The organism is Longispora urticae, assembly GCF_053902585.1.
In genome coordinates, this window is the sequence record NZ_JAQZSH010000027.1 from 287,492 (window position 1) to 345,162 (window position 57,671).

Genomic DNA, 57,671 nt, shown 5'->3' on the forward strand with positions numbered 1-57,671 from the left:
CGGGGCGTACAGCTCGCTGACGGACTTGGTGGACTCCAGCTCGCCGCAGGTCTCGCCGGCCTTCAGCTCGGTACCCGGCTCGGGGAGCTCCACGTAGACGATGTCGCCGAGGGCCTCCGCCGCGTACGCGGTGATGCCGACGGTCGCCGGCTCCTCGCCGGTGATCCACTCGTGCTCGGCGGTGTAGGACAGGCTCACGACGTGCTCCTTCGGTAGAACGGTAGGGCAGACAGCTCGACGGGTTCGAGGCTGCCTCGCACGTCCACGGCCAGCGGCGCGTTGACGGTCGACACGTAGGCCATCGCGATGGGACGGCGCAGGACGGGGGACGTGGCCCCGGAGGTGACGGTGCCCAGCCGCTCGCCGGTGCGCAGGTCCACGACGGGCTGGCCGGCGCGCAGGACCCGGCGGCCGGCGGAGACCAGACCCACGAGACGACGGGTACGGGGCGCCTCGGCGGCGGCGGTGAGCGCGGCCCGGCCCACGAAGTCGTCGGGCTTGTCGAGCCGGACCACCCGGCCGAGCCCGGCGTCGTAGGGCGTGGTGTCGGGGTTGAGCTCGTGCCCGTACAGCGGCATGCCGGCCTCCAGGCGGAGCGTGTCCCGGCAGGCCAGCCCCGCCGACCGCAGCCCGTGCGGCTCACCGGTCGTGGTCAGCGCCCACCACACGGCGGACGCGTGCTCGGCGGGCACGTACAGCTCGAAGCCGTCCTCGCCGGTGTACCCGGTCCGGGCCACCCACAGCGGGATCCCGTTGATCGAGCCGGGGGTGATCGCGTAGTACGGCAGACCGCCGAGGTGCGCGTCGCAGATCAGGGCGAGGATCCCGGCGGCGCTCGGCCCCTGGATCGCGATCAGCGACCGGTCGAGCCGGACGAGGTCGGCCCGGAACCCGGCGAGCCGCACCGACAGCGCGTCGGCCACCACAGCCGTGCTGCCCGCGTTGGCCACCACCAGGTAGCGGTCCTCGGCGAGCCGGTAGCAGATCAGGTCGTCGAGGATGCCCCCGTCGGACTGGCACAGCAGCGTGTACCGGGCCTGGCCGACGTCCAGCTCCGACAGCCGGCCGACGAGCGCGTAGTCCAGCGCGGCGGCGGACTCGGGCCCGATGACCTCGAACTGGCCCATGTGACCGAGGTCGAACAGCCCGGCGGCGCTGCGCACGGCGAGGTGCTCGGCGCTCTCGCTGCCGTACCGCAGGGGCATGCGCCAGCCCGCGTAGTCGGTCAGGGTCGCGCCCAGGGCGAGGTGGTGCTCGTACAGTGCGGTGCGCACAGGAGGCTCCCAGGGTGGAGTGGGTGGGCCTCCCCCTCTGTCATCGGAACCTGAGAGCTTCACCGCCGTGGTGGGCGGCTTGCACCGTGGGTGAGCCTCGCGGCTGCTTTCCAGAGTTGCCTAACCCGGGCGGTACGTGGGCCTGAGAGTGTGCGGGGAGTCTTGCTCCTTCGGCGTGACCTCGAAGGTCAGCTCTCCCGCCGGGATCAATGGCGTGTGCAGTTGTGCCGTGAGAGTAGGCGGGAGCGGCGCGAACGGTCAAGGTCAGGGCCAGATGGCGGGACCCGGCGAGGGCCGGGGGCCGGGACCCGGCTGGCGCAAAAGGGGCGGTGGCGCCCGGAAGGTGCGCGGGAGGGCGGCGGTGCCTGGGAGGCGCGCTGCCCTGGAGTACCCGTCAAAGGTCTTGGGCCCCCACGACGGTCGCGGGGGCCCAACGCACACGGGCGGATCAGGCGGACTCCTCCGCCTGCGCGCGCAGCTTGTCCATGTCCAGCTCCCGCGCCTTCTGCAGCAGCAGGTCGAACTGCGACGGGCTCAGCGCGCCCGGCTCGGAGTGCACGATCGCCTTGTCGCGGATGATCATCAGGGTCGGGATCGACTGGATCTGGAACGACGCGGCCAGCTCCTGCTCGGCCTCCGTGTCGATCTTGCCGAACACGATGCCGTCGTTGGCCTCGGCACCCGAAGCCGCCTCGAACGTCGGCGCGAACCGGACGCACGGCCCGCACCAGGCGGCCCAGAAGTCCAGCACGAGGAAGTCGTGCTGCGAGACCAGCTCGTTGAAGTTGTCCTTGGTGACTGTGATCGTCGCCACTTTCTCTCCTTGGGTCGGCGCGGGGCGTCACTGGGAAAACGCTGGCGGGGGCGCGCCTGTTCCCCATCCGACATGTCCGTTGATCAAGAGACAAATTCGTTGAGAGCACACAGCCTGTGCGACCCTGATTCACCTCGGGATGGCTGAATGATCCCTGTCGTCGTCGGGCGGCGCATGGTTCCCGTGGAGGGCGACATGGCTGAGTTGCATCAGTTCGCATATGGCTGGGTGAATCCGGTGATCTCGTACGTGATCGCGGCTTTCGGCTGCGCGATCGGACTGGTGTGCACAGCCCGGGCCCGCGCCGCGCTCAACGGGGCGCACCGCGAGAAATGGCTGGTCCTGGGGGCCGTCTCCATCGGCGGTACCGGGATCTGGCCCATGCACTTCATCGCGATGCTCGGCTTCGACGTCCCCGGCTCCATCGTCCGGTACGACGTGGCGCTCACCACCGCCAGCGCGCTGATCGCGATCCTCGCCGTCGGGATCGGTCTGTTCATCGTCGGACACGGCGGCGCGGGGCTGATCCGGATCCTGCTCGGCGGGATCTTCACCGGTCTCGGGGTGGCCGCGATGCACTACACCGGGATGGCCGCGATGCGGATGGGCGGCACGATCTCCTACGACCGGACGTACTTCGTCGCCTCGGTGCTGATCGCGGTCATCGCCTCGTCGGTGGCGCTGTGGTTCACGGTCAACGTCCGCGGCTGGGGCCCGGTCGTCCTCGCGGCCCTGATCATGGGCGTGGCCGTCGTGGGCATGCACTACACGGCGATGTTCGGGGTGCGGGTGCACCTGCACCGGATGGACAGCCCGATCGAGGGGGTCAGCCCGTTCCTGTTCGTCGCGCCGATCACCCTGCTGATCAGCTGCGCGCTGGTCATGCTGATCTTCAGCGTGCTGTCCCCGCCCGCCGAGGACGAGGACGACGTCGTCGCGGGGCTGTCCCCGATGGTCGACACCGCCCCGGAACGCGGGACGGCGCTGCTGCCCCGGCGGGTGGCCCGGTCCTTCAACCACCGGGCGTCGTCGCACTCGTAGCGCGGCGCACCTCCGGGGCCACCGCGCTCGGGGTCGTAGGCTGGGCGGCATGATCGAGATCCGGGACGAGCCCACCCAGTCGCGCTACGAGATCGCCGTGGACGGGGAGCTGGCCGGCTTCGCGGACTACACCCTGCGCAAGTCGGTGATCTCCTTCACGCACACCGAGGTGTTCCCGGCGTTCGGCGGCCGGGGGCTGGCCGGCCAGCTGATCGGCCACGCGCTCGACGACGCCCGGACCCGCAGGCTCGCCGTGCTGCCGTTCTGCCCGTTCGTGTGCAAATTCATCAACCAGAACCAGGAATACCTCGATCTGGTACCGGTGGACCAGCGCGGGAAGTTCGGCCTGCCCCAGGCCTAGTCCCCGAGGGGCGACCGCCCGCCGATCCGGGTGGTGAGCTGCGCCGCCGCGTGGCAGACCTCGGCCGCCAGGTCCGGCCACCGCTCCCCGCACTCGCCCGGACCGGCGGCCGTCCTGGCCCCGCGGCCCTCGGTCTCGCACTGGTGCCGGAACGTCACACTGATCGCCGCCACCGGCCGGCCCCCGTGGTCGAAGCTCGCCGCCGCCACCGACGCGAACCCGGGCGTGACGTGCCCGTCCTCCACGCTCCACTCCCGCTCGGCGGCCAGCAGCCGGCGCAAGGCGGCCAGGGTGCGCGGCCCCCGCCCGGTCCGGTCCACGAACGCCGACGCCCGGGGGAACAGCGCCCGGACCTGGGGCGCGGGCAGGTGCCCGAGCAGCGCCCGGCCGGCGGCGGTCAGGGGGGCCGGGAGCCGGACCCCGATGTCGGTGACCAGGGTCTGCGGCCTGCGCGGCTGCTCCTTGAGGAGGTAGAGCGTCTCGGGGCCGTGCAGCACCCCGAGGTGCGCGGTCCGTCCGGTCGAGTCGACCAGCGCTTGGAGCAGCGGCCGGGCGAGGCGTTCCAGGGGCTCGTGGCGCAGATAGGCCGAACCGAGCTCGAAGGAGGCCACGCCCAGGCCGTACCGGCGCTCCTCCGGGAGGTGGGTGACGAAGCCGGCGGCGGCCAGCTCGGCGAGCAGGTGGTAGGTGGTCGACCGGGGGAGGCCCAGCTCCCTGGCCAGCGTGGCGGCCGACTGCGGGCCGGGCCGGGCCGCGAGGTGCCGCAGCAGCGCGAGCCCGTTGCGCAGGGCGGGGACATCCGTCATATGTCTGGGATACCAGACACCATCTCCCCCGAAGCGCACCGGGGTCGGGGAAAAGAGGATGGGATGAGGGGCATGAAGGTACTCGTCGGCCCAGCCCCTCTCACCCCCCGCGAGGTCGTCGCGGTCGCCCGGCACGGTGCGGCCGTCGAGTTGACCCCCGAAGCCCTGGAGGCGCTCGCCCGCGCCCGGGTCGCCATCGAGGCGCTCGCCGAGGCCGAGACCCCCTCCTACGGGGTCTCCACCGGCTTCGGCGCGCTCGCCACCCGGCACATCGCGCCCGAACTGCGCGCCCAGCTCCAGAAGTCCCTGGTCCGGTCGCACGCGGCCGGCGCCGGGCCCGAGGTCGAGGAGGAGGTGGTCCGCGCGCTGATGCTGCTGCGGCTGCACACCCTCGCCACCGGGCACACCGGGGTCCGCCCCGACACGGCGTCGACCATGGCCGCCCTGCTCAACGCGCGGATCACCCCGGTCGTGCACGAGTACGGCTCGCTCGGCTGCTCCGGCGACCTCGCCCCGCTGTCCGCGTGCGCGCTGGCGCTGATGGGCGAGGGTCAGGTCCGGGTCGACGGCGTGCTCCAGCCGGCCGCCGAGGCGATGGCCAAGGCCGGCATCACCCCGGTCGAGCTGCGCGAGAAGGAGGGCCTGGCCCTCATCAACGGCACCGACGGCATGCTCGGCATGCTCGTGCTGGCCCTGGAGGACCTGCGCGACCTCCTCGACGTCGCCGACATCACCGCCGCGATGACCATCGAGGCGCTGCTCGCCACCGACCGGGTGTTCGCCCCCGACCTGCACGCGCTGCGCCCGCACCCGGGCCAGCAGGTGTCCGCGGCCCGGCTGACCCGGATCCTCCGCGACTCGCCCATCGTGGCCAGCCACCGGGGCCCGGACTGCAACCGGGTCCAGGACGCGTACTCGCTGCGCTGCACCCCCCAGGTGCACGGCGCCGCCCGCGACACCGCCGACTACTGCGGCATCGTGGCCGGCCGCGAGCTGGCCAGCGCCGTCGACAACCCGGTGGTCCTCGACGACGGCCGGGTGGAGTCCAACGGCAACTTCCACGGCGCGCCGGTCGCGTACGCGCTGGACTTCCTGGCCATCCCGATCGCGGACGTCGCCAGCATCAGCGAGCGCCGGACCGACCGGATGCTCGACGTGCACCGCTCGCACGGGCTGCCCGCGTTCCTCGCCGACGACCCGGGGGTGGACTCGGGGCACATGATCGCGCAGTACACCCAGGCGGCGATCGTCAGCGAGCTCAAGCGCCTGGCGAACCCGGCCTCCGTGGACTCGATCCCGTCGAGCGCCATGCAGGAGGACCACGTGTCCATGGGCTGGAGCGCGGCCCGCAAGCTGCGCCGGTCCGTCGACGGCCTGCGCAAGGTGCTCGCCGTCGAGCTGCTCACCGCCGCCCGGGCCCTGGACCTGCGCGCGCCGCTGGTGCCCGCCCCGGCGACGGCCGCAGCGGTGGCCGCGCTGCGCGTACTCGTCGAGGGTCCCGGCCCCGACCGGCACCTGGCTCCGGAGATCGCGGCGGCCGAAGAACTCATCCTCAGCGGCACCCTGCTCGCCGTCGTCCAGAAGGAGATCGCATGACCACCCCCGGCCCCCGCACGGTGCGGTCCCCGCACGGCACCACGCTGCACACGAAGAACTGGCAGACCGAGGCCGCGCTGCGGATGCTGCTGAACAACCTCGACCCGGACGTGGCCGAGCGCCCCGACGACCTGGTGGTCTACGGCGGCACCGGCAAGGCCGCCCGGGACTGGGCCAGCTTCGAGGCCATCGCCCGCGCGCTGGCCACCCTGGAGGCCGACGAGACCCTGCTGGTCCAGTCGGGCCGGCCGGTCGGCGTGTTCCGCACCCACGAGTGGGCGCCGCGGGTCCTGATCGCCAACTCCAACCTGGTCGGCGACTGGGCCAACTGGCCCGAGTTCCGCCGGCTGGAGCAGCTCGGCCTGACCATGTACGGCCAGATGACCGCCGGCTCGTGGATCTACATCGGCACCCAGGGCATCCTCCAGGGCACCTACGAGACCTTCGCGGCCGTGGCGCACAAGCGGTTCGGCGGCACCCTGGCCGGCACCCTGACCCTGACCGGCGGCTGCGGCGGGATGGGCGGCGCGCAGCCCCTCGCGGTCACCATGAACAACGGCGTCTGCCTGGTCGTGGACGTCGACGCCGCGCGCCTGCGCCGCCGGGTCGAGACCCGCTACCTGGACACCGTCGCCGACGACCTGGACCACGCGGTGTCTCTCGCGTTGGCGGCCAAGGAAGCCCGGGAGCCGTTGTCCATCGGCATCGTCGGCAACTGCGCGACCGTCTTCCCCGAGCTGCTCCGTCGCGGGGTGCCGATCGACATCGTCACCGACCAGACGAGCGCGCACGACCCGCTGTCCTACCTGCCCGAGGGTGTCTCCCTGGAGGACGGGCCGGACTACGCGGCGAAGAAGCCGGCGGAGTACACGGACCGGGCGCGGCAGTCGATGGCCAAGCACGTCGAGGCGATGGTCGGCTTCCAGGACGCCGGCGCCGAGGTGTTCGACTACGGCAACGCGCTGCGCGGCGAGGCCAAACTCGGCGGGTACGAGCGCGCGTTCGACTTCCCCGGCTTCGTACCGGCGTACATCCGGCCGCTGTTCTGCGAGGGCAAGGGTCCCTTCCGCTGGGCGGCGCTCTCCGGCGACCCGGCCGACATCGCGGCCACCGACAAGGCGATCCTCGAACTCTTCCCGGAGAACGAGTCGCTCGCCCGGTGGATCAAGCTGGCCGGCGAGAAGGTCGCCTTCCAGGGCCTGCCGGCCCGGATCTGCTGGCTCGGGTACGGCGAGCGGCACCTCGCGGGCCTCAAGTTCAACGAGATGGTCGCGTCCGGCGAGCTCAAGGCCCCGATCGTGATCGGCCGCGACCACCTGGACTGCGGCTCGGTGGCGTCCCCGCAGCGGGAGACCGAGTCGATGGCAGACGGGTCCGACGCCATCGCGGACTGGCCGATCCTGAACGCGCTGCTCAACACCGCCTCGGGCGCCTCGTGGGTGTCGCTGCACCACGGCGGCGGGGTCGGCATCGGCCGGTCCATCCACGCCGGCCAGGTGTGCGTCGCGGACGGCACGGAACTGGCCGCCCGGAAGATCGAGCGGGTGCTCACCAACGACCCGGGGATGGGCGTGATCCGGCACGTGGACGCCGGGTACTCCATCGCCGAAGAGGTGGCGGCCGAGATGGGCGTCCGGATCCCGATGCGCGAGTCGGGCGCCGTGCCCGGACCGGCACTGGGACAGTAGGGATCGTGCGGGGAGGCGGCCACCGGGCTGCCTCCCCTTCGCGTCGAGAAAGCTGAGGAGTGGCGTTGCAGGTCTTCTGGTGTGAGCACGCCTGGCTGCCCGACGGGCCCGCCGACGGGGTGCTGATCGTGGTCGACGACGGCCGGATCGCCTCCGTGATGGTCGACCAGCCCCCGCAGGGCGAACGCCTGCCCGGCCTCACCCTGCCCGGCTTCGCCAACGCCCACTCGCACGCCTTCCACCGCGCGCTGCGGGGCCGCACGAAGGGCGACTCCTTCTGGAGCTGGCGCGAGGGCATGTACGCCCTCGCCGACCGCCTCACCCCGGACACCTACCTCCGGCTCGCGAGAGCGACATACGCCGAGATGGCCCTCGCCGGCGTCACCTCCGTCGGCGAGTTCCACTACCTGCACCACGGCCCCGGCGGCCGCCGCTACGCCGACCCGAACGCGATGGGCCAGGCCCTGATCCAGGCCGCCCGGGACGCCGGCATCCGCCTCACCCTGCTCGACACCTGCTACCTGGCCGGCGGCATCGGCGTCGCCCCCAACGAGACCCAGCTCCGGTTCTCCGACGGCGACGCGGCGGCCTGGCAGGACCGGGTGCGCGGGCTGCACGACGACCCGAACACCGTGATCGGCGCGGCGATCCACTCCGTCCGCGCCGTCCCGCGCGACCAACTGTCCGCAGTGGACAACGGCGGCCCGCTGCACGTGCACCTCTCCGAGCAGCCGGCGGAGAACGACCAGTGCCTCGCCGCGTACGGGGTCACACCCACCGCGCTGCTGCACGGTGCCGGTGTCCTCGGCCCCCGGACCAGCGCCGTGCACGCCACCCACCTCACGCCGGAGGACATCGGCCTGCTGGGCGCGACGCGTACCACCGCGTGTTTCTGCCCGACGACCGAAGCGGACCTGGCGGACGGCATCGGCCCGGCCCGCGAACTCGTCGACGCCGGCAGCCCGCTGTCCCTGGGCAGCGACCAGCACGCCCTGATCGACCCCCTCGAAGAGGCCCGCCGCCTCGAGCACCACGACCGGCTCCGCACCGGACAGCGCGGCCGGTTCACCGGCTCCGAGCTGGTCACGGCCCTGACGAACCACGCCAGCCTCGGCTGGGAGGGCGCGGGGACGATCGCGCCCGGTGCCGTGGCGGACCTGGTCGCGATCCGCACCGACACGGTCCGCACGGCCGGGGCGGCCCCCGCCCAACTGCTGCTCGCCGCGTCCGCCGCCGACATCTCCCGGGTCATCGTCGGCGGGTCGACGGTCGCCCGCGACGGGGAGCACGTGTCCCTCGGTAACGTAGGGATCCTGTTGCGGGACGCTATCGCGGAGGCACTTGAGTGAGTGAGCTTGCGACCGAACGCGGGAAATCAGAGTGCCGCGAGCGCGGCGCCGAGCGGAGCGAGGTGTCGCGGTGAGCCTGCTCATCAAGAACATCGGCGAACTCTTCGACGCCGAGGGCGACGCCCTGGTCATCGAGGGTGACCGGATCACCTGGATCGGCCACGGCGAACCGGCCGCCGACGAGGTCTTCGACGCCGAGGGCCGCGCCGTCCTGCCCGGCTGGGTGGACAGCCACAGCCACCTGGTGTTCGCGGGCGACCGCACCGCGGAGTTCACCGCCCGGATGGCCGGTCAGCCGTACGCGGCCGGCGGCATCTCCGTGACCACGAACGCGACCCGCGCCGCCACCGACGAGCAGCTGGCGGCGAACCTGGCCCGGCACGTCGCCGAGGCCGTCGCCGGTGGCACGACCTGCCTGGAGACGAAGACCGGCTACGGGCTCAACGTCCCCGACGAGGTGCGCTCGGCCCGGGTGATCGCCGGTTCGGACGTCGACGAGGGCACGTTCCTCGGCGCGCACCTCGTGCCGGCCGGCAGCACCGCCGACGACTACGTGAAACTCGTCGCGGGGGAGATGCTCGACGCGGTCGCGCCGTACGTGCGCTGGGCCGACGTGTTCTGCGAGCGCGGCGCGTTCGACTACGACCAGTCCCGGTACGTCCTGGAGGCGGCGGCGGCCAAGGGCCTCGGCCTGCGGGTGCACGGCAACCAGCTTGGCCCCGGCCCCGGCGTGCGGCTGGCCTGCGAGATGACGGCCGCCAGCGTCGACCACTGCACGTACCTGACCAGGGAGGACATCGCCATGCTCGCCGGGTGCGACACCGTGGCGACCCTGCTGCCCGCCTGCGACCTGTCCACCCGCCAGCCGCTGCCCGACGCGCGGGGGCTGCTCGACGCGGGGGCGACCGTGGCACTGGCGAGCAACTGCAACCCCGGGTCCTCGTACACGTCGTCGATGGCGTTCTGTGTGACCACGGCCGTGCTCCAGATGCGGATGACCGTGGCCGAGGCGGTGCGGGCGGCGACCCTGGGCGGGGCGTTGGCGCTGCGCCGGGACGACGTGGGCGTGCTGAAGGTCGGCGCCCGGGCGGACGTGCACGTCCTGGCGGCCCCGAGCGCGACCTGGCTGGCGTACCGGCCGGGGATGCCGTTGACCCACGCCGTGTGGCGGGCCGGGGCGCGGGTCGTGTGACACATCTCTATGCATCGATATCACGGGTTCGGTAGCCTGCTTCCACCGTTCGGTCGGTCCCCTCTCCACCGGACGGTCCCCTGTGGAGGAGGCACCATGCGACCTACCCCCCTACTCGTAGGCCTGACCACGCTCGTCGCGGTCCTGGCCCTCACCGCCGTCAGCGCCGAGGGCGCGGACCCCGGCCACACGCTGTCGGTGGCCGGCAGTTCCGAGCGCGTCAAGCTCGGTGCGGACGGCACCTACCAGGTCAGCCTGGACAACGGCCGGACCTGGAGCCGGTCGCGGCCCCAGGCCAGCCGGATCAAGCTGCGCAACCGGACGTTCGACCCCAAGGCCCAGGGCATGACCCTCGGCCGCCGGGTCGACGGCGGCGCGTACCTCGTCCAGTTCTCCGGCGCGCCCCTGGACAGCCAGCGCCGTGAACTGGCCCGGCTCGGCGCGCGGCTCGGCGCGTTCGTCCCCGACTTCGCGTACGTGGTCCGGATGGACCCGGCCACCCGCGCCAAGGTCGAATCCCTGCCGTACGTGCGCTGGGTCGGCGGCTACGAGGCGGCCGACAAGTACGACCCGGCCCCGACCGCCGGCCGGTACGCGATCACCCTCGTCGAGCGCGACACCCAGGACCAGAGCGACGTCGTGGACCGGATCCGGGCGCTCGGCGCGACCCTGGAGGCGGTGTCCGCCAGCCAGCGGCTCGTCGAGGCGACCCTGACCCCCGCCCAGGTGGCGTCCCTCGCCGGCCTCGGCGCGGTGCTCGCCCTCGACCCGGTCGGCGCCCCGGGCACCGACATGGACAAGGCCCGCGAGGACGGCGGCGCGAACGCGATCGAGACCGCCCGCGGGTACGCCGGCCAGGGCGTGCGCGGCGAGGTGATGGACGGCGGCCTGCGGGCCACGCACCAGGAGTTCGCCGCGAAGCCCCCGCTGGTGCACGGCGCGAACAGCTCGGACACCAGCCACGGCACGTCCACCTACGGCCAGATCTTCGCCTCCGGGGTCACCCCGGCCGCCCGGGGACTGCTGCCCCAGGCCCAGGGCATGATCGCCGCCTACGGCTCCGTCACCGACCGGTACGCGCACTCCGCACAGCTCGTCGACCCGACCGGCCCGTACCGCGCCGTGTTCCAGAGCAACAGCTGGGGCGGCACCCTGACCACGTCCTACACCTCCGTCTCGGCGGCCATGGACGACATCGTCTTCGACCACGACCTGCTGATCTGCCAGTCGCAGAGCAACGCCGGCACCCGCAGTTCCCGGCCGGAGGCGTGGGCGAAGAACGTGGTCAGCGTCGGCGGCCAGTACCACTACGACACCATCGGCCGGACCGACGACAAGTGGAGCGGCGGCGCGAGCATCGGCCCGGCCACCGACGGCCGGATCAAGCCCGAGCTGTCCAACTACTACGACGCGATCTACACGACCTCGTCGAGCAGCAACACCTCCTACACGAGCTCCTTTGGGGGTACCAGCGGCGCGACCCCGATCACCTGCGGCAACTTCGGCCTGCTGTACCAGATGTGGTCCGACGGGGTGTTCGCCGGCGCGCCCGGCCAGGCCCGGGACGTGTTCGACAGCCGCCCGCACGCCGCCACGGCCAAGGCGCTGATGGTCAACCAGGCGAACTCCTACGCGTTCACCGGCGAGACCGCCGACCTGACCCGCGTGCACCAGGGCTGGGGAACGGCCAGCGTCGGCAACCTGTACAACCAGGCGCAGGCCAATGGCTGGCGGCTCCCGATCCTCGTCAACGAGTCCGACCTGCTCGGCGTCGGCCAGAAGAAGACCTACACGATCACCACGGACGGTACGCAGCCCCTGAAGGCCACCATGGTCTACACGGACCCGCAGGGCTCGCCGACGGCGTCGGTCGCCCGGGTCAACGACCTGTCCCTGAAGGTCACGGCCCCCAACGGCACCGTGTACTGGGGCAACAACGGCCTGAAGGCCGGCAACTGGTCCACCTCGGGCGGGTCCTCCAACACCGTGGACACCACGGAGAACGTCCTGGTCCAGACCCCGGCGGCCGGCACTTGGACGATCGAGGTGCTCGCCGACGAGGTCAACGTGGACGGCCACCCGGAGACCCCGGCGACCGACGCGGACTACGCGCTGGTCGTGACGGCCAAGACCGGCGTCACCCCGACCCCCACGGCGTCCGCGAGCCCGTCGCCGTCCCCGTCCCCGTCGGCCTCCCCGACCACCGGGCCGCGGAAGTTCACCAACGACACCGACTTCGCGATCGCGGACAACTCCACGGTCGAGAGCCCGATCACGGTGAGCGGGGTGGCCGGCAACGCGCCCGCGACCCTCAAGGTGGACGTCAACATCCTGCACACCTACCGGGGTGACCTGGTCCTGTCCCTGGTCGCGCCGGACGGCACGGTGTACCTCCTGGAGGACTTCGTCAACAACGACAGCGCGGACAACGTGATCAAGCAGTACACGGTGAACGCGTCGTCCGAGGTCGCCAACGGGGTGTGGAAACTCCGGGTGGCGGACACGGCCACCATCGACACGGGCACCCTGACCACCTGGTCGGTGACCTTCTAGCCCCGGCGTCGCCCCGGGACCCGGTCCAGCCGAGGTCCCGGGGCCCGTACCCGACGCGTGGTGTCGACCGTGGTCGGCTCAGGCGAAGACGCGGGTGTACACGTCCGCCGCCGCCGGGGACAGTCCCCCGGGGGCGGCGGCCGGGTGGCCGAGGTCGCGCGCCGCCTCCAGGTGCATCTCCGCCCGTTCGAGGTCCACCGGCAGCCCGCCGCCGCGCAGGTAGTCCACGCCGAGGGTGAAGTGCTCGCCGGCCACCACGGCCTCGTCGTCCTGGAGCCCGCCGTCGAGCAGGTCGTCGATCAGCGGGTCGGCGGCCACGTGGCCGAAGTCGCGGGCGACCTGGAGCCAGCGGTACGCGAGCGGGGCCGGCAGGACGGCCAACCCCTCGAGGTCGCCCTGGCGGGCCATCTCCACAAAGTCGGTCATGAGCGCGACGGTATCGGGCGGATTGTTGTTCGGACAAGGTCCTCGGGGTGTTTCACAGTACGAGGCTCAACAGGCCCGCCATCGTGAAGCCGACGACCGACAGGATGGTTTCCAGCACGGTCCACGTCTTCAGGGTGTCCTTGACGGACATGTTGAAGTAGCGCGAGACGATCCAGAAGCCGCCGTCGTTGACGTGCGAGGCGATGATCGAACCGGCGGCGATCGCGCACGCCACCAGGGCGATCCTGGGCTGGCTGAGCCCGTCGGCGGCCACCAGCGGGGCGACGATGCCTCCGGTGGTCACGATCGCGACGGTCGCCGAGCCCTGGGCCAGGCGGAGGCCGCAACTGATCAGGTACGCCAGCACGATGGTCGGCAGGCCCGCCGACTTGAGCGTGCCGGCCAGCGCCGCGCCCACCCCCGTGGCGGAGATCACCTTCCCGAAGAACGCGCCCGCGCCGACCACGAGCAGGATCATGCCGATCGGTTTGAGGGAGGCGCCGGTGAGCGCGGCGAGTTCCGTACCCGTCATGCCCCGCCGGATGCCGAGCAGCCAGAAGGCGAGCAGGACCGCGATGGTCAGCGCGATCGACGGGTTGCCGAGGAACGTCAGGTAGGGCGTGACGGCGCTGGACGGCGCCCACACGTTGCTGAACGTCGCCCCGAGGATGAGCAGCAGCGGGATCCCGATGATCGCGCCCACCAGGCCCAGCGACACCGGCTGGTGGTCCTCGTCGGGCTCGGCGGCCACGAAGTCCGCCGGCACCTCGACCATGACCCGCCTGCCGATCCACATCGGCCACAGGATGCCCGCCACCGCGAACGCCGGCAGCCCGCAGGCCAGCCCCATCACGATGATCCAGCCCATGTCGACCCCGAGCAGGCCGGCGATCGCGACCGGGCCGGGGTGCGGGGGCAGGAACGCGTGGGTCATGGACAGGCCGGCGAGCAGGGGGAGCGCGTAGAGGACCAGGGAACGGCCGCCGCGCCGGGCCGCCACGTAGACCAGCGGGGCGAGGACGAAGATCCCGATGTCGAAGAACACCGGGATGCCGAAGATCAGGCCCGCGAGGCCCATCGCGACCGGCGCGCCCCGTTCCCCGAACGTCGACAGCAGCTTGCGGGTGAGCACCTCCGCCCCGCCGGACGCCTCCAGGATCGCGCCGAGCACCGTGCCCAGCCCGATGATCACGGCGATGTGGCCGAGGATGCCGCCGAAGCCGGTCTCCAGGATCGAGTCGCCGGACTTCAGGGCCGTGCCGACCAGTTTGCTGACCGGCAGGCCGGCGGCGAGCCCGAGGAGCAGGCCGGAGATCAGCAGGGCGATGAACGGTTCGAGCTTCACCCGGATGATGAGGACGAGCAGCACCGCGATGGCGAGCCCGCAGAGAACCAGCAGTCCGCCGGTCTCCTTCTGCAGCCAGTGGATCATGTGTGTTCCTTCGCCTGAGGGGACACCTGGCCGACAGGAGCACCGGCCAGGGCGTGCGCGGTGCTGGTCAGTGGGTGGTGCTCTCCGTGCCCCGGTCGCCGCGGCGCAGCGCCCGGCCCGGCAGCGCCCCGGTCGGCCGGCCGTCGGCGAGCACGGCGACGCCGTTGACGTACACGTGCGCGATGCCCTTCGCCGCCCGCCGGGGCTCGTCGAAGGTGGCCGTGTCGGTGATCTTCGCGGGATCGAAGACCACCAGATCAGCGTGGTACCCGACGTGGATCTGCCCCCGCTGTGTCAGCCGCAGCCGGCGCGCGGGCCGCCCGGTCATGTGCGCCACGCACTCCTCCAGGGACAGCACGCCCAGTTCGCGCACGTAGTGGCCCAGGTAGCGGGGGAAGGTGCCCCAGGCGCGCGGGTGCGGCCGGTCGCCGACCAGCAGGCCGTCGGAGCCCACGGTGTGCGCGGGGTGCCGCATGATGGCCCGGACGTTCTCCTCGTGCCCGACGTGCTGGAGGATCGTGGTGCCGAGCCGGTCGCGGACCAGCAGGTCGAGGAACGCGTCGGTGTCGCGCACCCGGGTGCCGACCAGGTGCGCGAGTTCCGGGTCGCGGACCCCGGCGATCTGGATCGTCTCCCAGTCGGTGACCACCCCGTGGCAGCCGTCGGAACCCTCGACCTCCATCGCGTGCCGGATCCGGTCGCGCACCCCCGGGTCCGCCAACCTCTCCAGGGTCGCCCCGGGGCCGCCCTCCGCCGCCCAGCTCGGCAGCAGCGCGGCGAGCGTGGTCGAGCCGGGCAGGTAGGGGTACGTGTCGAGGGTGATGTCGACCCCGGCGTGGTCGATCAGGTCGAGGAGTTCGCCGGCCCGGCCCTGGTTCACGCCGAAGTTCATCGTGGCGTGCGCGAGGTGCAGGGCACAGCCGGACTGCCGGGAGATCTCGATCATCTCCGCGTAGCCCTCCAGCGCGCCCTTGCCGTACGAGCGCTGGTGCGGGGCGTGGAACCCGTGGTACGAGGCCACCACCTGGCACAGCGCGACCAGCTCGGCGGTGTCGGCGTACATCCCCGGGACGTACGTCAGCCCGCTGGACATGCCCACGGCGCCCTCCTCCAGGCCCCGGGCGAGGATGGCGCGCATCCGGTCCAGCTCGGACGTCGTGGGCGGCCGGTTCTCCCAGCCCGTGACGAGGGCCCGCACCGAACCGTGCGGCACCAGGTAGCACGCGTTGACGGCGATGCCCTCGTCCAACCGGTCCAGGTACTCCCCGACGCTCCGCCACGACCAGTCGAAGCCGTCCGGGTCCCCGTTCCAGCCGGCGATCTGCTGCCGGAGCTGCGGGAGCGTGACGTCGTCCACCGGCGCGTACGACAGCCCGTCCTGGCCCAGCACCTCGCACGTCACGCCCTGGCTGATCTTCGCCACGTGGCTGGGCTCCAGCAGCAGCCGCAGGTCGGAGTGCGCGTGCATGTCGATGAACCCGGGCGCGAGCACCAGGCCGGACGCGTCGATCCCGTCCCCGCCGATCGCGCCGATCTGGGTGATCAGGCCGCTGGTGACGCGGACGTCGGCCCGGTAGCCGGGCGCGCCCGTGCCGTCGATGACCGTGGCGTCGCGGAAGACGACCATCAGAAGTACGTCCGGACCAGGTCGACGACGGTGTCCTCGGCGTCGAGCACCGGGATCAGCGTCCACTTGTCGAACATCGTGCACGGGTGCGACAGGCCCAAGCGGACCACGTCGCCGACCGCGAGGGCCGCCCCGGCGGGCAGCCGGAGGAAGGAGTGCTGGTCGTTGAGCGCGGACACGTGCGCGCCGGGCAGGTCCAGCGGCACGGGCAGCCCCTCGTCGTACGGGAAGTCGCGCTTGCCGCCGTCGAGGAGCGCCAGCCCGGGTTCGGGCCGGGACACCACCCGGGCCCAGCCCCGGGCCGCCGGCCGGAACGCCGCGCCGCCGCGCCTCGTCAGCGGGGAGACGCCCTGGAGGAAGAGGTCGTCGTGCGTGATGTAGGCCCCGGAGCGCAGCAGGACCGTCGCGCCCGTGGCCACCAGGGGGCCGAGGATGTCGCCGACCTGGTCGAAGTACGCACTGCCGCCGGCGCTCACCAGGCCCGCGTCGATCGCGCCCGCGAACCGGCCGAGGCGCTTGAGGTAGGTGTCCACGGCGGCCAGGCCCTCGGGGGAGGTGTCGTGGGCGAGGGCGCCCTCGTACCCGGCGGCGCCGACCAGGCGGAGCGCCGGGCTCTGCCGGACGGCCCGCGCGACGGCCACGGCCTCGTCGTCGTCGCGGCACCCGGTCCGGCCGCCGGGGGCACCGAGCTCGACGCACACGTCCACGGGCCGGCCGACGCCGCGCAGGGCCTCGGTCATCAGGTCCACGGTGCGGATGGAGTCCACCCACGACACGAACTCGAACGCCGGGTCGGCGTCCAGCTGCGCCCCGAGCCAGCGCAGCGCCCCCGGATCGACCAGGGCGTTGGCCAGCATGATCCGCCGGACCCCGAACGCGCGGCCGACCCGGACCTGGGCGGCGTTGGCGAGCGTGATGCCCCACGCTCCGGCGTCGAGCTGCTTCCGCCACAGCGCCGGGGCCATCGTGGTCTTGCCGTGCGGGGCGTGCGCGAGGCCGGACCGGGCGCACCAGTCCGCCATGGTGGACACGTTGTGGTCGAGCGCGTCGGCGTCGAGGGTCAGCAGCGGGGTACCGAGGTCGCTCCGGGCGGGCTTCGTCGCCAGGTACTCCCCGACGGTCGCGCCCCACGCGTCGGCGGGCACGGCCTTGAACCGCCAGTCGAGCCGCTCGTCGCGCAGCCTGTCCACCGCTGGGCCGTCGATCACCGCCACCACCTCCGTCTGCCCCGCGTCCACTTACCCACGGCCTCGCACTGCCATGCCCGGCCGCATCGTACCCCTCTGAGCTGTGTTGTTGCGCAGGATGCAACGTTCGTTGCGACCAGCGCTAGAGTCGTTGTAGCATCACCGTGACCAGGTGGGCAAGACAAAGGGGTCCGATGACAAAGCTGGCCGTCTGCCTGGGCGAGTCGATGGCGGTCCTGGTTCCCGCCACCCCCGGCCCGCTCGACGAGGTCGAGACCTTCCGGCGCGGCATCGGCGGCGCGGAGTCCAACGTCGCCCGGGGCCTCGCCGCGCTCGGCAACCGCACGGCCTGGCTCAGCCGGGTCGGCGACGACGGCTTCGGCCGGCACCTGGTCGAGGCCCTGCGCGCCGACGGCGTGGACGTCACCGGCGTCGAGACCGACCCCGACCGCCCCACCGGCCTCTACGTCAAGGAGATCGGCGCCGGCCTCCCGCACGACCTGCCTGTGGGCAGCAGCCGGCTGCACTACTACCGGGCCGGTTCGGCCGCCTCCGCCATGGGCCCGGAGTTCGTCGAACGCCCGGCCGTGGCCGCACTGCTGGCCGAGGCGGACGTGCTGCACCTGTCGGGCATCACGGCGGCGCTCTCCGACAGCTGCCTGGCGTTGCTGCACCATCTCATGATCGGGCGTCGGGCCGGTCAGGTGGTGAGTTTTGACCTGAACTGGCGGCCCGCCCTCTGGCGGGACTACGACCCGGCCGTCCTCCGCCCCCTGCTCGACGCGGCCGACATCGTGCTCCTCGGCGCCGACGAGGCGCTGTCCGCGTTCGGCGTGAACACCCCGGACAAGCTGCGCGAACTCCTGCCCGCGCCCCGCGCCCTGGTCATCAAGGACGGGGCGCTGCGGGCCACCACGGTCGACCGGGACGGCGGCTGCGTGACGGAACCGGCCCTCGCGGTGCAGGTCGTGGACGCGGTGGGCGCGGGCGACGCGTTCGCCGCCGGGTACCTGACGGGCGTGCTCCGGGGCCTCGACGAGCCGCGCCGGCTGCGGATGGGGCACCTGTCGGCCGCCGCGACCCTGGTGGTGACGGGGGACCACGGCGTGCCGCTGGGCCTCGACCACCTGCTGGACGCGAGCCCCGCCGAGTGGGCGGCCACCCGGATCACCGCCGCGACGGCCCCCGCATGAGCCAGAGCCTCTCCCGCGCCCTCCGCCTCCTGGTGGAACTCGGCAGACAACCCTGCTCCCTCGACGACGCCGCCCGCGTCCTCGACGTGCACAAGAGCACCGCCCTCCGCCTCCTGCGCACCCTCGAGGAGGACCGGTTCGTCTACCGCGACCCCTCCTTCCGGTACCACCTGGGCTCCCAGTTCTTCGCCCTCGCCACCACGGCCCTCGACCAGCGCCAGGTCCGCACCGCCGCCGGCCCGCACCTCACCGCGCTCGCCGCCGCCACCGGCCAGACCGTGCACCTGGCCGGCTACGAGGACGGCCACGTCGTCTACTGGGACAAACGCGACGCCGCCCACACCGTCCGGATGTACTCCCGGATCGGCCTCCCCGCCAGCCCGCACACCGCCGCCGTCGCGAAGGTGCTGCTCGCCGACCTGGACGAGTCCGAGCGCCGCCGGATCGCGCAGGCCATCACCTACACCCCGCACACCCCGCGCACCCTGACCGGCCCCGCCGCCCTGCTGGCCGAGCTGGCGGCCGTCGCCGACCGCGGCTACGCCGTCGACCACGGCGAACACGAGGCCTTCATGAACTGCGTGGCCGCCCCGGTGCGGGGCCCCGACGGCCGGGTGACGGCCGCCGTCTCGATCTCCGTGCCGGACTTCGTGCTCGACTACGAGCGGGTCCTCGCACTGGTGCCGGAACTGCTCGGGGCCACCCGGGCGATATCGATCGACTGTGGATGGAGCGCGCCATGACCACCAAGACCGCCGTACTCACCGACGGGGCCCCCGCGCCCGCCTGGGTCTTCTCCCAGGGCATCCGCAAGGGCCCGATCCTCCAGGTCTCCGGCCAGGGCCCCCAGGACCCGGCCACGAGCGAGTACCTGCACCCCGGTGACGTGAAGGCCCAGACCCTGCGCACCCTGGAGAACGTCCGGGCCGTGGTCGAGGCCGGCGGCGCAACCATGGAGGACGTCGTCTCGCTCCGGGTCTACCTGACCACCCGGTCGGACTTCGCCGCCATGAACGAGGTCTACGGCGCGTTCATCAAGGAGCACGTGCCCAGCGGGGTGCTGCCGTGCCGGACGACGATCTTCGTCGAGTTGCCGCACGAGGCGATGCTCGTGGAGATCGACGCGATGGCGGTGCTGTAGATCAAAACCAGGTGATGGTTACGCCGCGTTTCCGGGCGGGCGCGCATCGGCACTTCTGAGCCCGCGGCCCCCGGGGGTGGGTCGCCACGCGCCAGCCCTGGGGGTGCGCCGTTCCCTGGGGGCTCGCTCCAGGGCGGGGCGGGCGCCAGCCCGTCAGGGTGGGCCGTTCCCTGGGGTGCGCCGCCGCACAGCCGCCTGTCCGGGGGAGGTGCCGGCTCGCGCCAGCCCGTCAGGGTGGACTGTTTCCCCGGGTGTGCCGCCGCTGTCCGCCGTGTGGGCGCGTTACAGGTCCGCCACGAACCGGGCCACCTGGCCGGCCAGCGGGTCCGCCGACCGCACCCAGGTGAAGTGGTCCACCCGCTCCGGCGCCCGGTAGTGCGTGCGGGTCACCTGGGCCCCGGACAGCTTCCCGACCAGGTGCTCCAGCGTCGACGAGGGCGTGAAGTGGTCCCCGGCGACGCTGACCGCGAGCACCGGCAGGTCCACGGTCCCCAGCGCCTTCTCGGCGTCCACCCCGCCCAGGGCCGGGAACCGCCCGTGCCGCGACGTGTACGCCCAGTCCCGGATCACGCCCCGGGACTGGCGGCCGGCGAAGCCCCAGCCCGGCCAGTACCCGATCAGGCTGGCCCCCGCGTAGATGGTGTGGCTGAACGCGAGGACGCCGAGCCGGCGCTGCTTGTACACCCGGTAGTACGGCAGGCCGGTGGCGAGCAGCAGCAGGCCGTCCACCCCGGCGGTGCCGACCCGGGAGAGGTGCAGGGACGCGAGCTGCCCGCCGAGGGAGTGCCCGGCGAGGAGCACCTTGCGGCCGGCCGTGCGGTCGGCGATCGCGTCGAACACGGTCTGCACGTCCCCGACCAGCTCGGCGAGGCCGTGCCGGCTGGCGCGCACCGGACGCGGCCGGCTGCTGCCCGTGCCGCGCAGGTCCGGGATGATCACGGTCAGGCCGTGCCGGGCGAGGGCGGCGGCCCACGGGCGGTAGTAGCCGGCGGGCACGCCCATCGCGGGCAGGAACACGACGACGGGGGAGTCGGGCGCGGCGTCGGGGTAGACGTGCACCCCGAGGCGCTGCCCGTCATGGTCGAGATGGATCTGCTCGAACGTCACCCCGCTATCCTACTCGCGAGTAGGTAACGGGGCGAGGCCCATTGTCAGCCCGGACAGGGCCGGTGCGTCGGTGCGCCGAAGGAGGCCGCGCGCCCGGAGGCGCCGATCCGTAGCAGCCCACCCCGGAGCGGGTGCGCCCTGACGGGCTGGCGCATGCCGGCCACACCCCTCCGGGGCCGCGCCCCGGGAAGTGCCGATGCGTGCCGGCCCAGAGACGCGGCGTAACCCTCACCCGCTGTTGATCTGGGGTCTTACTCCAGACCGATGGAGAACGTCTCCTCGAGGTCGTGCTTCGAGTACGCGCGGAACGCGATGTGCGTCTCCGTCTTGATCACGCCGGGCACCTTCGAGATGCTGCCGGCGATGACCTCGGCGATCTGCTCGAACTCGCGGACCCGGACCATGGCGATCAGGTCCACGTGGCCGGCGACGGAATAGACCTCGCTGACGCCGGGGAGGTTGGCGCACGTGTCGGCCACCTCCGGGATCGAGTCGGCGGCGCAGTCGATGAGGACGATGGCGGTGATCACCGTGAACTCCCGGGGTCGGTAGGTGCGTTCATGCTAACCGGGGCCGGCGGCGGGCGGGCGACCAGCCGTCGGAGTGGGCGGGTCCGGTGCCCGGATTCGCCGTCGTCCGGCCAGGACGCGGCACGTGGCCGGCACCCCGACCTCGTGCCGCGGCACGTGGCCGGGACCCCGATCTCGCCCGCGTTCCGGCCTAGACGTGCCCGGCGGCCAGGGCGTTCGCCCGGGTGTAGTCGGCCGGCGTGCCGCAGTCGATGTAGGTGCCGCCGAACTCCCGGACCTCCAGCAGCCCGGCCCGCTCGGCCGGCCGCCACGCGGTGAGCACCAGGTGCGACAGCACCGGCTCCAGGTCCGCGACCACCCGCCACGGCAGCAGCGAGGCCCCGGCGAACACGTGGTCCCCGAACGCCCACTGCGCGCCCTCGGCGGGCACGCCCAGCATCCGCACCTTGTCGCCGTCCCACCCGTCGAGCAGCACGGACAGGTCCCCGCCGTGCAGGTACGCGTCCCCGTTGAGGACGAGCACCGCCCGGCCGGCGATCCAGCCCCGCAGGTTGCCCACGGATCCCGAGCTGCCGAGCAGTTCCTTCTCGACCTCGACGTGCGCCCGGTTGCCGACGTGCGCGACGATCAGGTCGGACAGGTGGAACGCGTTCACGGCGGTGTCCATGCCTTCGACCAGCGCGAACGCCCGGTCCAGCAGGGGGACGCCGCCGACGGGCAGCAACGGTTTGGGCGTGGTCAGGGTGAGCGGGCGCATCCGGGTGCCCTCGCCGGCCGCGAGGATCAGGGCGCAGATGCCGGCGTTCACGGCGCGCCGCCAGCACGGCCCGGCGTGGAACGGACGGCGGTCACGGCGCGTCCGCCTGGTCGCCCGCCTGCGGCCCGTACCCGTACCGCCCGATCAGCCCGGCCGTCGACCTCGTCAGCTTCGGCATCGCGTCCACGTCGAACCACCGCGCCTCGATCACCTCCGCCGGGTCGATCTCCAGCGGCACGTCGGTGGCGACCCGGGTGGTGAACACCATGTCGACCCAGCCGCCGAGGTAGTGCACGACCGCGTTCGGGTTCATCGGGGTGAGCTGCTCCGGCTGGACCGGCAGCCCGGTCTCCTCGCGCACCTCGCGGGCCGCGCCCACGATCGGCTTCTCCCGGCGGTTCAGCAGGCCGGCCGGCAGCGACCAGGCCCGGCCGGGCGGTTGGCGGAGCAGCAGGATCTGGCGTTCGTCGGGGCTGAGCACGAGCGTCACGGCCCCGATGATGTACGTCGGCGAGAGCACCCGCACGAGGCGGTGCCGGACCTTCATCGGGAGCCGGTAGAACGTCCGGTAGGCGAGCTGTCGGACACTCACGCGCCCGCCCGGGGGCCGGATCGGAGGGTGGAGGTCATCCGGCCAGCGTAGCCGCGTCCGGTTGGTCCACCGCGCGGATCAGCTTCTGCACGATCTCGGCCGCGACGAGCTTGCGTTCCGCGACGGCGATCAGCAGCGCGTCCAGGTCCGGGTAGCCGAGGCTCCGGGCCAGGTCACGCAGCGGGTGGTCGCTGGCCAGCGCCCGGTTGTGCTGCCGCAGCGCCAGGCCGATCGCGGACCGGCCGAGCCGGAGCTTGTTGCCGAGCGACACGGGGGCGGCGGTCTGGGCGATGTCCTCGCCGTACCCGTGCTCGGCGAGCCACTGGGTCACCTGGATCCGCGCGTGCGGGCTGCGGATGAACTCCAGCCAGTCCGCGGAGGGCCGGACCGGCTCGTCCCCGATCGTCGCGTGGATGATCTCCACCCGGTCCCCGTCGGACAGCGGCGCGGACAGCGGCGACAACCGGCCGTTGATGTACGCCCCGATCATCCGGTCGCCGTCGCCCAGTGTGTACGCCAGGTCCACCGGTGTCGCCTCCGCCGGCAGGGCCACCTGCGCGCCGCCCGTGGTGAACACCTGGATCTGGTCCTCGGAGAGGTCGCAGTGCAGGGCGTTGAGGAAGTCCGCGGCGTCCACCGCGTCGCGCTGCCAGTCCAGCAGCCGGTGCAGCCACTGCAACTGGTCGGGGTTGCTGCGCTCGGGGTTGGCGTTGCCGTCGGCGACCCGGAACTGGGCCACGATGCCGTACTCCGCCGTCTCGTGCATGTCGCGGGTCCGGATCAGCAGCTCGACCGGCTGGTCACCCGGGCCGAGGACCGTGGTGTGCAGCGACTGGTAGAGGTTGAACTTCGGACTGGCGATGAAATCCTTGAAGCGGCCCGGGAGGGGCCGCCACAGTCCGTGCACCGCGCCGAGGGCGGCGTAACAGTCGGTGTCGGGGCCGCTGACGATGATGGCGAGGCGGGGCGGGTCGTAGATCTGGCCGCGCTTCACCTTGTCACTGTGTATGGACCAGTGGTGGCGCTGCCGTTCGGCGATGTCGGCGTGCACCTTGACGGTGCGCAGCTCGCTCAGGATCTCGCCGGCGACGGCGGACAGGTACGGGGTGCGGTCCGGCTGGGCGCGGAAGTACTGGTCGACCTGGGCCCAGCCGGACGGATCGAGATGGAAGAAGACGATGTCCTCCAGCTCTCGTTTGATCCGTTGGATACCGAGCCGGTCGGCGAGCGGGATCAGCACCTCGCTGGTGGCCTTGGCGATCCGGGTCTTGGAGGCCGAGCCCCGGGCCCCGAGGGTCCGCATGTTGTGCACCCGGTCGGCCAGCTTGATGATCAGGACCCGGATGTCGCGGCCCGCCGACAGCATCATCTTCCGGTACGTCTCGGCCTCGGCCGCCGCCCCGTAGAACGCCTTGTCGAACTTCGTGACCCCGTCGACCAGGTAGGACACCTCGGTGCCGAAGTCGGTGTTCAGCGCCTCGAGGGTGTAGTTCGTGTCCTCGACCGTGTCGTGCAGGAGCGCGGCGACCAGCGTGATCGTGTCCATGCCGAGGTCGGCGAGCAGTTGCGCGACCGCGAGCGGGTGGGTGATGTACTCCTCGCCGCTCTTGCGCATCTGGCCCTTGTGCGCGCGCTCGGCTACCTCGTACGCCCGGCGGATGACAGCCGGATCCGCCCGCGGGTGCAGCTTCCGATGGGACTGGACCACGGGGTCGACCGGCGAGACCGGATCGTTGTTGCTGTTTCCCCAGGGCAGAACCGAACGGAGCCACTGTGCGGGTAGATGCGGCATGCTGGCGTCAAGCGCCACTCGACACCCCCTCCCCGACAGTCGGAATGGGACCTAATACAGATCCTAACGATCCAAACGCTCCGTGGTCGACCACTTGTTGGTATGTATTTCCGCCCTGGCGAGTAGATCGGTCCACCGCAGGGCCCCGTCCGTGGGGGTCGACCACCCCGCTGTACTGGACACCAAGCGGGTTTCGGGCTTCTCCAGCCACGTGTGTAACAGATCGGTCTCTTCCAACGCCTCGGTCGGTCCGAGCACCGTCTCGGCGGTCGCGAGGAGCAGATCGAGGGTCGGCCGCGGGTGCTGGCGCGGCGGGGACGCGCCCGCGGCGGCCAGCCGGCCGTGCCGGATCACACTGATCTCCCAGCCGCCCGCCGTCGTCGGCCGGGCCGCGACCAACTCGGGGACGGCGGCGAGCGAGCCCAGCCGGGCCACCCGGATCGCGCCCCGCAGCAGCCGGGCGAGTTTGGTCCGCTCGACGGCCGCCTCCTCGTACCGCTGGGAGGCGGCGAGCCGGTCGATCCGGCCCAGGTGCCGCTTGACGCTGCTGTCGAGGTCCTTCAGCGGGCGGGGCGGCCGGCGCGGGTACTTCGACCGTTTGTTGTACGGAGGCTGGTGCGCCACGATCATGCGCAACTCGCGGACCTCCGCCTCCAGGGCGTGCGCGCACTCCACGGCCTCGATCCGCTCGGCCAGCCTGATCATCGAGGTCATTCTCGCGCGGTTCTCCGAGGCGGTGAAGTAGCTGTTCACCCGAGTGGCGAGATCCGAGCTCGTCCCGACGTACAGCGGGAGGTCGTCGGCGTCGCGGAAGATGTAGACCCCGGGCGCGCTGGGGATGCCCCGGGCCAGGTGCCGCTTGAGCCGGCGCTCCGGGTCGGAGGTCTTCATGTAGGCCGTGAGCTCGTCGAACGTGTCGACGTGCTTCAGTCGCCCGAGCAGGCCGTGCAGCACGTCGACCGTCGCGCGGGCGTCGTCGAGGGCCCGGTGGATCGGCTCGGTGTCGGCCCGGAAGAACGCGGCCAGGGTGCCGAGCTTGCAGTTGGGCACCTCGTCGCGGCTCAGGGTCTTGCGCGCCAGGGGGACCGTGTCCAGGGTGCGCGCGTTCGGCCAGGGCCGGCCGGTGCGGGCGCACGCCGCCTTGAGGAAGCCGATGTCGAACGGCGCGTTGTGGGCCACGAGCACCGCGCCCTCGGCCCACGCGAGGAACTGCGGCAGCACCTCCGCGATCGGCGGCGCCTCGATCACCATCGCGTCGGTGATCCCGGTCAGCACCGAGATGTACGGCGGGATCGGGCCGCCCGGGTTGACCAGTGTCGAGAACTCCCCGAGCACCTCGCCGCCCCGCACCTTGACCGCGCCGATCTCGGTGATCTCCGAGCCCTGCGGCGAACCGCCGGTCGTCTCCAGGTCCACGACGACGAAGGTGACATCCCGCAGCGGCTCGCCGAGGTCGTCGATGGTGGTCTGTAGCACCGGGACACCGTACCCGTGGGGTCCGACACCGCCCGTCACGTGGCCGCGCGGACGTGGGCGGTGAGACACTACTGGGATGTACCGCCCCGCCGCGAACCCGACCGCGCCGTACGGCCCCGCAGGCCGCCCGTCGTGCGGTGCCGTGGCGTCATGACGGGCGAGGAGTACACCCCGGACATTCCCGACGCCGAGCCGCAGCTCCCGGAGCCGGTCCGGCAGCGGGTCATCGCCCTGGTCGCCGGAGCTTTGTCGGGTTTGCCGTTCGATGAGGTTCCTGCGGCGCTCAAGAAGATCGCCAGATTCGCCCCGAATCGTAGGGCGCGGCTGGGCGGTCCGCTGCTCGCCGCGCACGTCGCCGCCGACCCGCTGTTCCGGCAGCGGATCGGCAAGAAGGTGCTGGAAGAGGCCGGCGAACTGGGCGAGGCCCTGATCGAGGGCGCGTGCCCGGCGGCGGCCGACCCGGTCGAGGTGGCCGCGCTGGCGTACCTGACCCGGCCCGAGGGCTGGCTCGACCTGGTCGAGGCCACCGCCGAGGCCGTGCGCGCCGAGGCCGACAGCGCCGCCGTCGAGGAACGGATCCACTCCGCCGAGGCCCGGGCCAACCGCGCCGAGCACGAGCGCAACACCACCCGCGTCGAACTGGACCGGGCCCGCGACGAGCTGGCGAAGCTGCGCGCCGAGGCCAACCAGCTCCGCGAGGAGAACCGGGGCCTGGCCCGCGCCGTCCAGGAGTCGGAGCGCAAGGAGAAGAAGGCCACCGAACTCCTGGGTATGGAGAAGGGCCGCTGGACCAAGGCGGCGGCCGACCACGACGCCGAACTGCGCCGGATGCGCGCGAAGGTGACCGACCTGGAGGGCGCGCTGGAGACGGCCCGGCACACCGGCCGCGACGCCCGGGCGCTCGGCGACGCGCGGACCTGGCTGCTGCTGGAGACGATCAGCCAGGCCGCCCAGGGCCTGCGCCGCGAACTGTCCCTGGAACCCACCACCCGGCTGCCCGCCGACTTCGTGGCCGAGGTCGCCGCGGACCTGCCCGACAAGCTCGCGTCCAGCGCCCGGGCCCTGGAGGCCAACGACCCGGCCCGGCTCGACCAGCTCCTGTCGTTGCCGAGAGTTCATCTGGTCGTCGACGGGTACAACGTGACCAAGACCGGCTTCGGTGAGTTGTCATTGGAGCAGCAACGGACCCGGCTCGTGACCGGGCTCGGCGGCATCGCGGCGCAGACCGGGGCGGAGGTGACCTGCGTGTTCGACGGAGCCGAGCGGATGCACGGCCTGCCGCCCACCCCGCGCGGGGTCCGCGTCCTGTTCAGCAAGAAGGGCGAGACGGCCGACGACCTGATCCGCCGCCTCGTGCGTGCCGAGCCCTCGGGCCGCCCCGTGGTCGTGGTCTCCACCGACCGGGAGGTCGCCGACGGGGTCCGCCGGCACGGGGCGTACCCGCTGAGTTCCGAGACCCTGCTGCGGAGGCTCAACCGGAAATGACGCGCTGGCCCGCGATCGACCGAGCCCCCGCCGGGCCGGTCAGCCGCGCCGTCGCGATGGCGGTCCTCGTGCTCGTCGCGCTGTCCCTGGCCGGGCCGCCCGGGCTCGCCCCGGCGACGATCCGCAAACGCCTCGTCGGCGACGCCGCGACCCGGCCCGCGCCCCTGCCGTGGATCGACCGCAGCTCCGACACCGTCCTCGTCCTCGGGCACCCCGGCGGGGAGCGGCTGATGGGCCGGATCCTGTGGCCCGCCACCGCGGCCGTGAAGGTCGTCACCGAGGTGTGGCCCGACTGGCCCCGGCACGTCACGATCATCGTGCCGGCCGACGTGGACGAGCTGCGCGCCCTCATCGACGAGGACGGCGACCTGGCGCACGTGGCCGCGCTCACCGATCCCGGCGGCCGGGTGGTCGTCAACCCGGAGGTGTTCGGCGGGCTGTCCCCGGCCGGCCGGCAGATCGTGCTCACCCACGAGATCACGCACGCGGCGGTCCGGGCCACGACGTCCGACCGCACGCCGTACTGGCTGGCCGAGGGCCTCGCGGAGTACGTGGCGCACCGGGGCAGCGCCACCCGGGACCGCAGCGTCGCCAAGGAGCTGGCCGACGAGGTGCGGCTCGGCCGGCTGCCCGCGCGGCTCCCGGCCCGGGCGGACTTCGCGGGTCCCCGCCAGGCCCAGGCGTACCAGGAGGCGTGGCTGGCCTGCCGCTTCATGGTCGAACGGGCCGGCGAGGCGACCCTCAAGCAGGTGTACACGAGAATATCGGCGGGCGCGGTGGTGGACACCGTGCTCCGCGAGGAGCTGGGCCTGGGCGAGGCGCACCTGGTCGCGCACTGGCGGGAGTACGTGGAGAGGCGGCTCGGATGAGAACCACCGCGTGGTGGGTACTGGCCGGCCTGGCCATCCTGATCGCCGCGATCCTCGTGTTCCTGGTGCCCTGGGCCCCCACCCCGCCGAGGTCCGAGCAGCTGGCCGCCCTCGGGGAGTTGCCTGCCGACAAGGTGGCCCGGGCCCGGGAGTTCCACACCGCGCTGCGCCCCGGCAGCTACGGGGCCCTGCTGCTCGGCCTGGCGCTGTCCGTGGTCCTCGGCCTCACCCCGCTCGGTGCCCGGCTGATCGGGCTGCTGCCGGCGCACTGGCTGGTCCGGGGCGTGCTCGGCGGCCTGCTGCTGGTGACCCTCGCGCAGCTGCTGACCCTGCCCGTGGCGGCGTGGCAGGAGACGATCCTCCGCCGGTACGGACTGTCCACCCGGGACTGGGGCTCGTGGGGCGGGGACGTGCTCAAGGGGTACCTGCTCAGCGCGGTGCTGTCCGCCGTGGCCCTCGGCGCGTTCTACACCCTGGTCCGGTACGCGCCCCGCTGGTGGTGGGCGTTCGGCGCGGCCGGGGCGGCGCTCGTCGTGGTGCTGCTGTCGTTCGCGCTGCCCGTGCTGGTCGAGCCCGTGTTCAACAAGTTCGTGCCCCTGTCGGAGGGGCCGCTGCGGTCGACGCTGATGGAGCTGGCCGCCCGCGACGGCGTACCCGTCAAGGATGTCCTGATCGCCGACGCGTCCCGCCGGACCCGCGCCGTGAACGCCTACGTCTCCGGGCTCGGCCCGACCCGCCGGATCGTCGTCTACGACACCCTGCTCAAGGAGGCCCCGCCAGAGGAGGTCGCGTCCGTCGTCGCCCACGAACTGGGCCACGCTAAGGACAACGACGTGCTGTTGGGTACCGTGACCGGCGCGTTGGGCGCCGCGGCCGGCGTGATCGGGCTGTACCTCCTCGGCGGCTGGACCGGGCTGCTCCGCCGGGCCGGGGTCGACGCGGTCACCGACCCGCGCGCCCTGGCGCTGCTGTTCGCCGTCGCGGGGATCGTCGGCCTGCTCGCCGGCCCGGTCCAGAACCTGGTGTCCCGGCAGGTCGAGGCACGGGCCGACCGGCACGCCCTGACCCTGACCGGCGACCCGGACACGTTCGGGGCGATGCAGCGCCGGCTGTCGCTGGTCAACCTGGGCGACCCGGACCCGCCCGTGGTGGAATACCTGCTGTTCTCCAGCCACCCGTCCGCCGTGCAGCGGATGGCCGTGGCCCGCACCTGGAAGAAGCCCTGATGACCACACCACGCCCGTCGCCGACGCGGTCCCGCGCGCACCGGGGGACCCCGGCATGACGACGCTGCTCGTCACCAACGACTTCCCGCCCCGCCCCGGCGGCATCCAGTCGTTCGTGCACGCCCTCGCCGTGCGCCAGCCCTCGCTGGTCGTCTACTCGTCGACCTGGCGGGGCGCGGAGTCGACCGCGTTCGACGCGAAGCAGCCGTTCGAGGTGGTCCGCGAGGACACCGGGATGATGCTGCCGACCAGGGCCGTCGCCCGCCGGGCCGCCGAGATCGCCCGCGCGCACGGCTGCGACTCCGTCTGGTTCGGGGCCGCCGCCCCGCTGGGCCTGCTCGCGGAGGGCCTGCGCCGCCGCACCGGCATCGAACGCGCGATCGGCCTCACCCACGGCCACGAGATCGGCTGGGCCAAGCTGCCCGGGGCCCGGGGGCTGCTGCGCCGGATCGCCCGGCACACCGACGTGCTGACCTACCTGACGGAATTCCAACGGGTACGCCTCGCGCCGGCCCTCGGCGAGCTGACCACCCTCGAACGGCTCGCGCCCGGCGTGCAGGTCGACACGTTCCACCCGGGCGTGGACGGCACGGCGATCCGCGCCCGGCACGGCCTCGGCGACCGCCCCGTCATCGTCTGCGTGTCCCGCCTGGTGCCCCGCAAGGGCCAGGACACCCTGATCCGGGCGCTGCCGGCCGTGCTCCGCCGGGTACCCGACGCCCGGCTGCTCCTGGTCAGCGGCGGCCCGTACCGGTCGAAGCTCGTCAAGCTCGCCGCCCAGGTCGGCGTCTCCGACGCGGTCGTGTTCACCGGCTCCGTCCCGTACGAGGAACTCCCCGCGCACTACGCGGCCGGCGACGTGTTCGCGATGCCGTGCCGGACCCGGGCCGCCGGCCTCGACGTCGAGGGCCTGGGCATCGTGTTCCTGGAGGCCAGCGCCGTCGGGCTGCCCGTGGTGGCCGGCAACTCGGGCGGCTCGCCGGACGCCGTGCTGGAGGGGGAGACCGGCTACGTGGTCGACCACGACTCCCCGGCCCTGGTGGACCGGCTGGTGGACCTGCTCACGGACCGCGACCTGGCCGCCCGCCTCGGCAAGGCCGGCCGGGCCTGGGTCGAGAAGGAGTGGCACTGGGACGCCCAGGCGGACCGCATGAAGGCCCTGTTGCACCCCTGAGACGAGAACCGGCCCGCGCCCGGGTAAAGGGGGGCGGGCCGGTCGTCGTAACGGCTAGGAGAGCGTGCTGGCCGGCAGCGTGTACGCCGTCGCCATCAGTCGTTCCAGCTCCCGGGTGATCGCCTTGCGCAGTCCGTCGTGGTCGCTGCACAGCTGCCACTCCGGATGCGTCCACCGGTCCCGGGTGTAGCGCCGCACCGGCCCGCTGCGCATCTCGGGCGGCTCCCACGCGTACCTCGGGAAGACGTGCGCGTGCAGGTAGTGGTCCTGGTTGCCGAGGATCTCGTAGTTGATCCGGCGGAAGTGCGGGTCGTCGCCGTTGCAGGCGTTGAACACCGCCTCGCCCAACAGTGCCATGTCGGTGAGGAACTGGGTCCGCTCCGCCAGGGGCAGGTCCGAGAGGTGCTCGGCGTCGTCGATGTCCGACAGCAGCACGCAGTACCCCGGAAGGAACTGGGTGTCGCCTATGACGGCGAAGCCGCTGCGCATCTTCGCCAACACGGTCGGATTCTCACCGCGTCGGGCCGCTCCGATGCGGTCCTCCCGCCAGTCGCCCATCGCTCCTCCAAATTGGTCGAACGGTCGGAGGTTACCCAGTTCCTGCGCCGGGCGCCATGGATGCATTTGTTTTGTCACCTTTTAAGCCATCCGAGGTACCAGTCGATGGTCTCGCGTAGTTCGGCCGCCCCCGTCGCCGAGCGCCGTTCGAGCCTGCGGGCCGCCGTGCGCATGCACTCGGGCGCGGCCAGCAGCACGATCTCGGGATCCACCCCGTACGCCTCGCACAGGCCCTCGATCCGACGCAGCCGGTCGGGCTCCGCGCGGAACCCGAACTCGCTGAACGGTCGCAGAGAGATCGGCGCGATGGCCCAGGTGAGCTGGCAGAGGTCGATCAGCGGGCTCCGGGCGCCGGACAGTTCCCAGTCCAGGTAGCCGGCGGGCCGGGGCGCGCGCGGGGCGCGGGCGTGGCGTTCGCGCAGCTGGCGGCCGAGTTGGCGCAGGCCCTGCTCGCCGCGGAGCACGGCAGGCCAGGGGCGACGCGTGACGATGTCGAGGAGGGGCGTGGCCTCCACGGATCCCCCTTGCGGTTGTGGCACCTATTTTGTCCGAAATAGACGTGATAATAGGTACCACAACCGCAAGTGTGGATACGTGGCGCCTGACAGGCTAGAAGCGCTGCTTGTCCGGTGGCTCCAGGATGCCGAGCCGCAGGGCCGTCATCAGCGCCTGCGCGCGGTTGGCGGCACCCAGCTTCTCGTACAACTTGGAGATGTGGGTCTTCGCCGTCGACTCCGACACGTAGAGCTGCTTGGCGATGCCGGCGACGCTCATGCCGTCGGCGAGCAGCTTCAGCACCTGCCCCTCGCGGGGCGAGAGCTGCGGCCCGGACGGGGCCAGCCGGCGCTTCATGGCCTCGGCCAGGTCGGCGGCGGTGAACGCGTTCGGCGTGCTCGCCGCGTGCCGTGCCGCGGCCACCACGTCGTCGGCCGGCGAGCTCTTCGGCACGAAGGCGCTCGCACCCGCCTCCAGGGCGCCGAAGAGCTGGTCGTCACCCGCGTACATGGTGAGCACCACGATGCCCATGGTCGGGTTGTTCTTCCGCAGTTCGCGGGTCGCGTCGAGACCGCTGCCGTCGGGCAGCCGCAGATCCATGATCACCACTTCGGGCGACAGTGCGGCGCACAGCCGCAAAGCATCCGCCGTGGTGCCGGCCTCGCCGACCACCTCGAACTGCGGGTCGCGGTCGAAAGCATGCCTCAGACCCTTGCGGATCAGGTCATGGTCGTCGACCAACAGCACCCGGGTCGGTTCGCTGGACGTCGGGTCACTCATCTTTGATGCCCACCCCCTCTGATGCCGATACGCTACCGTGCCGGACAGCCGTGCCTAACACCATCACCACCGTCGTGCCCCGTGGGTCGCGGGGGGCGATGCTCAGATCGCCGCGGATCCGCTCCGCGCGCTCGGCCATGATGGCCAGCCCGTAGCTGCCGTCAGCGGGGCCGTCCCCGATGCCGGCACCGTCGTCGGAGACCTCGATTCGAGCGTACGGGGGATCAACCTCGCAAGTTACCCACAGGTTCTCCGCCCGCGCGTGCTTCCGTGCGTTCGTGATGGCTTCCTGGGCGATTCTGAGCAATTCGCCCTCAATCGCCGCCGGAAGTCGGGAAGTTGACTCATCCAGGGACAGATGCACCCGGAGTCCGGCGGACGAACCGATCGTCCGGGCGTAGTCGGAGATCGCCGCCGCGAGGCCGCCGTGCCGCTCCACCTCGCTGCGCAGCTCGAACAGGCTCAGCCGCAGCTCCGTGATGACGCGGGTCACCTCGGTGCGCAGCTCCTTGAGGTCGTTCTCCGCCCCCTCGCTGCCCGGCGGGAGCTGGGCGAGCGCGTTGTCGATGCCGTAGCCGACCATCACCAGCTCCTGGGCGACCCCGTCGTGGATCTCCCGGGCCAGGCGCTGGCGCTCCTCGCTCGTGGCCAGCGTGCGCACCTCGTCGAACAGCAGCGCGGCCTCCAACCGGAGCGCGGCGGGGCCGGCCAGCTCGGCGACGCGCGCGACGACCTGCGCCGGGTACGCCCCCGGCTTGTCGCTCTCGATCGCCAGCAGCCCGATCGTGCGCACCCCGGCCATCAGGGGCACCACCAGGGCCGACACCTCGCCCTTGGCGGCGGCCCGGGACCGCGACAGCGACCGGGACACCACCTGGGGCTGCTGGGTGGCCCACGCGTCCGCCACGGCGCTCTCGGAGTCCACCGACGTCTCCCAGTCGACCCGGTCCACGCCGAACTGGGCGAGCACCACGAGCCGGCCGCCGCCACTGGCCCCGAACACCGCGGCCCGGTCCAGGCCGGCCGCCTCGCGGACCTCGTCGAGCATGTGCGCCGCGATCCCGCCCGGGTCCAGGGTGCCGCCGGGCAGGTGCCGGGCGACCGTCCGGAGCTGGGTGAGCAGCCGGGTCGCCTCCGCGTACGGCTGGGGCCTGTTCCGGGTCGCCAACGCCCGGTGCAGCGCGCCCCCGAACGCGGCGGTGGCCGTCGAGATGGCCAGCCACTGCACGGCCGTCAGCAGGTTGTCCGAGCGGCTGAAGTTGCCGGTGAACGTCCCGCTGCCGAGCAGCCCGATCCCGGCCATCGCGACCAGCAGGAACGCCTCGGCGGCGCCCCGGTACAGGGCGGCGCTCATCACCGGGGCGAGCAGGTAGGGCAGGAGGGTCCAGCCCTCGTCGGCCAGGGCCACCGCGCCGATCACGGTCACGATGGTCTCGGCGGCGCGGCCGGCCCGGCCGTACACCGGATGGGTCGGTCTCAGGGTCGCCGGCAGCGCGGCGATCGTCAGGAGACCGATCCACACCAGGGTTCTCGGGTCCTTCGTCGCCACCAGGCTCAGGATGGTGACGAGCGCCAGGAGTCCGAGGCGGACGACGGTGGTGATGGTGCTCGGTCTGTACCACGCGCCGCCCGGCTCGGTGTCGAGGTCAGGCCCCGTAGATGGCTGCGATCTCGTCGGCGTACTCCTTGTGGACAACGTTGCGCTTCACCTTCATCGACGGCGTGAGCTCACCGGTGGCTTCGGTGAAGTCCCGGGGCAGGATCCGGAAGACCTTGATCGCCTCGGCGTGCGAGACGGCCCTGTTGGCGTCGTCGACCGCGGTCTGCACCTCGGCCCGCAACGATTCGTCGGTCCTCAACTCCGCGATCGTACCGGTTCGTCCGTTCGCCTCGAGCCACCGCGGGAAAGCCTCCTCGTCGATCGCGACCAGCGCGGCGATGAAGGGCTGCTGGTCGCCGATGACGACGCACTGGCTGATCAGCGGGTGGGCCCGGACCCGGTCCTCGAGGACGGCGGGGGCGACGTTCTTGCCGCCGGCCGTGACGATGAGTTCCTTCTTGCGGCCGGTGATGAACAGGAAGCCCGCGTCGTCGAGGTGGCCGATGTCGCCGGTGTGGAACCAGCCGTCGGAGTCGATCGCCTCGGCGGTGGCGGCGGGGTTGTTCCAGTACCCCTTCATCACCTGCGGGCCCTTGACCAGGATCTCGCCGTCGTCGGCGATCGAGATCGTCGTGCCCGGGATCGGCCGGCCGACGGAGCCGATCTTCTGCATCCCCGGCTCGTTGATGTTGGTGACCGGCGCGGTCTCCGTCAGGCCGTAGCCCTCCAGGACCGTGACGCCGATGCCGCGGAAGAAGTGGCCGAGCCGGTCGCCGAGCGGCGCGCCGCCGGACACGGCCCAGTTGCACATCCCGCCGAGGGCGACGCGCAGCTTGCTGTAGACCAGCTTGTCGAAGACCTTGTGCTGGAGGTTGAGGCCGAAGCCGGCGCCGCCCGCGTCCTGCGCCCTGCTCCACTGGATGGCCACCCCGGCGGCCCGGTCGAAGATCTTGCCCTTGCCGGCGGCGTGCGCCTTCTGCTTGGCCCCGTTGTAGACCTTCTCGAACACCCGGGGCACCGACAGGATGATCGTCGGCTGGAACGTCTTCAGGTCGTCGAGCAGGTTCTTCACGTCGGCGGTGTGCCCGATGGCGATCCGGCCGTGCACGAACGCGAGCTGGACCATCCGGGCGAGCGAGTGCGCCAGCGGCAGGAACAGCAGCGTCGTGCCGCCGTTGCCGAGGATGGTGCCGTAGTTGAAGAGGGCGTTCTCCGCGTTCGAGTACAGGTTGCGGTGGGTCAGGACGCAGCCCTTCGGCTTGCCCGTCGTCCCCGAGGTGTAGATGATCGTGGCCACGTCGGCGGCCTGGGTGGCGCCCCGGCGGGCCTCGACCCCGGCCAGGTCGGGGTCCGCGGGCGACAGCTCGGCGAGCACCCCGGCGTCGATCTTCCAGATGTGCTTGAGCGCCGGCAGGTCGGCCGTCGGGATCAGCGCGGCGTGCTCGTCGGTCTCGAGGAAGATGGCCACGGCCCCGGAGTCGGCCAGGATCCACTCGACCTGCTCGGCCGAGGACGTCTCGTAGATGGGTACGGTCACGGCACCGGCCGCCCAGATGGCGTAGTCGATGACGCCCCACTCGTACCGCGTCTTGCTCATCAGGCCGACCCGGTCGCCGCCGGAGATGCCGGCCGCGATCATGCCGGCGGCCAGCGCGGCCACCTCGTCGCGGAACTCGCGGCACGTGACGTCCAGCCAGCCGTCCGGACCCGGGCGGCGGAACTGCACGACGTCGCCGTGGTCCTGCGCGTTGGACCAGATCTTGTCCGTCAGCGTGAGGTCGTCGGGGACGGTCACGGCCGCTGGTACGGAGAATTCGCGCACTTCCGACTCCTTTACTAGCCCCCCGAGCAGCCCCACACGCGTGGGGTCACCGCGAACTTACCCGCGAGTACCCTTTCGTGAACAGGCCCGTCACGCAGCTGATACTTTTCGAACCTATCAGGGCCGCCGCGCCGGGCGGGCCGGCGCGCCGCCGGCCCCGGTCGACCGGGTTCCCCTCGCGAAAACGGTGTCCAGGCCCGCCCGCTGGGAAAACGACGCGGCGCGCAGCACCCCACGCACGCGGCCAGGTAGTCTTCGCTCTCATGGCGGACTCCTCGACCCAGTCGATCGTCGTCGCGGCCTCGCCCGCCGACATCGCTGCGGTGATCTGCGACTTCCCGAGATATCCGGAGTGGGCCGCCGCCGTGCGGTCGATCGAGGTGATCGAGGAGTACGAGGACGGCTACGCCAGCCAGGTCCGGTTCTCCCTCGACGCGGGGGTGGCGAAGGACGAGTACACCCTGAGCTACGAGTACGCCGAGGACATCTCCCGGATCGAGTGGCGGCTCGTCGCGCCGTCCGCGTTGCAGAAGAGCCAGGTCGGCTCCTACGACCTCGCGGACAACGGCGACGGCACGTCGACGGTGACGTACACGCTCGCGGTGGAGCTGGGCATGAGCATGCTGGGCATGTTCAAGCGCAAGGCCGAGAAAATGATCATGGACACGGCGCTCAAGGAGCTCAAGCGGCGCGTCGAGGGCTCGAAGGCCTGAGACCCGTCCGACCCGGGCCCCTGTCCGGTAGCACCGTGTCGTCACAGAAACTAAGGAGTCGGGTGGGACTCACCATCGGGATCGACGTCGGTGGCACCAAGGTGCTGGCCGGGGTCGTCGACGCGGACGGCACGGTGGTCGCCCAGGCGCGCCGCGACACCCCGGCTGACGACGTCGGCCGGACCCGCGAGCTGATCGTCGACGTGATCCGGGAACTGTCGGCCGCGCACCCGGTCGAGGCCGTGGGCATCGGCGCGGCCGGCTGGATCGACGCGGAACGGTCGACCGTGCTCTACGCGCCCAACCTGGCCTGGCGGCACGAGCCGCTCCGCGACTCGGTCGCCGCCGACATCGACCTGCCCGTGGTGGTCGAGAACGACGCGAACGCCGCGGCCTGGGCGGAGTTCCGGTTCGGGGCCGGGCAGGGTACGAACTCCCTCGTCCTGCTCACCGTCGGCACCGGGATCGGCGGCGGCATCGTGCTCGCCGGCAACCTGGTCCGGGGCGAGCACGGCATCGCCGCGGAGTTCGGGCACACCCTCGCCGTGGCCGACGGGCATCCGTGCGGGTGCGGGGCGCGGGGCTGCCTGGAGCAGTACACGTCGGGCACCGCCCTGGTCCGGTACGCCCGCGCGGCGGTCCGCGACGGCGGTACCGGCCCGGCCGCGGAACTGCTCGCCCTCGTCGGCGGCGACGTGGACAAGATCGACGGGCCGACCGTGACCCGGGCCGCCCGCGACGGCGATCCCACCGCCCGGGCCGCGTTCGCCGAGATCGGCCGGTGGCTCGGCTACGGGATGGCCGACGCCGTGCAGATCCTGGACCCGGCGGTCATCGTGGTCGGCGGCGGCGTCAGCGAGGCCGGGGAGCTCCTGCTCGACCCTGCGCGGCGCGCCTACGCGGACCGCTTGACACAGCGGGGCAAGCTGCCGGTGGCGGAGATCCGCCAGGCCCGGCTGGGCAATCTCGCCGGGCTCGTCGGCGCCGCGGATCTGGCCCGGCGACCCTAGCTCTACCCAGGCAACGTTAGCTGCTCAAGAGGGACGGCATGCCGAAGCTGCGGGTGGTCTCGTACAACGTGCGGGGTCTCAAGGACGACCGTGCCGCTCTGGGCGAGGTGATCCGCGAGCTCGCGCCCGACGTGCTGTTCGCCCAGGAGGCGCCGCGCCGGTTCCGGTGGCGGCAGAAGTGCGCGGAGCTCGCCCGCTGGGGCGGCATGATCTACGCGTCGGGCGGCCTGCCCGGGCTGGGCAACGCGATCCTGGTCAGCATGCGCGTCGACGTCGAGGAGGCCTGGGGGCTGCGGTATCCGCTGACCCCGGGCCGGCACCTGCGCGGGGCGGCGTTCGCCCGGTGTTCGGTGGGCCGGGTGCCGTTCCTCGCCGTCGGCAGCCATCTCGCCACCGACGACCACGAGCGGCCGGCCCAGGCGGCGCTGCTCGCGTCGACGATCCGCGAGGCGGGCGGGACCGCGATCTTCGGCGGGGACATCAACGAGACCGAGGGCGGGTCGGCCTGGCGGACCCTGGCCGACGGCCGGATCGACGCGGGGGTCGGCGACCAGACGCCGACGTTCAGCATCAACAACCCGCAGCGGCGGATCGACGCGCTGTTCGCGGACGAGTCGTGCAGGGTCTCGGGGTACCGGGTGGTGGACACCCCCGCCGTCCGCCGGGCCAGCGACCACTTCCCGATCTACGCCGAGGTCGAGCTGTAGCCGGCCAGGTGGCGGCCTGTGACAACGGTGACAACGCCGTGCGACAACGGTGACGACGCCGCCTGACCACCGTGACAACAAGGGGAGCGCCCCTCCGCCTTCCACGGGGGAAGAAGGCGGTGAGGCGCTCCGTGCTGGGAACATTACGCCCCCGACGTCGGTGTCCGCTACCCCCCAACCGGGGGTCGGCACCCCTTATGGCACACCGACCCGTCGCCTACGCTCGCGGAGGGCGGGGGATCCGCTCGCGGAGGCTCGCGGGGGCTGACGGAGGAAGGCGTGGATGAGGTTCGGCGTCCTCGGCGCGGTACGGGTGTGCGGCCCCGACGGCTCGTGTCTGTCCATGCAGCCCAGACAGCGCGCGGTCCTGGCGTACCTGTTGCTGAACGCGGGACGGCCGGTGTCCGCCGACCGGCTGGTCGCCGCGATCTGGGGCGCCGCCCCGCCGGTGACCGCCCGGGCCCAGGTGCAGGTGGCCATCTCCACCCTGCGCGGTGTGCTGCGCCAGGTGGGCCTGGCCGAGCTGCTGGAGACCCTGCCCGCCGGGTACGCGCTGACGCCCGGCCCGGGCCAGTTCGACCTCGACGCGTTCACTGAGCGGGTCGCGCCGGCCGACGCGGACGCCGCGACGCTCCGGGCCGCGCTGGCGCTGTGGCGGGGGCCGGCGCTGGACGACGTGGCGGCGCCGTACGCGGACGCCGCCCGGGGCCGGCTGGAGGATCTGCGGCTCACCACGTGCGAACGCCTCGCCGACCGCGAACTCGACCGGGGCCGGCACCGCGAACTCGTCCCGGAGCTGACCGAACTGGTCGCCGCGCACCCGGTGCGCGAGCGGTTCCGGGAGCAGCTGATGCTCGCCCTGCACGGCTGTGGCCGGTCCCGGGACGCGCTGCGGGTGGCGGGGGACTTCCGCCGGTACCTCGCCGAGGAGCACGGCCTGGACCCGCGCCCGGGGTTCACCGCGCTGGAGGAGTCGATCCGCCGGTCCGAGCCGGTCGCGGCCCCGGTCCGGGCGGCGCCGGCCCCCGCGCAGCTCCCGCCGGACGTCGTCGACTTCACGGGCCGCGCGGACCAGCTCGAACTCCTCGACGGCCTGCTGCCCGACCACGGCCGGCCGGGCGCGACGGCCGTGGTGCTGACCACGATCGCCGGGGTCGGGGGCGTCGGGAAGACCGCGTTGGCCGTGCACTGGGCGCACCGGGTCCGCGACCGGTTCCCGGACGGCCAGCTGTACCTGAACCTGCACGGCTACTCGGCCACCGCGCCGCTGCGGCCCCTCGATGCGCTCATCCGGCTGCTGCGCGCCCTCGGGGTGCCGGGCGGCCGGATCCCGACGGAGCTGCCGGCCGCCGTGGCCGCGTACCGGGAGAAGGTGTCCGGTCTCCGGCTCGTCGTGGTGCTGGACAACGCGAACAGTCCCGAGCAGGTCCGTCCACTGTTGCCGGTCGGCCCGGGCAGCCTGGCGGTGGTGACCAGCCGCGACCGGCTCGCCGGCCTGGTGGCCCGCGACGGCGCCCGCCGGGTCACGCTCACCGAGCTGGGGCCCGCCGACGCGCTGGCGCTGCTGACCCGGATCGTCGGGGCCGGGCGGGTCGCGGCGGAGCCGGCGGCGGCCGCCGAGCTGACGGTCCTGTGTGGACAGCTGCCGTTGGCGTTGCGGATCACGGCCGCCTACCTGGTGGACCGGCCCGAGGTCGGGCTCGCCGAACACGCCGCCGTGCTCCGGGAGGGCAACCGGCTGCGCGCGCTGACCGTGGCCGGGGACGAGCAGTCGTCGGTGCGGGCGGCGTTCGACCAGTCCTACGCCGCGCTGTCCCCGGCCGAGGCGCGGCTGTTCCGGCTGCTGGGCCGCGTCCCGGGCGCGGACCTGACCGTCGACGCGGCCGCCGCCCTCGTGGACACGTCGGTGCCCGAGGCGGAGTTCCTCCTCGACCGGCTGGCGGCGGCGCACCTGGTGGCGGAGCACGCGCCGGGGCGGTACACCCTGCACGACCTCCTGCGGGAGTACGCCGCGCACCGGGCGGCGGCCGAGGAGTCCCCGGAAGCCCTCGACGGGGCGTCGGGCCGGCTCGTCGACTGGTACCTCGCGGTCCTGCACGCGGCCGCCGCCCTGATCGCCCCGCAGCGCGACCGGGTGAAGCTGTCCGCCCGCCGCGTACCGGAGGCGCCGCCGTTCCCGCCCGACCAGCTCGACGCGCTCGTGTTCCTCGACGCCGAACGGGCCAACCTGCTGCCCGTGTTCCGGCTGGCGGTGCTGCGCGGGGACGACGCGTCGGCGTACGAGCTGGCGTACCGGTTGAAGGACTTCTTCGTCGACCGGGGGCACGGCCCGGAGTCGGTGGAACTCTTCGAGGCCGCGCTGGAGGTGGCCGGGCGGCTCGGGGACGCGGTCGGCACGGCCAGCGCGCACACCGACCTGGCCACGGTGTACCGGCAGGTCGGCCGCGCCGACGACGCCCGGGCACACCTCCGGCACGCGATGGAGCTGCACCGCGCCACCGGCGACCGGGCCGGGCTGGCGGCGGCCAACAACCTGTTCGCGGCGCTGTGCGTGACCCAGGGCCGCTACGCCGAGGCCCTCGGGCCGCTGGAGGCCGCGCTCGGGCACTTCGAGGAGACCGGGGACCTGTTCCGGGTGTCGGTGGCCCTGATCAACCTGGGGATCTGCGCCGCCGAGGGCGACCGGTCCGCCGACGCCGTCGACTACTTCCGCCGGGCCATCGTCCTGCAACGCCGCACCGGCGACCGGCGCGGCGAGGCGATGTCGCTGAACTGCCTGGGCATCGCGCACCAGAAACGCGGCGAGCACACCGAGGCCGGCGACGTGTTCCGCGAGGCCCTGGCCATCTCCCGGGAACTGGGCGACCTGCGCGGCGAGGGCGACGTGCTCAACAGCCTGGGCGACCTGCACCGGGTGCGCGGCGAGCTGGCCGACGCCCTCGACCACCTCCGCGGCTCGCTGGAGATCAGGCACCGCCTCGGGGACCGGCGGCGCGAGAAGGACGACCTGGCGCTCCTCGGCGAGGTGCTGCTCCGCCTGGGCCGGCGCGCGGAGGCCCGCGGCCACCTGGAGCGGGCCCGGGCGCTGGACGTCGACGCGGCCGGCCCGGACACGGAGGACCGGATCGCGGCGGGCCTCGCCGAACTCGGACCCGCCGACCCCGGAGAGTGACCCAACTCGTTTTCCGCGGGGGCCGACATCACCTAGTCTCCTGGGGTATGGGGGTGCCGTGGTGACGTTGCGTTTCGGTGTGCTGGGTCCGGTTCAGGTGCTGGTCGACGACCGTCCGGTGGCGGACCTCGCTCCCCGGCACCGGGCGGTGCTCTGCTGTCTGCTCCTGCACGCCCGCCGGACCGTCTCGTCCGAGCGCCTGATCGACGCCATCTGGGGCGACACTCCGCCGGACCGGGCCCGGGGCCAGATCCAGGTCGCGGTGTCCGCACTGCGCCGCACGCTGCGGGACGCGGGGGCCGAACACCTGCTGCAGACCCGATCAGCCGGGTACGTGCTGGACGTCACCCCCGAGCAGTTCGATGTGGATGCGTTCGCCGCCCTGGCCGCGTCCCCCGACGACGCCGCCGCCCTGCGCGGGGCGCTGGCCCTGTGGCGGGGGCCGGCGCTGGCCGACGTGTCCGCGCCGTACGTGGAGGCCGCCCGGGCCCGGCTGGAGGACCAGCGCCTGGCCGTCGTCGAACGGCTCGCCGAACTGGACCTGGCCGCCGGCCGCACCGCGCTGGTCGTGGACGAGCTGACCGGCTGGACCGCCGAGCACCCGCTGCGCGAACGGCTGCGCCGGCACCTGATGCTCGCCCTGTACCGCCTCGACCGCCAGCCCGACGCCCTCGCCGTGGCCCGCGACTACCGCGCGCTGCTCGTCGAGGAGCACGGCCTGGACCCGGGGAAGGAGTTCGTCGACCTGGAGCGGGCCATCCTCACCGACGACCCGGCCCTGCGCCCCGCCCCGGCCGCGGCCCTCCGCCCGGACGGCCCGGCGCAGCTCCCGCCGGACGTGCCCGACTTCGTGGGCCGCGCGGCGGAGACCGCCCGGCTCGACGAGCTGTTCGACGGTGCCGGCGCGGTCGTGATCAGCACGATCGAGGGCGCGGGCGGGGTCGGCAAGACCGCCCTCGCGCTGCACTGGGCGCACCGGGTCCGCGACCTCTACCCCGACGGCCAGCTGTACGTGAACCTGCACGGTTACTCCGCCACGGATCCCGTCCGGCCCCTGGACGCGGTGACCGGCTTCCTCCGAGCCCTCGGCGTACCGGGAACGGAGATCCCCCTCGATCTGGCGGAGGCGGCGGCCCTGTACCGCACCCTCCTCGCGGATCGCCGCGTCCTCGTCATCCTCGACAACGCCAGCGGCCCGGACCAGGTCCGGCCGTTGCTCCCGGGCAGCCGGGGCAGCCGGGTCGTGGTGACCAGCCGCGACCGGCTGGCCGGCCTCGTCGCCCGCGACGGCGCCCGCTTGCTGGAGCTGGGCGTCCTGCCCCGGGACAGGGCCGTGGAACTGCTCACCCGGATCCTCGGGCGGCGGCGGACGGAGGCCGAACCGGAGGCGGTCGCCGACCTCGCGGAACTGTGCGGCGACCTGCCCCTGGCGCTGCGGATCGCCGCCGCGCACCTGGTCAGCCAACCCCGGCGCGACGTCGCCGGTTACAACGCCGAACTCCGGGCCGGTGACCTGCTGGCCTCGCTGGAGGTCCCCGGCGACGAGCTGGCCTCGGTGCGCGGGGTTTTCGGCTACTCCTACCGGGCGCTCGCCCCGGAGACCGCCCGGCTGTTCCGCCTCGTGGGCCTGATCCCGGGCGCGGACCTGACGGCGGACGCGGCGGCGGCGCTGGCGGAGATCCCGGCGGACCGGGCCGGCGCGCTCCTGGAGGAGCTGTCGGCCGCGCACCTGCTGGAGTCCGACCGGTCGGGGCGCTACGCGCCGCACGACCTGATCCGGGTGTACGCCCGGCAGCGCGCCGAGGCGGAGGACGGCGCCACGTGCGCGGTCGAGGCCCGGCAGCGGCTCCTGCGCTGGTGCCTGGCCGGCGCCGAAGCCGCGGCGCGCCTGCTCTACCCGCAGGTTCTGCGCCTCGACGCCCCCACGACCGGACACGCCGGCTTCCCCACGTCGTCGGCAGCGATGGCCTGGCTGGAGGCTGAGCGGGGCAACCTGCTGGCGGCGGTGCGGTACTTCGCCCGGCATGATCCACAACCGGACGTCTGGGTTCTCACCGGCGCACTGCGGGGTTTCCACTACCAGGCGCACTACACGGGTGACTGGATAGCCGCCGCGCGGGAGGGACTGCACGCGGCGAACGTGGTCGGTGACGGCGTCGGGCGGGCGATCAGTGAGCTCAGCCTCGGTCACGCCCACTACACCGCGGGCGGACTGGACCTGGCGACGACGCACATCGGCCGGGCACTGGTCGCGGCCCGCGCGTCGGAGTGGGCCGCCGGGGAGGGCGCGGCGGAGGGCAACCTCGGGGTCGTGCACTGGGCCGCGGGGCGACTCGACGAGGCCGCCGAGCATCTGAGCCAGGCTGTCGAGGTGGGCCGCCGGATCGGGTTGCTTCCGTTGCAGGCGAACAATCTCAACAACCTGGGGAACGTCTACTCCGACCTCGGACTGCTCGACCGGTCCGCTGAGACCCACCGCCAGGCCAGCGTCCTGTTCCGGGAGCTGGGCGCCGGCGGGAGCGAGGCGAGCGCGCTGAACAACCTGGGGAGGGTGTACACCCACCTGGGACGCTACGAGGACGCGGTGCGGGTCCTGACCGACACCCTGGTGCTCTACCGACAGTTCGGCGACCACGGCGAGCTGTTGGCGCTCGTGGAGCTCGCGCGGGCCTGCCAGGAACTGGGGAGGTTCCCGGAGGCGGCGGAGCACGTCACGGCGGCGCTGAACGGGGCGCGGGCCATCGGCAGTCCGCGGATGGAGGCCGACGCCCAGCTCGTGGTGGGCGCGTTGGCGATGGGTCAGGGCAGGACGGCGGACGCGGAGGTCGCCTACGGCGAGGCACTGACCCTGGCCCGGGTCACCGGCGTACCACGGTACGAGACCCCGGCACTCCTCGGTCTCGCCGACGTCCGGGCGGCGCGCGGCGAACTCGACCAGGCGCTGGAGTTGGGCGAACAGGGCCTGGCACTGGCCGGTCAGCACCGGTACCGGCTGCACGAGTGTGAGGCGCACACCCTGCTCGCCGAGCTGCGCCTCGACAGGGGGGAGCAGATGTCGGCTGCCGAACACGTCCGGATCGCCCGGGAGATCAGGGAGCACACCGGATACCGGCTGCACGAGGACCGCACCCGCGCGGTCGTGGCGGCGCTCTCCTCCCGTACCAGATAAGGGATCTTTTATTGCCAACGGCCGCCTGTGGGGGCAGACTGTCGCGGTGGATGATCGTGGTGCCGCCGTCTGTGTGATCGGCGCCGGGTCGAGCGGCCTGGCTGCGGTGAAGAACCTTCTGGAACACGGCTTCGCCGTCGACTGTTACGACCGGGAGACCGGGATCGGCGGGGCGTGGAACATCCGGCACGAACGAAGCCCGGTGTACTCCAGCACGCACCTGATCTCGTCGAAGCCGATGACGCAGTTCCCGGACTTCCCCCTGCCCGACCACTGGCCGGACTACCCGCACCACTCCCAGCTGCTCGCCTACTTCGAGCGCTACGCCGAGCACTTCGGCCTCCGCGAGCACATCTGGTTCGGCACCGAGGTGGTGTCCGCCGATCCGATCGAGAACGACCGGTGGCGGGTCCGGGTCCGGCCGGCGCACGGCGGGGCGGAGCGCGAGCTGAGCTACGCGGCCGTGGTCGTCGCCAACGGGCACAACTCGCATCCGCGCACCCCGGCGCTGCCCGGGATCGAGGACTTCCGGGGCAAGGTCATCCACGCTTCGTCCTATAAGGACGCCGCCGTGCTGCGGGGTAAGAAGGTGCTGGTCATCGGGGGTGGCAACACCGGGTGTGACATCGCGGTGGAGGCCGCCCAGCAGGCCGCCGCGTGCTGGCACTCGACCCGGCGCGGCTACTGGTACGCGCCGAAGTACGTGTTCGGCCGGCCCGCCGACCAGGTCAACGACGGGGCGCAGTGGCTGCCGCTGCGGCTGCGGCAGTGGGCGTTCCACCGGGTGCTCCGGCTGACCGTGGGCGACCTGACCCGCTTCGGCCTGCGCAAACCCGACCACAAGGTGTACGAGACGCACCCCATCGTCAACAGCCAGCTCGTGTACTACGTCGGCCACGGCGCGATCACCCCCGTGCACGACGTGAAACGGTTCACCGCCCGCACCGTCGAGTTCGAGGACGGCACCGAGGCGGAGCCGGACCTGGTCGTCCTGGCCACCGGCTACGCGCCCCGGTTCGAGTTCCTCGACCCCGGCATCCTCGGCGCGAACCCGCCCCGGCTGTGGCTGCACATGTTCGCCCCCCGGCACCCCACCCTGGCCGTCGCCGGCCTGGTGCAGCCCGACTCGGGGCAGTTCCCGCTGGTGCACTGGCAGACCCAGGCCATCGCCCGCTGGTTGACGCTGCGGAACACGAACCCGGAGCGCGCGGCGCAGATCTGGGCGGGTGCGGCCGACCGGGCCGAGTGGCGGTGGACGAAGGCCAAGGTCAGCGCCACGGAACGGCACTGGTTCGAGGTGTCGCACGTGACGTACCTGAAGGCCGTCGAGAGTCTGCTGAAGGAGTTGACCGCGTGATCAGGGTCCTGCGGACGCGCGACTGGTCCCGGCCGGTCCGGCCCGTCGCCCGCGAGGTGCGTTCCGCGCTGCCCGGCGAGGACCTGCACCCGCCGCTGCTGTTCGTGGGCCGGCCGGCCGAGTTCTTCGCGGAGCACTGGCTGGACCGGTGCGCCGAGCGCGGCTGGGCGGCGCACGCGCTGGCCCCGCGCCCCGGCCGGTTCGTCGCCGTCCGGGAACACTGCCACGACGTCGTGCAGGTCGCCGCGTCCCTGCCCCGGCAGGCGGTGCTCGTCGGCCACGGGTCGGGCGCGCGCTGGGTGGCCTCGGCCCTCACCCGGTACCCGGCGAAGGCCGCCGTCCTGATCGACCCGCCCGCCAAGCTGCCCGACGAGGACGTCGTCGGCCCCGCGCAGGTGCTCCTGGTGGGCGGGGCGGGCCGGGGGCTGACGAAGGCGGGCGAGCACTACCGGGTCACGCCGACCCTGTTGTCGGAGCCGCGCCGGCTGTCGGACCCGTCGTGGCTCTATCCGCTGGAGGGCCTGCTGGACTGGCTCGACCAGACGGTCGCGAAACCCTAGACCCCTTCGACGGGTACGCCGGGCCACGCGCCGTCGTACCCGAAGAGTGGTCCTGATCTGCCTCCGCTCAGACGCGGGCGCCCTGGTCCGGGTCGTAGTCCTCTTCGTCCCCGGGCTTGAGCAGCATCACCAGCATCACGACGGCCGCGACGATCCCGCCCATCCCGGCGAACCGCACCAGCTGGTCGGAGATCGGCAGCAGCTCGGGCCAGAACAGCAGCAGGGTGCCCACGGAGAACACCAGCGCCGCCGTCACGACCCGCTTGGTGGGCCGGGGGAGCGGCGGAGGCGGCGGGGGCACGTAGTGCTCGTCCTCGTCGCCCTCCAGGTCCATACCGAACGTGTCGAGCCCCTCGAGCAGCCCCGGTTCGTCGGGTTCCGGACCGCGCGGCGAGAGGCCCGCCAGGGCGGTCATGTCGGTGAGCTCCACGGACTCGATTTCCGGCCGATCGGGGGCGTCGGTGTGATATCCGGCGACTATCCGGGCGAACTGGGCATCCACGTCGTCCGGGTCCGGCTCGGCCCGCTCGGCGTCAGCGTTCACCCGTGTTCCTCCGACCTCTGCGATCATTCGACGAAAACATCGTGACACGTTTCCGCCCCCGGGTCACAACACCGGGGCGGGTTCATGGGGTTGAATGGTCACCAGTCACCGATCGTGCGGAGGATGATGTGCTCTACTGGGTGCTCAAACACCTCGTGATCGGTCCCTGGCTCTGGCTGTTCTTCAGGCCCAAGGTCGAGGGCCTGGAGAACATTCCCGAGTCCGGTGCCGCGATCCTGGCGAGCAACCACCTGTCGTTCTCGGACTCGATCTTCCTGCCGCTCGTCGTGAAGCGCCGGATCACGTTCGTCGCCAAGGCGGAGTACTTCAACGGCAAGGGCGTCAAGGGCTGGATCAACCGGATCTTCTTCGGCGGTACCGGCCAGATCCCCGTGGACCGCAGCGGCGGCGGCGCGGGCGCCGGGGCCCTGGAGACCGGCGCGCGGGTGCTCCGCGACGGCCACCTGTTCGGCATCTACCCGGAGGGCACCCGCTCCCCGGACGGCCGGCTCTACCGCGGCAAGACCGGCGTCGCCCGGCTCGCCCTGGAGACCGGCGCGCCCGTCGTCCCGTGCGCCATGGTGAACACGCACCTGGTGCAGCCCCCCGGCCGGATCTGGCCCCGGATCATGCGGGTCGAGATCAGGATCGGCAAGCCCCTGGACTTCTCCCGGTACGACGGCTTCGTCGGCGACCGGTTCGTGGAGCGCTCGATCACCGACGAGGTGATGTACGAGCTGATGGAACTGTCCGGCCAGGAGTACGTGGACGTCTACGCCGCCAAGCTCAAGAACCAGCCGCCCGTAGCGGTGTGACGGTCGCGGTCAGGCCGAGCGTCATGAGCCCGGGTGCGGAGTTGCGGGCAGCGAACGCCCGGGTCTCGGCGCGCGGGCCCTGGGCGGCCGGATCCCCGGCGGTCTCGTACGCCCGGGCGGCCAGGGCCGTCGCGATCGCCTGGTCGGTGGCGTCCCCGATCTGGCGGTAGAGCTCCGCGGCCCGCGCGTACAGCGCGCCGGCCTGGCGCTGGTCCCCGCCGGTCATCCCCGCGGAGGCGACGGCGAGGGCCGCCTCGACCCACGGGGTGCGCCGGGGTGAGGCCTCCAGGACCTTGTGCAGCCGGTCGGCGGTCGCGGGGCCGGTGAGGGCGGCGGCGAACGCGGCGGCGGCCACCCACTCGCGGCTGGCGATGATCCGGGTGGGCAGCCAGTCGTCGATCAGCTCGCCGATCAGTTCGCTGGTCTCGTCGTGGCGGCCCTGCAACGCCCGGCAGAACGCGCCGTGGCTGACGGTGGCCCACAGGGGACGGTGGAACCCGGTCCGCCGGGCGGTGCCGATCGCCCGGGCGATCTCGTCGTCCCCGCCGTCGCCGTCACCGGTGGTCGGGATGCCGCACAGTTCGCGGACCCAGGCCCGGATGGACCGGTTCTGCAGGTCCCACTCCCCGCTGGGGGTGTCGAGGTACGCGTCGGCGGCGGTGAGCAGCCGGGGCCAGTCCCCGGCGAAGAAGCTCCACATCGCCTCCTCGGAGAAGTCGGCGACCGTGGCGTGCCCGCTGCCGACGTTCCCGCTCTGGTACTGCTCGATCAGGGGGCGGGAGCCGGCCATGTCGCCGTCCTCCTGCATGGCCCAGGCGATGTTGATCGCGACCCGCTTCACGGCGGGCAGTTCGCGGCCCCGGCAGTAGGCGAGCGCGTCGTCGAGGTCCTGCCGGCCGGTGGGGTCGCCGGCGAGCACCCGGGTCACGCCCATCGTGATCATGGCGGACGCGCGGACCTCGACCAGGTTGAGCCGGTCGGCGATGTCGAGCGCGGCGGCCGCGGCGTTGGCGGCCGGGTCGTGCTCGTAGTTGAGCATGTGCGCCCGGGACAGCTCCGTGAACGCGGTGGCCTTCTCGGCGGAGTCCGGGAGCTGGGTGAACAGTTCCACGGACCGTTCCAGCCAGCCCAGGGCGGCGGTGCGGTCGGCGGTCATGATGGCCACGGTCCCGGACAGGGTGGCGGCCGTGGCGGCACCCGCGACGTCGCCGATGGCGTGCAGGCGTTCGCCCAGGGCGGCGAGCTGTTCGACGCCGCCGCTGCGCAGGAACGAGTCCCGGTCGCGGTAGTAGGCCAGCTCGGTGACGAGGAGTTCGAGCTGGAGCCGGCCGGTGGCCAGGTCGGGTTCGTCCTCCGGGCACAGTTGCATGGCCCGCTCTGCGTACGTGGCGGCCCGGTCGAGGGCGTAGAGCCGGTAGGCCTTGCGGGCGGCGGCGTGCAGGGCCTGGCGGGCCGCGCGGGCGTACCGCTCGGGCTCCAGCCCCAACGACAGCGCGATCTCGTACGCCGCCGCTCGGTGCCGGGCGGTCACCTCGGCCAGATCATCCGCACGACTAGCTGACACGCCGGTCAGCCAGGTGGCGGTGCGCTCGTGCCGGGCGATGCGTTCGGTGCGCGGCAGGCGCTGGTAGCAGACCTCACGGACCAGGACGTGCCGGAACCGGTACTCGGCCTGGCCGGCCATCGTGGACTCGTGCTGCTCGCTGATCAGGTCGCGCTGCTCCAGCCGGCGCAGGGCCTTCTCCACGGTCTCCACGGACCGGCCCACGGCGGCAGCCACCGCACCGGGCCAGAACGTGGCGCCCACGACCGCGGCGGCCTGCAACACGGTGCGGTCGGCGGCGTCGAGCAGGTCGATCCGGTTGGCGATCACGGCGTGCACGCTGTCGGGCATCGGCAGGTCGTCGTCGCCCCGCAGCGACCAGCTCCGCTCGCCCCGGCGCAGGGTGCCCCGCTCGATCAGCATCCGGGCGTACTCGTGCGCGTACAGCGGGTTACCGCCGGCGAACTCCACCAGCGGCGCGAGCATCTCCGCCGGGAACGCGGCCTGCCCGAACATCTGCGCGTACATCGTCGCGATGTCGGTGTCGCGCATCGGCGGCAGCGCGATGGTCAGCGAGCCGGCCACCGCCCCGGCCCAGGACGGCTCGCGTTCGAGCAGCTCCTGCCGGGCGGTGCACAGCACGAGCAGCGGCAGGTCCCGCGCGCCGCCGACCAGCAGTTCGATGAAGTTGAGCAGCGCGGGGTCGGCGAGGTGGATGTCCTCGAACAGCAGCACCGTCGGCCGCTGGGCCGCCATGGAGCGCAGGTACCGCCGCCACAGCGAACTCGCGTCCTCCGCCGACAGCTTCGACCCCGACAGCCCCACCAGCGGCGCGAGCGCGTCGGCGAGCCGGCCGTCGCTCTCGGCCCCGGACTCGCGCAGCGCGATGGTCAGCCGGTGCCGGGCCGTCTCCGCCCCGTCGGTGTCCAGGATCCCGGCGTGCGCCTTGACGATGTCGGAGAGCGCCATGTACGTGACGTCCTCGCCGAACGGCGGGCAGTACCCGGTCCGCCAGGCCACCGGCGCGTCGAGGATCCGCTGGGTGTGCGTGTACAGCTCGCGCACCAGCCGGCTCTTGCCGATCCCGGCCCGGCCGAGCACGGTGACCAGCTGCGGGGTCCGCTCGGACACGGCGCGGTGCAGCGCGTTGGTCAGCAGGCTCAGCTCGTGCTCGCGGTCGATCAGCGGCGTGTGGTCGAACTCCTCCGGCGGGCGGCGGCGCACCGGCGCCTCGGCCAGCCACACCTCCGTCGCCACGGAACGGCCGCGCAGGTTCAGCGGCGCCTGCTCGGCGTAGCGCACGGCGTCGCGGGTCGCCGCGTACGTCACCCCGCACACCAGCACCCCGCCCGGAGGGGCCGAGGTCTGCAACCGGGCCGCGGTGTTCACGACGTCACCGGCCACGATGGCCTGACCGCCGTCCCGGGCCGCCGCGACGTCCACCAGGGCCTCGCCGGTGACGATCCCGACCCGGAACCGCAGGCCCGCGTCCGGCGCCTCGTGGATCAGGGCACGCTGCAGCTCCAGGCCCGCGCGCACACACCGCAACGGGTCGGTCTCCGTGGCCACGGGCGCGCCGAACAGCGCCATCACCGCGTCCCCGATGTACTTCTCCACCACGCCGCCGTGCTGCCGGATCACCCGGCGCGCCGTACCGAAGAACTTGTGCTGCATCGCCCGGACCTGCTCGGGGTCGACGCGCTCCGCGTACGGCGTCGAGTCGATCAGGTCCACGAACAGGACACTCACCCGGCGGCGGTCCTCGTGGGCGGTCTGCTGGCCGGGCGGGTCGCCGTCCCCGGCGGCCGTGCCGCAGCCGGTGCAGAACTGCGCGTCAGGCTTGAGGGTGCGTCCACAATTGGCGCAATCGAGGGACAGGGACTTGCCGCAACCGCCGCAGAACTTATCGTCGTCCGCGCCCGGGCGGCCACACTGTGTGCAGCTTCGACTGGAGATGCCCCTACCCCCTGTAGATCATCGGCCGACGCCGAGTATGCCGGGAAGTCCACCATGAACGGAATGGGCTGTTCGGATACCGACACTGGGCATGCGCCTGTCAAGTGTTTGTGCCTACAGTCAGCGCGGCAATTTCTTATAGGAGGGGGAGGGATATGGCTCAGGTAACGCTGACCCAGGACTGGACGGACCCGAAGGGCACCGTGCACCACACCGGCGAGGTCCTCACGGTCGACGACCTCACGGCGGGCCAACTGGCAGCCCAGGGCGTGTGCGACTGGGTCGGCCCGACCGTGAAGGACCCGAAGACCGACGGTTGGGTCGGCCCCACGTAGGTCGGACCGCGCACGACAATGGCGGGGCCTGCTGACTCAGGTCCCGCCATTTTTCGCTATCTGAAAAGGTCCCACTTGACAGCCGGGGCGAACCCGGCCGGGCGCCGCTACCGGTCCGGCATCCCCGCACGTCGCCGCAGCGACAGGATGTCGGTCAGCACGATCCGGCGGCCCTCGGTCCGCAGCCAGCCCCGGTTCGCGAAGGAACCGATCGCCTGGTTCACGCTCTGCCGCGAACCGCCCGCCATCTCGGCCAGCTGGCTCTGGTTGAGCTCGATCGTCACCATCGTCGCCGGCGTCTCCCCGGCCAGCCGGACCAGCGTCTTGGCGACCCGGCCCGGTAGGTCGAGGAACACGTGGTCGGCGTTCTGCTCGGTGAGCCGGCGGATGTAGGCGCCCAGCGCGCGCAGCACCGGGTCCAGGATCCGCGGGTTGGCGTGCACCAGCTCGAGGAACGCGCCCCGCGACAGGGCGAGGGCCACGCAGTCCTCGATGGCCTCGGCCGACGCCGAGCGGGCCGCGCCGTCGAGCAGCGCGATCTCACCGATGACACCGGGCGGGCGGGCCACGTGCAGCACCGCGCGTTCGCCGGTCGGCGCCGTGCGGAAGACCGCCACCGCGCCGCGCTTGAGCACGATCAGGGACTCGCCGGGATCGTTCTCGACGAAGAGCAACTGCCCCTTGCGGTACGTGCGGGGCACGGCGGCGGCGAGCACACGCTCCCGCGCCTCTGGCTCCAGCCCAGCGAACAACTCCACGCCGGTGAGCGCGTCGGTGGGATCCGGAAGGCGAGCCTCCACGGTAGTACTCCTCCCCGGTTTACTTCTCATGCAACCGAACACCACAGATCATGCACGGTTGTCGCGCTATGTACATCCCCCATATCGGTCTCCCGACAGGGCACCGTTCGGGTACAAAACCGAATCGGTGGTGCAAGTGAGCGCTCCAGGATACGCGTCGGTGCGAGTCCGCCCAGGTCACCGGGGGGTCGCGCGCGGGGTGCGTACCCTGTCGGGGTGATCTACCGTTATTTCTACGACTGCGAATTCATTGAGGACGGCCGCATAGTCGACCTCGTTTCCATCGGGGTGGTGGACGAACACGGCCGTGAGTTCTACGCCGTGTCGACCCAGTTCGACGACTCGAAGGCCGTGCCCTGGGTGCGCCGCAACGTCCTCGACAAGCTGCCGTCCCCGTCCGACAAGGCGTGGCGGAGCCGGGAGCGGATCCGCGAGGACCTGCTCGCGTTCCTCACCGAGCCGCTCGCCCCGGGCGACGAACTGGAGCTGTGGGCCTGGTACGCCGCCTACGACCACGTCGTCCTCGCCCAGCTCTGGGGGGCCATGCCGGCCCTGCCGCGGATCATCCCCCGGTTCACCAAGGAGCTGCGCCAGGCGTGGGACGACGCGGGCAAACCGCACCTGCCGGCGGCCCCTCCGGACCAGCACGACGCGCTCGCCGACGCCCGGCACAACCTGGCGCGGTGGAACGCCATCCGTCACTGACTGCGACTACAGTGGGAACCGCGGCCCCGGGGCCGGCAACGGCGCCGCTCGTTCCTAGGTGGTTCGCACCTTTTTCACGCGATCCAACGAAGGGATCCACAGCTATGCGTATCGGTGTGCTGACCGGCGGCGGAGACTGCCCCGGCCTGAACGCGGTGATCCGCGCCGTGGTGCGCAAGGGCGTCACGGACTACGGCCACGAGTTCGTCGGCTTCCGGGACGGTTGGCGGGGCCCGCTGGAGGGCGACACCCGCCCGCTGGGGATCCCGGAGGTCCGGGGCATCCTGCCGCGCGGCGGGACGATTCTCGGCTCCTCGCGGACCAACCCGTTCAAGATCGAGGGCGGCGTCGAGCGGATCAAGGCGAACCTGGCCGAGGGCGGCGTCGACGCGCTGATCGCGATCGGTGGCGAGGACACCCTCGGTGTCGCGGCGAAGCTGACCGAGCTGGGCGTGCCCGTCGTCGGCGTCCCGAAGACGATCGACAACGACCTGGGCGCCACCGACTACACGTTCGGGTTCGACACCGCCGTGAACATCGCGATGGAGGCCATCGACCGGCTGCACACCACGGCCGAGAGCCACCACCGCACCGTCGTGGTCGAGGTGATGGGCCGGCACGCCGGCTGGATCGCCCTGCACTCCGGCCTCGCCGGCGGCGCGAACGTGATCCTGCTGCCCGAGCAGAAGTTCGACCTGGACAAGGTCGTCGAGTACATCGAGACCCGGTTCCAGACCCGGTACAGCCCGATCGTGGTGGTCTCCGAGGGCGCGATGCCGTCCGACGGCGACATGGTCACCCAGGGTGGTCAGCTCGACGCGTTCGGGCACGTCCGGCTGGGCGGGGTCGGCCAGTGGCTCGCCGACCAGATCGAGAAGCGGACCGGCAAGGAGGCCCGCGCGGTCGTCCTCGGCCACATCCAGCGCGGCGGCACCCCGACCGCGTTCGACCGGGTGCTGGCGACCCGGTTCGGGCTGCACGCGATCGACGCGGTGCACGAGGGCGACTTCGGGAAGATGGTCGCCCTGCGCGGTACGGACATCGTCCGGGTGCCGCTCGAGGAGGCGACCCGCGAGCTGAAGACCGTGCCGGCGGCGCGGCTGGCCGAGGCCGAGGTCTTCTTCGGGTAGGAGTCGTGGAGGGACCGGGGGGTGAGGCGGCCCACCGGTCCCGCACGGCCCCGTGGCGAACCGGTGCCACCGTGGCCCGGCCCTAGGAAAGAGGAACGCGCGTGGACACCGTTGCCGTCATCGGAGCGGGCAAGATCGGCGAGGTGCTGCTGACGGGCCTGGTCAAGGCCGGTTGGCCGGCGAGCCGGCTGATCGCCACCGCCCGCCGCCCCGAGCGGGCCCAGGACCTGCGGGACCGGCTCGGCATCCGGGTGCTGGACAACCTGGCGGCGATCGACGAGGCCGAGGTCGTGGCGATCGCGGTCAAACCCCAGGACGCGGGGGTACTCCTGGAGGAGCTCGGCGGCAAGATCCCCGCCGACAAGCTGGTCGTCTCCCTGTGCGCGGGCCTGCCGACCTCCTTCTTCGAGCGCCGCCTCCAGCCGGGCACCCCGGTCGTGCGGGTCATGACCAACACCCCGGCCCTGGTCGACGAGGCGATGACGGCCATCTCCGCCGGGGCGCACGCGCTGCCCGCGCACATGACCCTCACCGAGGAGCTGTTCAAGCCCCTGGGCAAGACGATCCGGGTGCCGGAGTCCCAGCAGGACGCGGTGACGGCCCTGTCCGGTTCCGGCCCGGCGTACTTCTACTTCCTCGTCGAGGCCATGATCGACGCGGGCATCCTCCTCGGGCTGCCCCGCCAGGTGGCCCGCGACCTGATCGTGCAGACCGCGATCGGCTCGGCCGTGATGCTCCGCGACTCCGGGGAGCACCCGGTGACGCTGCGGGAGGCCGTGACCTCCCCGGCGGGTACGACGATCAGCGCGATCCGCGAGCTGGAGAACCACGGGGTGCGCGCGGCGATGCTCGCGGCCCTGGAGGCGGCGCGGGACCGGGCGCGGGAGATCGCCTCGGCGGCGGAGTAGGGGCACCGCGCGAGCCCCGTACCACAGGAAATTAGCGTTCGTGGATATTCACTCACGTCCGCTCGGCTTCCCCGTGACTACGCAACGCCGTAGGGTGATCACAACTCGTAGTCGAAAGGGGGCACCCCATGCGGCGAGTACTCCTGGCCCTGGGCACCACCATCGGGGTCCTGCTGATCTCCAGTCCGGCGTCGGCGTTCGCCCACGACCGGGTGCACAACGTCTACCTGCACACCCTGCTGGACGTCCTCACCCTGGCGGTGGTCTCCTCGCCACTGTGGACGGCGTACCTCTGGGGTGGCAACCGCAAGGCCCTGCTGATCGCGCTCGTCGCGATGGTCCAGATCCCGGTCGGGGTCGTGGCGTTCGTGCCCATCCTCAACCCGTGGTTGCACGGCGCGGCCCTGGTCGGCGCGCTCGTGCTCACCGGTTCGGCGCTCCGCCTCACCCGCCGGCCCGTCCGGTCGGAGCGGTTCGCGCCCGTCACCGAGTGATCTGACCTGCTGTCGGTCGGTCTGCGAGAGCGCGGCCGGCCGGCGGCACCACGCACCCGCCCGGCCCGGCGGCTCCACCCGCCGGTCGGGGCGGCCTCCCGCGTGCACCGACCGGAGGGGCAGCGGCCGTCCCTCCGCCGTGCGGGGCTCCACCGGCCGGACCGGCGTGTCCCGGCCGGACCGCCCCGCGCACCCGGTTCTGCGGCCGGGCGCACACCCACGCACCGACCCGCGGAAATGGCACCGGCCGGCGGCACCCCCACAACAGGGTGCCGCCGGCCGGTGCCGTGCCGGGTGTGACTACTTCTTCGGGGTACGGGCCACGCAGATCACGGACTGCCCGAACGGCGCGCCGAAGACGCTCTCCCACGCGCGGGTCACCGGGAGCACGAACTTGTCGTAGATCCGCACGACCGGGCCGGGCTTGGGGGCCTGGCCGAGCAGCTTGGCGGAGACGAAGTAGCCGAAGAAGCCGAGGATGTTCGCGTACTTGAGCACCTCGATCTCCAGCCCGGCCTCCTCCATCGCGGCGCGCATCGTCTTCTTGGTGTAGCGCCGGACGTGGCCGGTGGCGATGTCCACCTTGCTCATCGCGATCATGAACGCGGGGACCACGACCACGATCGCGGAGCCGGGCTTGAGCAGGCCGGACATGCTGCGCAGCGCGCCCACGTGGTCCTCGATGTGCTCGAGGACGTTGTACGTGACCAGGCCGGTGTGCTGGCCGATCTCCGTGGTGGGGAGCAGGAGCTGGCGGACCTCGACGTTGGGGGCCTCGGCGGCCATCCGCTCGGCGAGCTCGCGGAGGCGGGTGGGCTCGGCCTCGGTGCAGGTGAAGCGGCGGACCCGCGGTGCCCACTCCAGCGCGTAGTCCCCGAAACCGCTGCCGACCTCGATCGGATCGTCCCCCAGGTAGGGGAACGCCATGGAGGAGAACCACTTGCGATGGTTGACGGCCTCGGCGAGGCCCTCGAGGACCTCCTCCTGGACCTGCTGGTCTCCACCAAGATCGGTCATTTCAGTACTTCCCTCACTTGTTTGCCCGATTTTGTGCGGTCAAGAGTGTGGGGACCGCTCCGGGCACCTTACCCGATGCTACCGAGCACCCTGTGAGCCGTGTGACATGGGTGGCACGGTGGTGAGCGCCGGTCGTCGATCGCGCAAATGGTTTACTGGCTCGTGCTCCCAACCTCGCGTCTCCGGGTTCCCGTGTGGTCGGCCCCGGCCCTGGTGATGTTCGCGCTGGGCCTCTGGCGGCTGGGTCGGCCCGGGATGTGGGCCGACGAGCTGGCGACCTGGGGCGCGGCCCGGATGCCGCTGGGCGACATGCTCCGGATGCTGGGCGACGTCGACGCGGTCGACGGGCTGTACTACGTGTTCGTGAACCTGTGGATCAGGGTCGCGGGGGATTCCGAGTTCGCGCTGCGGTTCCCGTCGGTGCTGGCGATGGCGGCCGCGGCCGGGCTGCTGGCGGTGCTGGGCCGGCGGCTCGTGTCGTACCGGGCGGGACTGGTCGCCGGGCTGGCGTTCACCCTGGTCCCGGCCGCGTCGCGGTACGCCCAGGAGGCCCGGGTCTACCCGTTCGTCATCCTCGGCGCGGTGGCGGCCACCCTGCTGATGGACCGGATCCTGCGCCGTCCGTCGAAGCGACTGCTCATCGGGTACGCCGTCACCGTCGCCCTGATGGGTTTCCTGCACATCCTGGCGATCCTGATCGTCGCCGCGCACGGCGTCGTGGCGCTGCTGTTCCTGTGGCGGGCCCGCCGGCCGGTGTTCTGGCGCTGGTTCCTGGCCGCCTCCCTCGGGGTGC

Annotated in this window: 51 protein-coding genes and 1 riboswitch (2 of these 52 running past the window's edge); of the genes, 28 read left to right on the forward strand and 23 right to left on the reverse strand. The window is 72.5% G+C overall.

The window, feature by feature from the left end; all coding sequences use genetic code 11:
* The 3 genes from gcvH to PT931_RS17585 form a co-directional block, all read right to left on the reverse strand.
* On the reverse strand, positions 1-198 hold the 5' portion of the coding sequence (gene gcvH, locus PT931_RS17575; RefSeq protein ID WP_363728310.1) for a glycine cleavage system protein GcvH. It extends 159 nt beyond the left edge of the window; 198 of the gene's 357 nt are visible here — the first part of the coding sequence; the start codon lies at positions 196-198; its stop codon lies off the left edge, out of view.
* Positions 195-1,274, reverse strand: coding sequence for a glycine cleavage system aminomethyltransferase GcvT (gcvT, locus tag PT931_RS17580; RefSeq protein ID WP_456246805.1), 1,080 nt, complete (start codon positions 1,272-1,274; stop codon positions 195-197). The genes gcvH and gcvT overlap by 4 nt, the downstream gene beginning before the upstream one ends.
* A 120-nt stretch (positions 1,275-1,394) precedes the next feature.
* Positions 1,395-1,484: riboswitch (glycine riboswitch) on the reverse strand.
* 238 nt (positions 1,485-1,722) lie between these two features.
* Entirely contained in the window at positions 1,723-2,088 is a 366-nt protein-coding gene (locus tag PT931_RS17585) for a thioredoxin family protein (protein WP_456246806.1), read from the reverse strand.
* A gap of 195 nt (positions 2,089-2,283) precedes the next feature.
* Between PT931_RS17585 and PT931_RS17590 the strand changes: the two genes are divergently transcribed.
* A complete protein-coding gene (locus PT931_RS17590) occupies positions 2,284-3,129 on the forward strand; it encodes an MHYT domain-containing protein (RefSeq protein WP_456246807.1) in 846 nt (281 codons plus the stop codon).
* Between the two features lie 49 nt (positions 3,130-3,178).
* Positions 3,179-3,490, forward strand: a complete 312-nt coding sequence (locus tag PT931_RS17595; protein ID WP_456246808.1) for a GNAT family N-acetyltransferase — start codon at positions 3,179-3,181, stop codon at positions 3,488-3,490.
* Here the strand turns inward: PT931_RS17595 and PT931_RS17600 are convergent.
* Entirely contained in the window at positions 3,487-4,296 is an 810-nt protein-coding gene (locus PT931_RS17600) for an IclR family transcriptional regulator (RefSeq protein WP_456246809.1), read from the reverse strand. The genes PT931_RS17595 and PT931_RS17600 overlap by 4 nt on opposite strands.
* Before the next feature lie 72 nt (positions 4,297-4,368).
* On the opposite strand from PT931_RS17600, the gene hutH reads away from it, so the two are divergent.
* The 5 genes from hutH (at position 4,369) to PT931_RS17625 (ending at position 12,674) form a co-directional block, all read left to right on the forward strand.
* Positions 4,369-5,892: a histidine ammonia-lyase gene (gene hutH / locus PT931_RS17605; RefSeq protein WP_456246810.1), complete on the forward strand. Its 1,524-nt coding sequence runs from the start codon at positions 4,369-4,371 to the stop codon at positions 5,890-5,892.
* Positions 5,889-7,580 carry a urocanate hydratase gene (gene hutU / locus PT931_RS17610; protein WP_456246811.1) on the forward strand — a complete coding sequence of 564 codons (1,692 nt, stop codon included), beginning with the start codon at positions 5,889-5,891 and terminating at the stop codon, positions 7,578-7,580. Before hutH ends, hutU begins: the two co-directional genes overlap by 4 nt.
* A 65-nt stretch (positions 7,581-7,645) precedes the next feature.
* Complete coding sequence (locus PT931_RS17615) at positions 7,646-8,929, forward strand: formimidoylglutamate deiminase (protein ID WP_456246812.1); 1,284 nt, start codon at positions 7,646-7,648, stop codon at positions 8,927-8,929.
* Between the two features lie 70 nt (positions 8,930-8,999).
* Complete coding sequence (gene hutI / locus PT931_RS17620) at positions 9,000-10,121, forward strand: imidazolonepropionase (protein ID WP_456246813.1); 1,122 nt, start codon at positions 9,000-9,002, stop codon at positions 10,119-10,121.
* Positions 10,122-10,217: 96 nt separating this feature from the next.
* Positions 10,218-12,674: a proprotein convertase P-domain-containing protein gene (locus PT931_RS17625; protein ID WP_456246814.1), complete on the forward strand. Its 2,457-nt coding sequence runs from the start codon at positions 10,218-10,220 to the stop codon at positions 12,672-12,674.
* Positions 12,675-12,752: 78 nt separating this feature from the next.
* Here PT931_RS17625 and PT931_RS17630 read toward each other — a convergent pair whose 3' ends face one another.
* From PT931_RS17630 to PT931_RS17645, 4 genes are all read right to left on the reverse strand, one after another.
* Positions 12,753-13,100, reverse strand: coding sequence for a hypothetical protein (locus PT931_RS17630; protein ID WP_456246815.1), 348 nt, complete (start codon positions 13,098-13,100; stop codon positions 12,753-12,755).
* Positions 13,101-13,152: 52 nt separating this feature from the next.
* A complete protein-coding gene (locus PT931_RS17635) occupies positions 13,153-14,532 on the reverse strand; it encodes a GntP family permease (protein ID WP_456246816.1) in 1,380 nt (459 codons plus the stop codon).
* Between the two features lie 67 nt (positions 14,533-14,599).
* Positions 14,600-16,159 (reverse strand): N-acyl-D-amino-acid deacylase family protein, encoded by a 1,560-nt coding sequence (locus tag PT931_RS17640; protein WP_456246817.1) that lies wholly within the window; start codon positions 16,157-16,159, stop codon positions 14,600-14,602.
* Complete coding sequence (locus tag PT931_RS17645; RefSeq protein WP_456246818.1) at positions 16,159-17,367, reverse strand: amino acid deaminase; 1,209 nt, start codon at positions 17,365-17,367, stop codon at positions 16,159-16,161. Before PT931_RS17645 ends, PT931_RS17640 begins: the two co-directional genes overlap by 1 nt.
* Before the next feature lie 173 nt (positions 17,368-17,540).
* Between PT931_RS17645 and PT931_RS17650 the strand changes: the two genes are divergently transcribed.
* From PT931_RS17650 to PT931_RS17660, 3 genes are read left to right on the forward strand one after another with little or no spacing between them, the layout of a single operon-like run.
* Positions 17,541-18,539, forward strand: a complete 999-nt coding sequence (locus PT931_RS17650; RefSeq protein WP_456246819.1) for a sugar kinase — start codon at positions 17,541-17,543, stop codon at positions 18,537-18,539.
* Positions 18,536-19,282 (forward strand): IclR family transcriptional regulator, encoded by a 747-nt coding sequence (locus PT931_RS17655; RefSeq protein ID WP_456246820.1) that lies wholly within the window; start codon positions 18,536-18,538, stop codon positions 19,280-19,282. The genes PT931_RS17650 and PT931_RS17655 overlap by 4 nt, the downstream gene beginning before the upstream one ends.
* On the forward strand, positions 19,279-19,680 hold the full coding sequence (locus tag PT931_RS17660) for a RidA family protein (protein ID WP_363728328.1): 402 nt from the start codon (positions 19,279-19,281) through the stop codon (positions 19,678-19,680). The genes PT931_RS17655 and PT931_RS17660 overlap by 4 nt, the downstream gene beginning before the upstream one ends.
* 282 nt (positions 19,681-19,962) lie before the next feature.
* On the opposite strand, the gene PT931_RS17665 is transcribed toward PT931_RS17660, so the two are convergent.
* The 6 genes from PT931_RS17665 to PT931_RS17690 all read right to left on the reverse strand — a co-directional run bounded on the left by PT931_RS17665 (position 19,963) and on the right by PT931_RS17690 (position 25,934).
* Positions 19,963-20,787, reverse strand: a complete 825-nt coding sequence (locus tag PT931_RS17665; RefSeq protein WP_456246821.1) for an alpha/beta hydrolase family protein — start codon at positions 20,785-20,787, stop codon at positions 19,963-19,965.
* 251 nt (positions 20,788-21,038) lie between these two features.
* Entirely contained in the window at positions 21,039-21,317 is a 279-nt protein-coding gene (locus tag PT931_RS17670; RefSeq protein WP_363728330.1) for an Lrp/AsnC family transcriptional regulator, read from the reverse strand.
* A gap of 190 nt (positions 21,318-21,507) precedes the next feature.
* Complete coding sequence (locus tag PT931_RS17675; protein ID WP_456246822.1) at positions 21,508-22,125, reverse strand: nucleotidyltransferase family protein; 618 nt, start codon at positions 22,123-22,125, stop codon at positions 21,508-21,510.
* 40 nt (positions 22,126-22,165) lie between these two features.
* Positions 22,166-22,621 (reverse strand): NUDIX hydrolase, encoded by a 456-nt coding sequence (locus PT931_RS17680; protein ID WP_456246869.1) that lies wholly within the window; start codon positions 22,619-22,621, stop codon positions 22,166-22,168.
* 79 nt (positions 22,622-22,700) lie between these two features.
* Positions 22,701-24,458: a RelA/SpoT family protein gene (locus tag PT931_RS17685; RefSeq protein WP_456246870.1), complete on the reverse strand. Its 1,758-nt coding sequence runs from the start codon at positions 24,456-24,458 to the stop codon at positions 22,701-22,703.
* Between the two features lie 63 nt (positions 24,459-24,521).
* Positions 24,522-25,934 carry a DEDD exonuclease domain-containing protein gene (locus tag PT931_RS17690; RefSeq protein WP_456246823.1) on the reverse strand — a complete coding sequence of 471 codons (1,413 nt, stop codon included), beginning with the start codon at positions 25,932-25,934 and terminating at the stop codon, positions 24,522-24,524.
* A gap of 150 nt (positions 25,935-26,084) precedes the next feature.
* Between PT931_RS17690 and PT931_RS17695 the strand changes: the two genes are divergently transcribed.
* The 4 genes from PT931_RS17695 to PT931_RS17710 are packed head-to-tail and all read left to right on the forward strand — an operon-like array spanning position 26,085 to position 30,688.
* Positions 26,085-27,419, forward strand: a complete 1,335-nt coding sequence (locus PT931_RS17695; protein WP_456246824.1) for an NYN domain-containing protein — start codon at positions 26,085-26,087, stop codon at positions 27,417-27,419.
* Positions 27,416-28,288: a hypothetical protein gene (locus PT931_RS17700; protein WP_456246825.1), complete on the forward strand. Its 873-nt coding sequence runs from the start codon at positions 27,416-27,418 to the stop codon at positions 28,286-28,288. Before PT931_RS17695 ends, PT931_RS17700 begins: the two co-directional genes overlap by 4 nt.
* On the forward strand, positions 28,285-29,514 hold the full coding sequence (locus PT931_RS17705; protein WP_456246826.1) for a M48 family metallopeptidase: 1,230 nt from the start codon (positions 28,285-28,287) through the stop codon (positions 29,512-29,514). The genes PT931_RS17700 and PT931_RS17705 overlap by 4 nt, the downstream gene beginning before the upstream one ends.
* 55 nt (positions 29,515-29,569) lie before the next feature.
* Positions 29,570-30,688, forward strand: a complete 1,119-nt coding sequence (locus PT931_RS17710; RefSeq protein WP_456246827.1) for a glycosyltransferase family 4 protein — start codon at positions 29,570-29,572, stop codon at positions 30,686-30,688.
* A gap of 54 nt (positions 30,689-30,742) precedes the next feature.
* Here PT931_RS17710 and PT931_RS17715 read toward each other — a convergent pair whose 3' ends face one another.
* The 5 genes from PT931_RS17715 to PT931_RS17735 form a co-directional block, all read right to left on the reverse strand.
* Positions 30,743-31,189 (reverse strand): diadenosine tetraphosphate hydrolase, encoded by a 447-nt coding sequence (locus PT931_RS17715; protein ID WP_456246828.1) that lies wholly within the window; start codon positions 31,187-31,189, stop codon positions 30,743-30,745.
* A gap of 131 nt (positions 31,190-31,320) precedes the next feature.
* Positions 31,321-31,761 carry a hypothetical protein gene (locus tag PT931_RS17720; protein ID WP_363728339.1) on the reverse strand — a complete coding sequence of 147 codons (441 nt, stop codon included), beginning with the start codon at positions 31,759-31,761 and terminating at the stop codon, positions 31,321-31,323.
* Between the two features lie 94 nt (positions 31,762-31,855).
* Positions 31,856-32,521: a response regulator transcription factor gene (locus PT931_RS17725; RefSeq protein WP_363728340.1), complete on the reverse strand. Its 666-nt coding sequence runs from the start codon at positions 32,519-32,521 to the stop codon at positions 31,856-31,858.
* Complete coding sequence (locus tag PT931_RS17730) at positions 32,514-34,124, reverse strand: sensor histidine kinase (protein ID WP_456246871.1); 1,611 nt, start codon at positions 34,122-34,124, stop codon at positions 32,514-32,516. The genes PT931_RS17725 and PT931_RS17730 overlap by 8 nt, the downstream gene beginning before the upstream one ends.
* Before the next feature lie 43 nt (positions 34,125-34,167).
* The gene (locus PT931_RS17735; protein ID WP_456246829.1) at positions 34,168-35,943 is read right to left on the reverse strand and encodes an AMP-dependent synthetase/ligase; all 1,776 of its coding nucleotides are present in this window, start codon (positions 35,941-35,943) and stop codon (positions 34,168-34,170) included.
* 263 nt (positions 35,944-36,206) lie between these two features.
* Here PT931_RS17735 and PT931_RS17740 point away from each other — a divergent pair, with 263 nt between their 5' ends.
* From PT931_RS17740 to PT931_RS17770, 7 genes are all read left to right on the forward strand, one after another.
* Complete coding sequence (locus PT931_RS17740; protein ID WP_363728342.1) at positions 36,207-36,656, forward strand: SRPBCC family protein; 450 nt, start codon at positions 36,207-36,209, stop codon at positions 36,654-36,656.
* Positions 36,657-36,718: 62 nt separating this feature from the next.
* On the forward strand, positions 36,719-37,666 hold the full coding sequence (locus tag PT931_RS17745) for an ROK family glucokinase (RefSeq protein WP_456246830.1): 948 nt from the start codon (positions 36,719-36,721) through the stop codon (positions 37,664-37,666).
* A gap of 38 nt (positions 37,667-37,704) precedes the next feature.
* Positions 37,705-38,373 (forward strand): endonuclease/exonuclease/phosphatase family protein, encoded by a 669-nt coding sequence (locus PT931_RS17750; protein ID WP_456246831.1) that lies wholly within the window; start codon positions 37,705-37,707, stop codon positions 38,371-38,373.
* Positions 38,374-38,656: 283 nt separating this feature from the next.
* Positions 38,657-41,545: a tetratricopeptide repeat protein gene (locus PT931_RS17755; RefSeq protein WP_456246832.1), complete on the forward strand. Its 2,889-nt coding sequence runs from the start codon at positions 38,657-38,659 to the stop codon at positions 41,543-41,545.
* A 61-nt stretch (positions 41,546-41,606) separates the two neighbouring features.
* Positions 41,607-44,714 (forward strand): BTAD domain-containing putative transcriptional regulator, encoded by a 3,108-nt coding sequence (locus tag PT931_RS17760; protein WP_456246833.1) that lies wholly within the window; start codon positions 41,607-41,609, stop codon positions 44,712-44,714.
* Between the two features lie 10 nt (positions 44,715-44,724).
* The gene (locus PT931_RS17765) at positions 44,725-46,071 is read left to right on the forward strand and encodes a flavin-containing monooxygenase (protein WP_456246872.1); all 1,347 of its coding nucleotides are present in this window, start codon (positions 44,725-44,727) and stop codon (positions 46,069-46,071) included.
* Positions 46,068-46,631 carry an alpha/beta hydrolase gene (locus tag PT931_RS17770; RefSeq protein WP_456246834.1) on the forward strand — a complete coding sequence of 188 codons (564 nt, stop codon included), beginning with the start codon at positions 46,068-46,070 and terminating at the stop codon, positions 46,629-46,631. Before PT931_RS17765 ends, PT931_RS17770 begins: the two co-directional genes overlap by 4 nt.
* Before the next feature lie 67 nt (positions 46,632-46,698).
* On the opposite strand, the gene PT931_RS17775 is transcribed toward PT931_RS17770, so the two are convergent.
* A complete protein-coding gene (locus PT931_RS17775) occupies positions 46,699-47,175 on the reverse strand; it encodes a hypothetical protein (protein ID WP_456246835.1) in 477 nt (158 codons plus the stop codon).
* A 128-nt stretch (positions 47,176-47,303) separates the two neighbouring features.
* On the opposite strand from PT931_RS17775, the gene PT931_RS17780 reads away from it, so the two are divergent.
* Positions 47,304-47,990 (forward strand): lysophospholipid acyltransferase family protein, encoded by a 687-nt coding sequence (locus PT931_RS17780; RefSeq protein WP_456246836.1) that lies wholly within the window; start codon positions 47,304-47,306, stop codon positions 47,988-47,990.
* Here the strand turns inward: PT931_RS17780 and PT931_RS17785 are convergent.
* Complete coding sequence (locus PT931_RS17785; RefSeq protein WP_456246873.1) at positions 47,962-51,489, reverse strand: AAA family ATPase; 3,528 nt, start codon at positions 51,487-51,489, stop codon at positions 47,962-47,964. The genes PT931_RS17780 and PT931_RS17785 overlap by 29 nt on opposite strands.
* Positions 51,490-51,644: 155 nt before the next feature.
* On the opposite strand from PT931_RS17785, the gene PT931_RS17790 reads away from it, so the two are divergent.
* Positions 51,645-51,824, forward strand: a complete 180-nt coding sequence (locus PT931_RS17790) for a hypothetical protein (protein ID WP_456246837.1) — start codon at positions 51,645-51,647, stop codon at positions 51,822-51,824.
* 107 nt (positions 51,825-51,931) lie between these two features.
* Here PT931_RS17790 and PT931_RS17795 read toward each other — a convergent pair whose 3' ends face one another.
* Entirely contained in the window at positions 51,932-52,624 is a 693-nt protein-coding gene (locus PT931_RS17795) for a Crp/Fnr family transcriptional regulator (protein ID WP_363728350.1), read from the reverse strand.
* Between the two features lie 216 nt (positions 52,625-52,840).
* On the opposite strand from PT931_RS17795, the gene PT931_RS17800 reads away from it, so the two are divergent.
* From PT931_RS17800 to PT931_RS17815, 4 genes are all read left to right on the forward strand, one after another.
* On the forward strand, positions 52,841-53,329 hold the full coding sequence (locus PT931_RS17800; RefSeq protein WP_363728351.1) for a polyadenylate-specific 3'-exoribonuclease AS: 489 nt from the start codon (positions 52,841-52,843) through the stop codon (positions 53,327-53,329).
* Positions 53,330-53,433: 104 nt separating this feature from the next.
* Positions 53,434-54,459 (forward strand): 6-phosphofructokinase, encoded by a 1,026-nt coding sequence (locus PT931_RS17805; protein ID WP_456246838.1) that lies wholly within the window; start codon positions 53,434-53,436, stop codon positions 54,457-54,459.
* 101 nt (positions 54,460-54,560) lie between these two features.
* Positions 54,561-55,367 (forward strand): pyrroline-5-carboxylate reductase, encoded by an 807-nt coding sequence (proC, locus tag PT931_RS17810; RefSeq protein ID WP_456246839.1) that lies wholly within the window; start codon positions 54,561-54,563, stop codon positions 55,365-55,367.
* Between the two features lie 128 nt (positions 55,368-55,495).
* Complete coding sequence (locus PT931_RS17815) at positions 55,496-55,861, forward strand: hypothetical protein (protein WP_456246840.1); 366 nt, start codon at positions 55,496-55,498, stop codon at positions 55,859-55,861.
* 300 nt (positions 55,862-56,161) lie between these two features.
* Here the strand turns inward: PT931_RS17815 and PT931_RS17820 are convergent, their stop codons facing one another.
* On the reverse strand, positions 56,162-56,878 hold the full coding sequence (locus PT931_RS17820) for a class I SAM-dependent methyltransferase (protein WP_456246841.1): 717 nt from the start codon (positions 56,876-56,878) through the stop codon (positions 56,162-56,164).
* A 162-nt stretch (positions 56,879-57,040) separates the two neighbouring features.
* Here PT931_RS17820 and PT931_RS17825 point away from each other — a divergent pair, with 162 nt between their 5' ends.
* Positions 57,041-57,671, forward strand: the 5' portion of a protein-coding gene (locus PT931_RS17825; RefSeq protein WP_456246842.1) for a glycosyltransferase family 39 protein. The gene runs 821 nt beyond the window's last position; the window shows 631 of its 1,452 coding nt (coding positions 1-631); its start codon is at positions 57,041-57,043; its stop codon lies beyond the right edge, outside the window.

Excerpts from the sequence above, each read along its gene's own strand:
- PT931_RS17750 (WP_456246831.1), top strand. The coding sequence starts at position 37,705 with ATGCCGAAGCTGCGGGTGGTCTCGTACAACGTGCGGGGTCTCAAGGAC.
- PT931_RS17805 (WP_456246838.1), top strand. The coding sequence starts at position 53,434 with ATGCGTATCGGTGTGCTGACCGGCGGCGGAGACTGCCCCGGCCTGAAC.
- PT931_RS17650 (WP_456246819.1), top strand. The coding sequence starts at position 17,541 with ATGACAAAGCTGGCCGTCTGCCTGGGCGAGTCGATGGCGGTCCTGGTT.
- PT931_RS17815 (WP_456246840.1), top strand. The coding sequence starts at position 55,496 with ATGCGGCGAGTACTCCTGGCCCTGGGCACCACCATCGGGGTCCTGCTG.
- hutU (WP_456246811.1), top strand. The coding sequence starts at position 5,889 with ATGACCACCCCCGGCCCCCGCACGGTGCGGTCCCCGCACGGCACCACG.
- PT931_RS17680 (WP_456246869.1), bottom strand. The coding sequence starts at position 22,621 with ATGAAGGTCCGGCACCGCCTCGTGCGGGTGCTCTCGCCGACGTACATC.
- PT931_RS17595 (WP_456246808.1), top strand. The coding sequence starts at position 3,179 with ATGATCGAGATCCGGGACGAGCCCACCCAGTCGCGCTACGAGATCGCC.
- PT931_RS17755 (WP_456246832.1), top strand. The coding sequence starts at position 38,657 with ATGAGGTTCGGCGTCCTCGGCGCGGTACGGGTGTGCGGCCCCGACGGC.
- PT931_RS17740 (WP_363728342.1), top strand. The coding sequence starts at position 36,207 with ATGGCGGACTCCTCGACCCAGTCGATCGTCGTCGCGGCCTCGCCCGCC.
- PT931_RS17710 (WP_456246827.1), top strand. The coding sequence starts at position 29,570 with ATGACGACGCTGCTCGTCACCAACGACTTCCCGCCCCGCCCCGGCGGC.
- PT931_RS17660 (WP_363728328.1), top strand. The coding sequence starts at position 19,279 with ATGACCACCAAGACCGCCGTACTCACCGACGGGGCCCCCGCGCCCGCC.
- PT931_RS17790 (WP_456246837.1), top strand. The coding sequence starts at position 51,645 with ATGGCTCAGGTAACGCTGACCCAGGACTGGACGGACCCGAAGGGCACC.
- PT931_RS17725 (WP_363728340.1), bottom strand. The coding sequence starts at position 32,521 with ATGAGTGACCCGACGTCCAGCGAACCGACCCGGGTGCTGTTGGTCGAC.
- PT931_RS17820 (WP_456246841.1), bottom strand. The coding sequence starts at position 56,878 with ATGACCGATCTTGGTGGAGACCAGCAGGTCCAGGAGGAGGTCCTCGAG.
- PT931_RS17695 (WP_456246824.1), top strand. The coding sequence starts at position 26,085 with ATGACGGGCGAGGAGTACACCCCGGACATTCCCGACGCCGAGCCGCAG.
- hutH (WP_456246810.1), top strand. The coding sequence starts at position 4,369 with ATGAAGGTACTCGTCGGCCCAGCCCCTCTCACCCCCCGCGAGGTCGTC.
- PT931_RS17655 (WP_456246820.1), top strand. The coding sequence starts at position 18,536 with ATGAGCCAGAGCCTCTCCCGCGCCCTCCGCCTCCTGGTGGAACTCGGC.
- PT931_RS17685 (WP_456246870.1), bottom strand. The coding sequence starts at position 24,458 with ATGCCGCATCTACCCGCACAGTGGCTCCGTTCGGTTCTGCCCTGGGGA.
- PT931_RS17705 (WP_456246826.1), top strand. The coding sequence starts at position 28,285 with ATGAGAACCACCGCGTGGTGGGTACTGGCCGGCCTGGCCATCCTGATC.
- PT931_RS17635 (WP_456246816.1), bottom strand. The coding sequence starts at position 14,532 with ATGATCCACTGGCTGCAGAAGGAGACCGGCGGACTGCTGGTTCTCTGC.
- PT931_RS17625 (WP_456246814.1), top strand. The coding sequence starts at position 10,218 with ATGCGACCTACCCCCCTACTCGTAGGCCTGACCACGCTCGTCGCGGTC.
- PT931_RS17590 (WP_456246807.1), top strand. The coding sequence starts at position 2,284 with ATGGCTGAGTTGCATCAGTTCGCATATGGCTGGGTGAATCCGGTGATC.
- PT931_RS17640 (WP_456246817.1), bottom strand. The coding sequence starts at position 16,159 with ATGGTCGTCTTCCGCGACGCCACGGTCATCGACGGCACGGGCGCGCCC.
- PT931_RS17600 (WP_456246809.1), bottom strand. The coding sequence starts at position 4,296 with ATGACGGATGTCCCCGCCCTGCGCAACGGGCTCGCGCTGCTGCGGCAC.
- PT931_RS17630 (WP_456246815.1), bottom strand. The coding sequence starts at position 13,100 with ATGACCGACTTTGTGGAGATGGCCCGCCAGGGCGACCTCGAGGGGTTG.
- PT931_RS17700 (WP_456246825.1), top strand. The coding sequence starts at position 27,416 with ATGACGCGCTGGCCCGCGATCGACCGAGCCCCCGCCGGGCCGGTCAGC.